Genomic DNA, 56,299 nt, shown 5'->3' with positions numbered 1-56,299 from the left:
CTCGCGTCCGGCACGGTCTCCGTCGTAACAACAGATAACGTTATTCGTTGCCCTGAACAGCAGCTGAATGTGGTCGGCAGTGGTGGACGTTCCCAACGACGCAACCGCGTAGTTGATATCGAACTGTGCCAGTGCAACCACGTCCATATAGCCTTCGACCACCAGTAAACGCCGGGGTTCAGCATTATCCTGTTGGGCTTCATAAAGGCCATAAAGCTGGCGACCTTTGTGGAAAATATCGGTTTCCGGGGAGTTGAGGTACTTCGGCAGGGCATCGCCCAGCACGCGTCCACCAAAACCAATCACCCGGCCTCGCTTATCGCGAATGGGGAACATCACCCGCTCGCGGAAGCGGTCGTAGCTTCGTCCCTGGTCATTAGTGACCAGCATGCCCGCATCGATCAACGATTTACGATCTTCGCTATTGCCGCCAAAACGCTTTAACACGTTGTCCCAGCCGGGAGGGGCGTAACCAATAGCGAAACGCGCAATAACGTCGTCGCTTAATCCGCGCTGGTTCAAATATTGACGCGCAGGCTCAGCGGCAGATTGCTTCAAAGACTGTTGGTAAAAAGAATTCAGGCCTTCCATCAACTGATACAGCGTTTGCCGTTGATGGCGCTCTATCTGTGTTGGACCGCTGCCCGCTTCATAAGGCACTTCAAGGTTATGCATCGCGGCCAGTTCTTCGACGGTTTCTACGAACTCAAGTTTGTCGTAGTTCATCAAAAAATCGACAGCGTTACCGTGTGCGCCACAGCCGAAGCAGTGGTAAAACTGTTTTTCACCGTTCACGGTGAAAGAGGGGGTTTTTTCGTTATGGAACGGACAGCACGCGTGGTAGTTCTTGCCCTGTTTTTTTAGCTTTACCCGCGCGTCGATGAGATCGACGATGTCGGTTCTGGCCAACAGGTCATTGATAAATACGCGTGGAATTCGTCCAGCCATAGGCCCCGTTAATTACACGTTTTATCAGGCGGTCTCTGCGCAAACAGCGCGCGGTGAACCAGCGTCAATAATTTCGTGTAAGTGCTGATGCATAAACGAAAATAAGCCGCGCATTCCTTTCGGAAGCACGGCCTTACGACTACAACTCGGTCTGACAATTGAGGGTGGAAGCCCCCAACAGATTAGTACAGACGAGTACGGCGTGCGTTTTCGCGAGCCAGTTTCTTCGCGTGACGTTTCACAGCAGAAGCTTTAGCGCGTTTACGTTCGGTAGTCGGTTTTTCATAGAACTCACGACGACGAACTTCCGCCAGAACACCTGCTTTCTCGCATGAACGCTTGAAGCGACGCAGTGCTACGTCGAACGGCTCGTTTTCACGTACTTTAATTACCGGCATGTAACTCTCACCTTTAATAAATTCGGTTTGCCGCTGGCATCAACGCCAGCTTATTTCAAAATGGTGCGGAATTTTACTGCAATTGCTGCTGCTTTGTAAAGCACCGGCGCGATTTTGAAAGGGACTTTTATAAGGAAAGGGAGTATACACGACCGATCTTCTTGGGGCGAACAAAGTTTTACCCCTTTTGCCTGTCAAACGACAGGCTCGATGGCTTGCCTTTCTCACCCCATTCACCTCGTTGTTCCTGCACTACCGCGGATCCGCGCTGTCGGCGCTGCAATCCTGAGGGTATACATCACCTCGCAATCGACCTAAACTGCGCGGTATTGAAAAGAGGTAAAATTAGCCATGCGTGTACTGGGTATTGAAACATCCTGCGATGAAACCGGCATCGCCATTTACGACGACGAAAAAGGTCTATTAGCCAACCAACTGTATAGTCAGGTGAAATTACACGCTGATTACGGTGGCGTGGTGCCTGAACTGGCCTCTCGTGACCATGTGCGTAAAACGGTTCCGCTGATTCAGGCGGCATTAAAAGAGTCGGGTTTAACCGCGAAAGATATCGATGCGGTTGCCTACACCGCAGGCCCTGGCCTGGTGGGCGCACTTTTAGTGGGTGCGACGATTGGACGCTCGCTGGCGTTTGCGTGGGATGTGCCTGCGATTCCCGTTCACCACATGGAAGGGCATCTTCTGGCGCCGATGCTCGAAGAGAATCCACCTGAATTCCCGTTTGTGGCGCTGCTGGTGTCTGGCGGTCATACCCAGCTTATCAGCGTGACGGGTATTGGCGAGTATGAACTGCTGGGCGAGTCCATTGATGATGCCGCCGGTGAAGCATTCGACAAAACCGCCAAACTGCTCGGCCTGGATTATCCTGGCGGCCCGATGCTCTCTAAATTGGCGGCACAGGGTGTTGAAAAACGCTTTGTCTTCCCACGGCCAATGACCGACCGTCCAGGGCTGGATTTCAGTTTCTCCGGCTTGAAAACGTTCGCCGCGAACACGATCCGTAATAACGAAAACGACGATCAGACCCGCGCTGATATCGCTCGCGCTTTTGAAGATGCTGTCGTGGATACGTTAATGATCAAGTGCAAACGCGCGCTGGATCAGACCGGCTTTAAGCGTCTGGTAATGGCGGGAGGCGTGAGCGCTAACCGCACGTTGCGGACCCGGCTGGCAGAGATGATGCAAAAACGTCGTGGAGAAGTGTTTTACGCGCGTCCGGAGTTTTGTACCGATAACGGTGCAATGATCGCCTATGCGGGCATGGTGCGCGTGAAAGGCGGGGCGACGGCTGATTTGAGCGTGTCCGTGCGTCCGCGCTGGCCGCTGGCGGAACTGCCAGCAGCGTAACGGCTTTGCCCGGCGGCACCCTGCTGACCGGGCAACTCACTACACCTTCAACATCCCTTTGTCTTCTAAAAATCCAATAATCTTACTTAGACCGTCCCCCACTTTCAGATTGGTAAACGTCCACGGGCGTTCGCCGCGCATACGGTTCGTATCGCGCTCCATTACCTCCAGCGATGCGCCGACGTAAGGGGCCAGATCGGTTTTATTGATCACCAGGAAATCGGATTTCGTGATCCCCGGCCCGCCTTTACGCGGGATCTTCTCGCCTTCCGCCACGTCGATGACGTAAATCGTCAGATCTGCCAGCTCCGGGCTGAACGTCGCGCTTAAATTATCGCCGCCGCTCTCGACAAAAATCAGATCCAGATTGCCGAATTTTTCGCTGAGCGCTTCGACGGCCGCGAGGTTCATCGACGCATCTTCGCGAATGGCCGTATGCGGGCAGCCACCCGTTTCCACGCCGACGATCCGATCCGGCTCCAGCGCGCCTGCTTCGGTCAGGATGCGCTGATCCTCTTTGGTGTAAATATCGTTGGTCACCACCGCCAACTGATATTGGTCGCGCATTGCTTTGCACAGCGCTTCCAGCAGTGCGGTTTTGCCCGAACCCACCGGGCCACCCACGCCAACGCGCAGGGGATGTTTGTAATCAGCCATTGTGAAACCTCATGATCGGAATAACCGTGAATATTGTGTTTCGTGACGCGCCGAGGCAATGGCCGAAAGCGGTGTTGCCGCGCCCAGTTCGTCATCGCCGCGTCGCCACGCGTGTTCAAGCCCTGCGGCAAAATGGTCGCTCAGTTCGATAATCAATCGCTGGGCGGCCTGTTGCCCGAAGGGCACCAGTTTGACGCCCGCCATCACTGCACTTTCGATCCAGCTATAGCCCAGGCTCAGCGCCAGCTCGTGAGCGCTTATTTCCCAGCGCACGCCCAGCCACGCCATACCGCACAGCTGACTTTGCGAAAACAGCGGCAGCCATTCTTGCGGGCAGTCTGGTTCCCAGCTTTTAATCAGTCGGGTAAACGCGGCACCGCGATTGCGTTCTTCTTCACGCAGCTCGCGCGTTTCGCGACAGGCCAGCAGATACGCGGTCCAGCGTCTGGCGCTCACCGCGTCGTTCTGCTCGCAGGCGCGATACAGGCGGATGAATAGCGGCAAATCGACGCAGAAAAAACTCTGCTCCATCTGCTGGATCTGCCAGCGCTTAAATTCGGCGTCGGTCGTTATCCAGCCCGCTTCAACCGCCCATTCCAGCCCTTGCGACCAGGTGAAAGAGCCCACCGGCAAACTGCTGCTGGAAAGTTGCATCAGGCGCAACTGCTGGCGGTTGTGTTCCATTGTGTTCCTAATGCGAATGCGCGTGAGAATGGCTGTGGGCGTCGCTGGTATACGCCCCAGCTTCCGGTTCAAACGGTAGATGCGCAAAAGTCACGTCAAGATCAAACTGACGCAGCATGTCGTCAAGGACGTGATCGTGGTGATAGCGCAGTTCGCCTGGCATGATTTGCAGCGGTACGTGACGGTTGCCGAGGTGATAACAGGCGCGGGCGAGCAGATAAGGATCGGCGCAGCGCACGACGGACACCGATTCTGGCGCAGCGATCACTTCGATAATCTCGCTGCCGTCGTCCGTGGAGAGCAAATCGCCACCGCGTAACAGTAGGCCGCGCGGCAGCATCAGCCCCGCTTCGCGGCCATCGTTCAATTCCACTTTGGCGCGGCTTTTCACCCGGATATCAATTGGCAGCGTGACGCTGGCGGTCACGGGGTGCGCATGGTCAAGGCGTTGGGTTAAGGTGATCATCGTCGCTCCTCAGAACAGAAAATAACGTTGCGCCATCGGCAATACGTCTGCCGGTTCGCTGGTAATGAGTTCGCCGTCGATTCGCACCTCGTAGGTTTGCGCGTCGACGGTAATATTCGGTTGCAGGCCGTTGTGGATCATGTCGGCTTTTTTCACCGTCCGGCAGCCTTTCACGACCGCAATCGCGCTTTGCAGATTGAGCTGTTGCGGGATGTGGTTGGCCTCCGCGGCTTGTGAGATAAACGTCAGGCGCGTGGCATGACGCGCCGCGCCCAGTGAGCCAAACATCGGGCGATAATGTACGGGCTGCGGCGTAGGAATGGACGCGTTGATATCGCCCATCGGCGCGCAGGCAATCATCCCGCCTTTCACGATCGTGGCGGGTTTCACGCCAAAGAACGCGGGGGACCAGACCACCAGATCCGCCAGTTTTCCCGCCTCAACGGAGCCGACTTCATGGGCGATGCCGTGAGTCAGCGCCGGGTTGATCGTGTATTTGGCGACGTAACGCTTCACGCGAAAGTTGTCGTTATCGCCGGATTCTTCCGCCAGCGCGCCGCGCTGCACCTTCATCCGATGCGCGACCTGCCAGGTGCGGATAATCACTTCGCCGACGCGCCCCATGGCTTGCGAATCCGACGACGTCAGCGAAAACGCGCCGATATCATGCAGGACATCTTCTGCGGCGATGGTTTCGCGACGAATGCGCGATTCAGCGAATGCCACGTCCTCGGCGATATCGGGATCGAGATGATGGCAAACCATCAGCATGTCCAAATGCTCGTCGATGGTGTTCACTGTGTACGGCAGCGTGGGGTTGGTGGACGAGGGGAGAATATTCGGGTACGCGCAGGCAGTGATAATATCAGGCGCATGGCCGCCGCCCGCGCCTTCGGTATGAAACGTGTGAATAGTGCGACCGTCAATCGCGGCCAGCGTGTCCTCGACAAAACCCGCCTCGTTCAGCGTGTCGCTGTGCAGCGCCACCTGAATATCCATCTCCTCGGCGACGCTCAAAGAGCAGTTGATCGTCGCAGGCGTAGAACCCCAGTCTTCGTGAATTTTTAGACCAATTGCCCCCGCCGCGATTTGTTCGCGCAGCGCGTCAGGATTCGAGCCGTTGCCTTTGCCGAGCAGACCAATATTCACGGGTAATGTATCCGCGGCCTGGAGCATACGCGCGATATACCACGGCCCTGGCGTGCAGGTGGTGGCATTCGTGCCCGCCGCCGGGCCGGTTCCGCCGCCAATCATGGTGGTCACGCCGGAAACCAGCGCTTCTTCCGCCTGCTGCGGGCAGATCCAGTGGATGTGTGTGTCGATCCCGCCTGCGGTGACGATCTTGCCTTCGGCGGCGATCACTTCGGTTGCAGCACCAATCGGGATCGTCACGCCGGGCTGAATATCCGGATTACCGGCTTTACCCACGGCGAAGATCCTGCCGTCTTTGACGCCAATATCCGCCTTCACGATCCCCCAGTGATCGACGATCAGCGCGTTTGTCAGTACCAGATCCACGCAGTCCTGCGCCGTCATTTGCCCCTGGCCCATGCCGTCGCGAATCACTTTTCCGCCGCCGAACTTCACCTCTTCACCATAGATTGTGAGATCGTTTTCGACCTCAATCCACAGGTCTGTATCGGCCAGTCGCACTTTGTCGCCCGTCGTTGGACCGAACATATCGGCATACGCCTGGCGTGAAATCTCAGCCATTTTTTATCTCCAGATCGCCCATCACATCGCCGCGAAAACCGAAAATGCGCTGTGCGCCAGCCACCAACACCAGCGTCACTTCGCGCTTTTGCCCTGGCTCAAAACGCACGGCGGTGCCAGCAGGAATATTAAGGCGATAGCCTTTGGTGGCTTCGCGATCAAACTTCAACGCGGAATTCACCTCGTAAAAATGGTAATGAGATCCCACCTGGATCGGCCGATCGCCATGGTTTTCGACGATCGTGCTTTTGGTTTCACGCCCCGCATTGATGGCGATCTGTCCGGATTTAATCTGATATTCGCCTGGGATCATGCTTCCCCCTATACGATCGGATTGTGAACGGTGACGAGCTTCGATCCGTCCGGAAACGTGGCTTCCACCTGAATATCCGGGATCATTTCCGGCACGCCTTCCATCACCTGCGCGCGCGTCAGCACATGACGACCGGCTTCCATGAGTTCCGCCACGGTTTGTCCGTCACGGGCACCTTCCATAATGAAGGCGCTGATCAGCGCGACAGATTCCGGGTAGTTAAGCGTGACGCCACGAGCCAGGCGACGTTCCGCGACCAGCGCGGCGGTAAACAGCAACAGCTTGTCTTTCTCTCTTGGGGTCAGTTCCATAAAGGTCTCTCAGGTCTGCCAGATTCGAGGCGGGTGGGGCGTTTTGGCGATGACGTGCGGGCGAAGACACTGCCAGATTTCGCGCATTGCCCGCTGGCAAATCAGGTTGTCGTGCGAAAGAAAGCGTATCGACAGCAGGCCATCGGTGAGCGTCGCGCCCGCAAAATTATTCAGCGTGACGAGTTTTTCCCGCACGCCTTCCAGCAGTGCGTCACTGGCCGGATAGCAGAGCAGCGTGCCGATCCACGGATGATTGGCGACGGTTGTGAGATCGCCGTCGGCAAGATGCTGGCGCTCAATTAACAGCGGTTCATCGTCCAGCCACACCTCCAGTCGGCTTTCAATGGTGCCGTGACTAAAGGTTTCGTTGATCACCGGACGGCCCAGGCAGAACAGCTCCCAGGCCAGTAGCCGGCTGGAATGATGCAGGTGAAAAACGGATTGCAGCGCGGCGTTGGCGCCGGGGAAAAAAATCGTGTCCTGCGGCAGCCATTCCAGCGTGGCGTTCTCTTCCAGAAGGAAGTGCTGATTCAGCCGCGCCAGCGGACCGCTGCTGCGGTAGAACTTGCTGGCACCGGGCATGGTGATAAGCGTATGGCAGTTTGGATCAAGCTGAACGGAAATGTTGAGTTCATCGCCACCCACAATGCCGCCCGGAGGATGCAAAAGGTAAAGGTGGCAGGTCTCTTCTTCGGGATAAAACGGGCGTTGAACGGTGAGGGGGCCGACGTGTCGCGCCGAGTGCAGAACCGTTTTTTCAGGGGTGTGACAAAACTGCAACGCGAGCGAAGCCTGCCAGCCGTGGGTGTGCTTTTTTGCTGGTGTGCCCTGCAAGATTTAGCCCCTGTGAACGCATTCCCGAATCGTTCGAGTATGGATCAGCCGTTGGCGTTTTTTGTCATAGGAAAAGATGATGATACGAGGAAGGAAACGCCCGATATCGTTATACGTACCGGGCGTAGAGAATTTTTATTTCGGCGCTTTTTTCTTTTTTAACTTAGTCCAGATTTTGGTTTCCTGGCGACGCCATAGACGCTGGATATTGTCGTGATGGCGCAGCAGGATAAGGCAGGAGAGCATCGAAACGGGGAAAGTAAACTGAGGTTTAAACCACCAGACGTAGAACGGAGCGATCAGCGCGCTGACAATCGCGCCGAGCGAGGAATAACCGCTCAGTAGGACGCTTAAAAGCCAGGTTCCCGCCATCACGCCGGTTAAATCCCAGCCAATGGGCGCGATAGCACCAAAGGCCGTTGCAACGCCTTTGCCACCTTTAAAATGGAAGAAAACAGGCCAGATATGGCCCACGCAGGCGGCAATAGCAATAAGCCCCAGCCAGAACGGCGTGACGCCCAGCATGTATGCGCCCCAGACGGGAAGCATCCCTTTCAGAACATCAAAAACCAAAACCGCTACGGCTGCTCTCTTGCCGCCAATTCGAAGTACATTGGTCGCCCCCGGATTCCCGGAACCACTGACGCGCGGGTCAGGTAATCCGGCGATGCGGCAGACCAGAATGGCGCTGGAGATGGAGCCGCAAAGGTAAGCGAGGAAGATCATTCCAGGCGCGATTGCACTCATAACGCTGTTCCGTTTTGAAAATGTATCTGTATTCTCTGCATCTGTGGATAATACGCATAATTCGCCGGGAGTGGTATCCGGTTTAGCCAAAAACCAGGCAGGTCGTGATGGATATTGTATTTATAGAGCAACTTTCGGTAATCACCACAATTGGTGTTTACGACTGGGAACAGACCATCGAACAGAAGCTGGTGTTCGATATCGAAATGGGCTGGGATAACCGCCTCTCCGCCAAAAGTGACGATGTAAAAGATTGCCTGAGCTATGCGGATATCAGCGAAACGGTCGTGAATCATGTCGAAGGGCAGCGTTTCGCGCTGGTAGAGCGCGTGGCCGAAGAGGTGGCGGATCTGCTGTTAAGCCGGTTCAATTCACCCTGGGTGCGCATCAAACTCAGCAAGCCTGGCGCAGTGGCACGCGCGACAAACGTCGGCGTGATCATCGAGCGTAGCCAAAATCTTAAAGGCAACAATTAACGTCATCATTGTTAAACCATTTTCGGTTATACCGGTCTTACAGCTGTATCTTTCGCGGCTACCCCTGTGGTGAGCCGTTTTTTACTTTTTAATAAGGGTTGATGAGATGAGCGATATGCACTCGCTGCTGGTGGCGGCAATATTGGGTGTGGTCGAAGGATTGACGGAGTTTTTGCCGGTTTCCAGTACCGGGCACATGATCATTGTCGGTCATTTGCTGGGCTTTGAGGGAGAGACAGCGAAGACATTCGAAGTGGTCATTCAGTTAGGTTCTATCCTGGCCGTGGTGGTGATGTTCTGGCGACGCCTGTTTGGCCTCATCGGCATTCATTTTGGTCGTCCGCCGCAGCATGAAGGCGAAGGGAAAGGCCGTCTGACGCTCATTCATATCCTGCTGGGTATGGTGCCAGCCGTCGTGCTGGGGCTGATTTTCCATGACGCTATCAAATCGCTGTTTAACCCTATCAACGTGATGTACGCGCTGGTGGTGGGCGGTGTACTGCTGATAGCCGCAGAACTGCTGAAACCCAAAGAGCCGAAAGCGCCAGGTCTGGATGACATGACCTATCGTCAGGCGTTTATGATTGGCTGCTTCCAGTGTCTGGCGCTGTGGCCGGGCTTTTCGCGTTCGGGCGCAACCATTTCCGGCGGGATGCTGATGGGCGTGAGCCGCTATGCGGCCTCGGAATTCTCATTCCTGCTGGCGGTGCCAATGATGATGGGTGCCACCGCACTGGATCTCTATAAGAGCTATCACTTCCTGACGGCGGCGGATTTCCCCATGTTTGCCGTGGGCTTTGTGACCGCGTTCCTCGTGGCGCTGGTGGCAATTAAAACCTTCCTGCAGCTCATCAAACGTATCTCGTTCATTCCATTCGCGATCTACCGCTTTATCGTCGCGGCAGCTGTGTACGTGGTCTTCTTCTGATCCACGGCCCTCAGTCTTTCGGCTGAGGGCAACGCTTTTCCTTCCAGTCTGCAACGGCCTGAACGCGTCTTTTCGTTAACTCTTCCCGAATCTCTGGCCCTTTAAATCCGGCTTCAACCACGTCTTTCGTCGGCACAGCTTTGGCGATTTCCCACGCTTCACGCAGTAAACGTCCTTGTGAATAATCGCAGGCTTCAAACCCGGTGCGTCCGCGCACGTCTGCTTCGCTGGTCAGCGCAATTTGCTCCACGCGCTGCGGTTTGCGCCAGGCGTCAATGTTATCGAACAACTTCACGATAGTGGCGGGTTTGAGAATCGGGAAGGTATGAATTAAATCGTGGAATTCAGCGACCAGCTTAGCCAGGTCTCGAATGTCGTTTGGCACGCGCAGGCGCTGGCAAATCCCTTCAACCAGTTTTACGCCCGCCGGGCCGTGTCCGTGGTGGCGCGGCCAAAACTCTTTGGGCGTTAAGCCTTTGCCCAAATCGTGACACAGTGTGGCAAAGCGCACGTCCACTTCCGGGCTGAGCATTGCGGCCATGCTGAGCGTCATTAGCGTGTGAATGCCGGTGTCAATTTCCGGATGCCACTTCGCGGGCGCAGGCACGCCAAACAGTGCGTCGATTTCCGGGAACAGCACTTTCAACGCGCCACAGTCGCGAAGCACCTGGAAAAACACCTGCGGATTGCGCGTCGTCAGGGCATTTTCCGTCTCTTTCCACACGCGTTCTGGCGTGAGGTGTTCCAGCTCGCCTGCCGCGGTCATTGCGGTCATCAGCGCCAGAGTTTCATCAGCAATGCGAAAACTCAGATGGGCATAACGCGCAGCAAATCGCGCGACGCGCAGAACGCGTAGCGGATCTTCAGAAAAAGCTGGGGAGACGTGACGCAGAAGGCGGTTTTGCAGATCGCGCTTACCGCCGTACGCATCGATGATATGGCCTTCATCGTCTTGCGCCAGCGCATTGATGGTGAGATCGCGGCGCAGCAAATCTTGCTCAAGCGTGACGTCCGGCGCGGCGTAGCATGTAAAACCGGTATAACCCAAACCGGCTTTACGTTCCGTTCGCGCCAGGGCGTACTCTTCGCGGGTTTTTGGGTGAAGAAACACGGGGAAATCGCGGCCTACCTGCTGATAGCCCGCGTTAAGCATCTCTTCTGGTGTGGCACCAACCACAACCCAGTCTTTATCTTTGACCGGCAGACCCAACAACGCATCACGTACCGCACCACCGACCAGATAAATCTTCACGCCTCAAACTCCCGTATTCATTTTTCGCAAGATGATACGTAAGTCTGGCAGAGAAGACGAATTAGTTCATCCAGCGGTCTTTGCGTTTACGGCTTGGGATCAGATGTGGCAGAACCAGACCCAGCACCAGACCTACGCCCAGCACGCCGCCGCCATACATAAACCACTGCATAATGATGGTGCGCTGTTTGTCGTCGAGCTGCAGATTGGCGGCGCTGACTTTTTTCTGCGCCACAATCAGCTCATTTTTGAGCTTCTGGTTCTCTTCTTTCAGGCCGTTGATCACCCCGTCGCTCTGCGCCACTTTCTGCTGCATTTCAGCGGTGCGCTGGTTCCAGGTGGTGTCAATATTGTTCAGCTTATCGGTCAGGGTTTTCACCTGATTTTCCAGGTCCGGCACGCGGGTGCGCAGGCTTGGCACGTTGCTGAGTTCTTTCAATGGGATCCAGGAGGTGCGGCCGGTGCTGTCGCGGACCTGACCATAGCTGGTGTCCTGATTCGTCTGTAACAAAACCACTTCCTCGCCGGCATTTACCGTACCCACGAGGCGATAATTGTCTCCTGGACCGCTACGGACCCAGGTATTCAGTTCGTCAGAAACGTAACGTTTCTCTTCAGCGTGGACCGCAGTCGCGGTGCTCAATGTCAGTAAAGCGAGTCCAATCAGGCGAAATTTAAGCATCATCAGTCGTTATTTTCGTAAAAAGTGGAACGATAGTAGAGGCAACAGTGTCTCCACGCAAAGCATTCATCAGCAATCGGAATCATCTGTGTCGCCCCTGCAAACTTTTACGCCCGTCAAATTGTTCATTGCGTGGCAATTTGGCGCAAAATACTATGTACTGACACATATATGGCGAGGAAGTTCGCCCTCATTGATGCGGCTGTGACGCAACCCAAAGTAGAAATCTATGGCTCAAGAAATAGAATTAAAATTTATCGTCGAAAATGACAGCGTTGATGCGCTGCGAACCCACCTTCATCAGCTCTCCGGTGAACACCACGATCCGGTACAGCTGCTCAACATCTATTACGAAACGCCGGACAACTGGCTGCGCAGCCATGATATGGGGTTACGTATTCGCGGTGCGAACGGCCAATACGAGATGACGATGAAAATCGCCGGACGCGTGGTCGGCGGCCTGCATCAGCGTCCTGAATACAATATCGACATTGCAAAGCCAGAGCTTGAACTGGATCGCTTCCCGGTAGAAGTCTGGCCGAACGGCGAGCTACCGGAAAACCTGGCTGCGCAGGCAGCACCGCTGTTTAGCACCGATTTCGTACGCGAAAAGTGGCTGGTAAATGAAGGCAAAAGCCGTATCGAAATCGCCCTTGATTTAGGTGAAGTGAAAGCCGGTGAGTTCCAGGAACCGATTTGCGAACTGGAACTTGAGCTGCTCGAAGGCGATGCGGATGACGTCCTGAAGCTGGCGCGTAAGCTGGTGGGCCTGTCTGGTTTGCGTCAGGGCAGCCTGAGCAAAGCCGCGCGCGGCTACCATCTGGCGGCCGGAAATGCACCGCGGGTGCTCAAACCGACCACTATTCTGCGCGTTCCTGCGAAAGTCAGCGTCGAGCAAGGCCTTGAAGCTGCGCTGGAGCTGGCGCTGAGCCAGTGGCAATACCATGAAGAGCTGTGGATTCGTGGCGTCAAAGAGGCGAAAGCCAACGTATTGTCCGCTATGGGTCTGGTGCGCAGCACGCTGACGCTTTTCGGCGGCGTGGTACCGCGTAAAGCGAGCGCTCACTTACGTGATTTTCTGACGCAGACGGAAGCGCTCATGGCGACCGATGTTTCTGCGCAAACGGCGGTCTACAGCCCGCAAACCGCTGCGGCAAAACTGGCGTTGACCGAATTTCTGGTTACGCGCGGCTGGCAGCCATTCCTCGATGATAAAGCGCAGAAAAAAATCGCGGATTCGTTCAAACGCTTTGCGGATACGCATATGTCCCGCAGCGCCGCTGAGCTGAAAACGATTTTTGACCGTCCGCTTGGCGATCAATACAGCGATCAGCTGATTCGTCTGACGCGCGATATCGACAGCATCCTACTGCTGGCAGGCTCCTACGAGGGCGTGAAAGCGCAGGCGTGGCTGGAGAACTGGCAGGGGCTGCGTCACGCCATCGAAACGCGCCAACGTATTGAAATTGAACATTTCCGTAATGAGGCTATTTCGCAAGAGCCGTTCTGGCTGCACAGCGGAAAACGTTAACTCAGGCAAGGAACCCCAGAATGCCGCTTTCTTCACTTTTACAGCAGCACTGGCAGACGGTTTGTGAACGTCTGCCAGAATCGTTACCTGCTTCATCTCTAAGCGAGCAGGCGCAGCAAGTGCTTACTTTTAGCGATTTTGTTCAGGAGAGCATTACCGCCAATCCTGAATGGCTGGCTGAACTTGAAACGGTGCCGCCGCAGGCGGATGAGTGGCGGCATTATGCGCAGTGGTTGAGCGAGGCGTTAGCCGATGTGGCCGATGAGCCGACGCTGATGCGCGTGCTGCGCCAGTTCCGTCGTCGTGTGATGGTCCGCATCGCCTGGGCGCAATCGCTGGAGCTGATAAGTGAAGAAAGCACATTACAGCAGCTGAGCTGTCTGGCGGAGACGCTGATCGTAGCAGCGCGCGACTGGCTGTACGACGCGTGCTGTAAAGAGTGGGGCACGCCGTGCAGTGAAGAGGGCACGCCGCAGCCGCTGATGATTTTGGGCATGGGCAAGCTGGGCGGCGGCGAGCTGAATTTCTCGTCGGATATCGACTTGATTTTTGCCTGGCCGGAAAAGGGGGCAACGCGCGGCGGCCGCCGCGAGCTGGATAACGCCCAGTTCTTTACCCGTCTGGGGCAGCGACTCATTAAAGCTTTGGATCAGCCCACTCAGGACGGCTTTGTCTATCGCGTGGATATGCGTTTGCGTCCGTTTGGTGACAGCGGCCCGCTGGTGTTGAGCTTTGCGGCGCTGGAAGATTATTACCAGGAGCAGGGCCGCGACTGGGAACGCTATGCGATGGTTAAAGCGCGCATCATGGGGGATAACGGCGATGTGTACGCCAGCGAGCTGCGCGCCATGCTGCGCCCGTTCGTGTTCCGCCGTTATATCGACTTCAGCGTGATTCAGTCGCTGCGCAATATGAAAGGGATGATCGCCCGTGAAGTGCGTCGTCGCGGTTTGAAGGACAACATCAAACTCGGTGCGGGCGGCATTCGCGAAATCGAATTTATCGTTCAGGTATTCCAGCTGATTCGCGGCGGACGCGAGCCGTCGCTGCAATCCCGTTCCCTGTTGCCGACGCTTGAGGCGATTGATCAACTGCATCTGCTGGCGGAAGGCAACGCGCAAACCCTGCGCGACGCATATCTTTATCTACGCCGTCTGGAAAACCTGCTGCAAAGCATTAACGATGAGCAAACCCAAACGCTGCCGGGCGACGACCTGAATCGCGCGCGTCTGGCCTGGGGGATGCGCGTCGATGACTGGCAGGCGCTGACCGAAAAACTGGATGCGCACATGTCCGGTGTGCGGCGCATTTTTAACGATCTCATTGGCGATGACGAGAGCGACACGCAGGACGATACGCTGTCTGAGCACTGGCGCGAGCTGTGGCAGGATGCGTTGCAGGAAGACGACACCACGCCGGTGCTGGCGCACTTAAGCGACGACGATCGCCATCGTGTAGTCGCGCTGATCGCCGATTTCCGTATGGAGATGAACAAGCGTGCCATTGGGCCGCGCGGACGCCAGGTGCTGGATCATCTGATGCCGCATTTGTTGAGCGACGTCTGTTCGCGTGCCGATGCGCCTGTTCCGCTTTCTCGCGTGACCCCGCTCCTGACGGGGATTATTACGCGCACGACCTATCTTGAACTGCTCAGTGAATTCCCCGGGGCGCTCAAACATCTGATTTCTCTCTGCGCGGCATCGCCGATGGTCGCCAGCAAGCTGGCGCGTTATCCGCTGCTGCTTGATGAACTACTCGATCCCAATACGCTGTACCAGCCGACCGCGATGGATGCTTATCGCGATGAGCTACGCCAGTATCTGCTGCGCGTTCCGGAAGACGATGAAGAGCAGCAGCTCGAGGCGTTGCGTCAGTTCAAGCAGGCACAAATGCTGCGCGTGGCGGCCGCGGATATCGCCGGTACGCTGCCGGTGATGAAAGTCAGCGATCATTTAACCTGGCTTGCCGAAGCGATGATCGACGCGGTGGTGCAGCAGGCATGGGGGCAAATGGTGGCGCGCTACGGCCAGCCAAAGCATCTGACCGAGCGCGAGGGACGCGGTTTTGCGGTGGTGGGTTATGGCAAATTGGGCGGCTGGGAGCTGGGCTACAGCTCCGATCTGGATTTGATCTTCCTTCACGATTGCCCGGTTGACGTCATGACCGATGGCGAGCGCGAAATCGACGGACGCCAGTTCTATTTGCGTCTTGCTCAGCGCGTGATGCATCTGTTCAGCACTCGCACGTCCTCCGGGATTCTGTACGAAGTTGATGCGCGTTTGCGCCCGTCCGGTGCGGCGGGCATGCTGGTCACCTCCACCGAATCCTTTGCGGAATATCAGCAACATGAAGCGTGGACCTGGGAGCATCAGGCGCTGGTGCGCGCGCGCGTGGTGTATGGCGATCCGCAGCTTAAAACGCAGTTTGACGCCATTCGCCGCGATGTGCTGATCGCCACGCGTGAAGGTGAAACGCTGCAAACCGAAGTGCGCGAAATGCGCGAGAAAATGCGCGCGCATTTAGGCAATAAACATCGCGATCGCTTTGATATCAAAGCCGATGAAGGGGGAATTACCGATATCGAGTTTATTACGCAATATCTGGTGCTCCGCCACGCGCACGCCAAACCGAAGCTGACGCGCTGGTCTGATAACGTGCGCATTCTGGAACTGCTGGCGCAAAACGACATTATGGATGAGCAAGAAGCGCAAGCGCTCACCCATGCGTACACCACGCTTCGCGATGAGTTGCATCATCTGGCGTTACAGGAACAGCCGGGCCACGTGGCGTTGGACTGTTTTACCGCTGAGCGTGCTCAGGTGTCTGCAAGCTGGCAGAAGTGGCTGGTGGACCGTGCTTAACCATTCCCCGTCATCCTTCGGTCTGCAGATGCGTTGGCTTTCCTCGCTCATCCCAGTCATTTACTGGAGTAAGCTCCTGGGATTCGCGGCGTTGCCGACCTCCTGCAGCTCGAATGATTTAGGGGACAAGTGTGATATTATCGCGCGCAAATTGTGAATCTTTCTGGAGTCAGGAATGAAAGTAACACTGCCAGAGTTCGAACGTGCTGGGGTTATGGTTGTCGGTGATGTGATGCTGGACCGCTACTGGTACGGGCCGACCAGCCGTATTTCCCCTGAAGCGCCGGTCCCGGTCGTCAAAGTGGACACCATCGAGGAGCGTCCTGGCGGCGCGGCAAACGTGGCGATGAATATTGCCTCCCTGGGCGCGCATTCGCGTCTGGTGGGCTTGACGGGCATTGACGACGCGGCGCGCGCGCTCAGCAAAACGCTGGCCGACGTTAACGTGAAGTGTGATTTCGTTTCTGTGCCAACGCATCCGACGATCACTAAACTGCGCGTGCTTTCTCGTAACCAGCAGCTGATTCGTCTCGACTTTGAAGAAGGTTTTGAAGGCGTCGATCCCGAGCCGATGCACGAGCGTATCGCGCAGGCATTGGGCAGCATTGGTGCGTTGGTCCTCTCTGATTACGCCAAGGGCGCACTGGCCAGCGTGCAGCAGATGATCCAGCTGGCGCGAAAAGCGGGCGTTCCGGTTTTAATCGACCCGAAAGGCACTGAGTTTGAGCGCTATCGCGGTGCGACGCTCCTGACGCCAAACCTATCCGAGTTTGAAGCGGTTGCCGGTAAATGCAAAAACGAAGAAGAGATCGTTGAACGCGGGATGAAAATCATCGCTGATTTCGACTTCTCCGCGCTGTTAGTCACCCGCTCTGAGCAAGGTATGACGCTGTTACAGCCGGGTAAACCGCCGCTGCATATGCCAACGCAGGCACAGGAAGTTTATGATGTGACCGGCGCAGGCGATACGGTGATTGGCGTGCTGGCGGCGACGCTGGCGGCCGGGAATTCGCTGGAAGAGGCGTGCTATTTCGCTAACGCTGCCGCCGGTGTGGTCGTGGGTAAACTGGGGACATCAACCGTTTCTCCGATTGAGCTGGAAAACGCGGTGCGCGGTCGGGCTGATACCGGCTTTGGCGTGATGAGCGAAGACGAGCTGAAAGTAGCGGTCGCGGCGGCGCGTAAGCGCGGCGAGAAAGTCGTTATGACCAACGGCGTATTCGACATTCTGCACGCGGGTCACGTTTCGTACCTGGCGAACGCGCGCAAGCTTGGCGATCGTCTGATTGTCGCGGTCAACAGCGATGCATCCACCAAACGTCTCAAAGGCGAAACGCGTCCGGTGAATCCCCTGGAGCAGCGCATGATCGTGCTCGGTGCGCTGGAAGCCGTTGACTGGGTGGTCTCATTTGAAGAAGACACACCGCAGCGCCTGATTGCCGGCATTCTGCCCGATCTTCTGGTAAAAGGCGGGGATTATAAGCCGGAGCAAATCGCGGGTAGCGAAGAGGTCTGGGCGAACGGCGGCGACGTGATGGTGCTGAATTTTGAAGATGGGTGTTCAACCACCAACATCATTAAGAAGATCCAGAAAGACAGTCAGTAAGTCGGGCACACATTCTGGATAATAAAAACGGGCCGAGCGGCCCGTTATTTTTTCGCCCTTTCCCTTTGGGTGAGGGCATCAGGCGGCACTTAATCCTGCTCGTCTAGCGGTGGGATCGCCGGAGCCGGTTTGATTTCGGAATTCACACTGCGATTTTCCAGCTCGGTCAGACGCTGTTCCAGCAGCGCGATTTTTTCGCGGGTGCGGAGTAAAACTTGAGTCTGCACATCAAACTCTTCGCGGCTCACCAGATCAAGACGCGTCAGCTGTGACTGCAACACCTGGCGGATTTTCTTTTCGACGTCATCACCAAACTCACGAATGCCTTTTGGCATGGACTCATGAACCTGACGGGCAATTTGTTCAATTTTTTTCGGGTCAATCATTGTCGTTTCCCTTGATCAGAAGGTGTTAGCGACCATTGTAGCGTGTAATTTCTTATCAGATACACAAAATCATTCAGGTCGTAGATAACTCAGCGCAGGCTGCTGAACCAATTATATAAACCAGAATTGTTTGAAGCTTATGCATTGCCCGGGTTAATCAATAGCGTTATAGTTATCTCGCTTATTCTCAGGGCGGGGCGAAATTCCCCACCGGCGGTAAATCAGCCTTGCGCTGAAAGCCCGCGAGCGCTTTAGGTGAAAACCTAAAGGTCAGCAGATCCGGTGTAATTCCGGAGCCGACGGTTAGAGTCCGGATGGGAGAGAGTAACGATCAAGTCGGGCACGGCCCGCTCACGTTATCTTTTTGCCGCTTATACGGCGCTCCTAAGACTGCCCTGATTCTGGTAACCATAATGTTAATGAGGTTTTTTTACCATGAATCAGACGCTACTTTCCTCTTTTGGCACTTCTATTGAACGTGTTGAACACGCACTTGATGCACTGCGCGAAGGCCGCGGTGTGATGGTGCTCGACGATGAACATCGTGAAAACGAAGGTGACATGATCTTCGCCGCAGAAAACATGACCGTTGAGCAGATGGCGCTGACCATCCGTCACGGCAGCGGCATTGTGTGCCTGTGTATCAACGAAGAACGCCGCAAACAACTCGACCTGCCAATGATGGTTGAGAACAACACCAGCGCTTTCGGCACCGGTTTTACCGTGACGATTGAAGCTGCGCACGGCGTGACAACCGGTGTTTCTGCCGCTGACCGTCTGACGACCGTTCGTGCCGCTATTGCGGATGGCGCGAAACCGTCTGACCTGCATCGCCCGGGCCACGTGTTCCCGCTGCGCGCGCAGGCGGGTGGCGTGTTGACTCGCGGTGGTCACACCGAGGCGACTCTCGATCTGGTGACGCTGGCCGGCTTTAAGCCAGCAGGTGTTTTGTGCGAACTGACCAATGATGACGGTACGATGGCGCGTGCGCCGGAGTGTGTCACCTTTGCCCGTCTGCACAATATGCCGGTGGTGACGATCGAAGATCTGGTGGAGTATCGCCAGGCGCACGAGCGTAAAGCCAGCTAAAGAAAAACGCCGGGTTAGCCCGGCGTTTTTTTATCCAAATCCTGCCGTTTGCAACAGCACCAGACTTAAACCCATCACCGACATCCCGCATAACACGCCGTAGCTGGGGTTGTTGTTAGGATCGATCTCTTTTGCTAGCGGCATCAGTTCATCCACCGACAAGGCAACCATAATGCCTGCCACGGCCGCCATAATCGCTGCCATCACCACCGGGGAGATCATGCTGCCCAGAATCAGCCACGCCAGTACGCCGCCTAAAATTTCAGCCAGCCCCGAAATCCCGGCCCACAAAATTGCCGTGCGTTTTGAACCTGTCGCCGCATAAACCGGACCCGCCACTGCCAGTCCTTCAGGAATATTGTGTAAAGCGACGGCCAGTGCGATTCCAAAGCCCAGTTCAAGGTTATTACTGGCCGTCACGTAAGTCGCGACCCCTTCCGGGAAGTTATGCAGGCTGATGCCTAGCGTGAGTAAAATGGCAGTGCGTTTGATATTACCGCGAGTGGGTTTGGCGTTTTTCTGCATCAAATCTTGCGGATGCGCATGCGGGAGCAATTTGTCGAGAGCAAAATAACCCAGCAGCCCCACGACAAACATGCCGTAGCCCATGACGGGCGACATGCCGTCGGTCCGAAGTGCTGCAGGCAGCATTTCCATCAGGGAAATCAACAGCATAATCCCCGCCGCGAAACCCAGAGAAAACGCCAGCACGCGGTTAGACGGTTTCTGACCGATCACACCGAGAATCGCACCAATAAAGGTCGCGGCCCCCGCAAGTAGGGTCAGAATCAGCGGTACTGACATTCACGTCTCCTTATGAAAATGAATCTTAACCATGCTAATAATGAATCCGCTGCAAAGCGAGAGGGCATTCTCTGCTTTACAGACTCCTTACATTCAAAATTTCTGAAGATCATCATCATGCTTATCTGAGTTCATCTTCGGACGATAGCGCGTAATGTAGCGTTATTAAATCGACACCTTATGTAAGGATATCACCATGACTTCTCCTCGTATGCCAGCACTGTTTTTGGGCCACGGTAGCCCGATGAACGTCCTGGAAGATAACGTTTATACGCGTGCCTGGCGTGAACTGGGTGAGACGTTGCCGCGTCCAAAAGCGATCGTGGTGGTATCTGCACACTGGTTTACACGCGGTACTGGCGTGACGGCAATGGAAGCGCCCAAAACCATTCATGATTTTGGCGGTTTCCCTCAGGCGCTGTACGACACGCATTATCCCGCGCCAGGATCGCCTGAGCTTGCGCAGCAGTTGGTGGATCTTCTGGCTCCCGTTCCAGTAACGCTGGATAAAGAAGCCTGGGGCTTTGACCACGGTTCGTGGGGCGTGCTGATCAAAATGTATCCGGATGCCGATATCCCCATGGTGCAGTTGAGTATCGATAGCACCAAACCGGCAGCGTGGCATCTGGAGATGGGACGCAAACTGGCGACGTTGCGCGATGAAGGCATCATGCTGGTCGCCAGTGGTAACGTGGTTCATAACCTGCGCACGGCGCGTTGGCACGGTGAAAACACCCCGTATCCGTGGGCCACATCGTTCAATGATTTTGTCAAAGCGAATTTGACCTGGCAGGGCCCGGTGGAAGAGCATCCACTGGTGAATTACCTGGATCATGAAGGCGGTTCACTGTCTAACCCGACGGCGGACCACTTTTTACCGCTGCTGTATGTTTTGGGCGCGTGGGATGGTCAGGAACCCGTGAGCATTCCGGTGGACGGCATTGAGATGGGTAGTCTAAGTATGTTGTCAGTGCAGGTGGGGTAATGATTCTCTCTCCCGTGGGGAGAGAGAATCGGTTTTACTCGACGAAAATGTGCGGATAGAAGCGCGACAGATCCTGTGTGATCAGCGCGCGATCTTCACGAATGCCAATCCCGGCTGGCTGATCGTTGATGAGCCAGCTTCCAATCAGGACGTAGCTGTCACCAAATTTCGGCAGCGGGTAAAACTCCTGAACGATCATGCCTTCTTCGCCATACGGCCCTTCGGCAGCTTCCAGGGTTTTGCCGTTTTCGATAATCGAAACGTTGGCCCCTTCGCGTGAGAAGATCGGCTTGATGACGTATTTTTCCATCGGCGGATGATCGTCTTCAGCGAAGTACGCTTGCAGCAGATTGGGGTGATTAGGGAACATCTCCCACAGCATGGGCAGCAGCGCTTTGTTGGAGATAATGCTTTTCCATGCTGGCTCCAGCCAGCGTACGCCAGCATCTTCGAGTTTGGTCGAAAACACTTCGCGCAGCATGAATTCCCACGGATAGAGTTTGAACAGGTTGCTAATGACCTGATCTTGCGTATCCGTAAACTGTCCGCGCTCGCCTAAGCCGATATCTTCGATGTATAAGAATTCAGTGGCGACTTCCGCTTCGGCCGCGCAATCCTGCAAATACTGCACTGTTCCACGATCTTCAACCGTGTCACGACAGCAGGCAAGATGCAGCAGATTGAACCCGTGCTGCTCGCGCAGTTCGGCGAAACGTTCGATCAGCTTTTCCTGCAGACTGTTGAATTGATCGCTGCCTTCCGGCAGGTTGCCCGCTGCGACCTGATCTTCGAGCCAGATGTACTGAAAGAACGCCGCTTCATACAGTGAAGTCGGGGTATCAGCGTTATTTTCCAGCATTTTAGGATCGCCCACACCATCCCACGCCAGATCGAGGCGGGAGTAGAGAGAAGGCTGATTGGTCTGCCAGGCGTGACGCACAAAGCCCCAGGTATGTTTAGGGATGCGGAATTTGGTCATCAGCTCATCGCTGGCGATCACTTTTTCCACGACTTTGAGGCACATCTGATGCAATTCGGCGGTGACGTCCTCGAGTTTCTCAACCTGAGCGAGCGTCAATTTGTAGAAAGCATCCTCACACCAGTACGGTTCGCCGTACATGGTGTGAAAATTAAAGCCGTATTCGGTCGCTTTTTCGCGCCAGTCCGGGCGCTCAATAATACTGACTCGTTCCATTATCAGCCGCCCATTGAGCGAGTAGAAGAACCCGTCGCGCTACGCTGCATGGTGGACTGTTTTGCCACCGAGTCGCCAAAGCCGCCGCGCGTCACGGTGCTGGTGGTTGCAGGTTTTGGTGCCATTGCGGTTTTTGGAACGGTCGCCGTACGGCCTGGCTGTGCTGCGCCGTAGCCTTTGCCGCTGGCGTCGGTGTATTTACCGTATGCCGGGCTATTTGGATTTTTGGAGCTAAAAAGAGGCTGCTGCTGGAAGCCCGCGCCGCCGCTCATCATCCGGCCCATCATGTAGCCCGCCATCAACGGCATCCAGAAGCTGCCGCTGGATTGTGCTTGCGCCTGGTTTTCTGGTGCCATGCCTGCCTGTGCAGGCGCTTGCTGACACTGACCTTCACCGAACTCGGCGATACAGTCTTCACGCGTTGCATATTTCGGCGCGGTGCGTTCGGCTTCTTTCAACGCATTGTTGTACGCAGTGGTACATTCTGCGCTTTTGCCGGTGGCGCTTGAGCAGTCATCGGCATTCTGATACATCGATACCGTTTCGTCGGATTGCTCACATCCTGCCAGCAAAAATACGGCGGTGATCGCCAGAGCGACAGGAGTGAGATGGCGTGCGTTCCAGTTTTTGCGGAACGAGGCGTGATTGATCGTTTTTGTCCGTTTCATTTTTGTCTTCCAGGACCCAGTGGTATTACAAAGGAAATAAGGCTTAGGATAGAGGATGAGTGGTTGAAAATGAAGCGCAGAGGGAGCGTCAGGGGGATCTTTACGTTGGCTTACGTTTATATGTCGACTGGAGCAAAGCTAACCCGGCCTATGGAGTCATAGACCGGGTTTTAACATCAGTTACGGAATGGGTTACCGGCTGCGTTATTGGTTGTCGTGCGAGCCGCTGCGGGCTGCGCAACAGGGGCTGAACCGTTGGCGTTATAGCCATCAGCGCTGGCGTCCTGCTGTGGGTTTTCCGGCGCCACGTTTTCAGGCGTTGTTGAAACCGGTTTACCCAGCGTGCTGTTCAGCATCTGCAGATCCTGCTCGTTCAGCGTACCCAGAGCTGATTTAATATTCAGTTGGTTAATCAGGTAGTTGTAGCGTGCGCTGGAGAGCTGTTGTTTTGCATTGAACAGCGTGGTCGTCGCATCCAGCACGTCAACGATGGTACGCGTACCGACCGAATAACCGGCTTCCATCGCGTCCAATGAACTCTGTGCCGACACAACGGCCTGTTTGTAGGCGTTGATGCTGCTGATAGAGGCATTCACGTTGTTGAATGACGAACGCACGGTCTGCACTACGTTGCGGTGCGCGCTTTCAAGCTGTTCGCTTGCGCCAACAAAGTTGTACTGAGCTTGTTTAACCTGAGAGTTAACCATGCCGCCCTGATACAGCGGCATGGAGAAGCTCAGGCCGACTTTGTTCTGGCCCACATTGCTGTCGTCAAACTGCGAAGCATTCGCGCCGCCGGTTTTAGAACCGCTATAAGAGGTGTCCGTTACGGCACTGGATGCAGTGAGGCTCAGGGTTGGCAGATGCCCATCCTGTGCCTGACGGATTTGCTCGCGTGCCAGATCCTGGCTCAGACGTGCCTGTAACAGCGCCAGGTTGCGGTTTTCTGCTTCTTTCAGCAGCGCATTCACGGCCTGCGGTTTATCCGTTTTGAAGTTGTCGACGTTCAACGAAGCCAGTTCAGGATAGTAATTACCAGTGACCTGACGCAGAGATTCCAGCGCGTTATCAAGGTTGTTACGCGCGGTCACTTCGTTCGCCAGCACGGTATCGTATTGGGAACGGGCGTTCTGCACGTCGGTGATCGCCACCAGGCCTACGTTAAAACGTTGCGTGGTTTGATCCAACTGACGATAAATCGCTTGTTTCTGCGCTTCGGTGTAGGAGAGCGAATCGATCGCGCTCAACACGTTGAAGTAGGCCGTCGCGGTATTCAGGATCAGCGTTTGCTGATCGGTCTGATAGGTGACGTCCTGAATGCCTGCGCTTTTCTCTTGAAGACTCAGCGAACGCCACTTGGACATGTCAAACAAGGTTTGCGTTAATTGCAGAGATGCGCCGGTGGTATTGGAGTTAACACCGTTGCTATCACGGAAGCCATTGCCGTAGGTATAATCTGCACCTAAGCCCAACTGCGGCAGCAACGGACTGCGTGCTTCGTTAATTTTTTCGAACGCAGCGTCACGATCGGCAGCCGACTTACGCAGCTCAGGGTTGCCCAGACGTGCTTGCTGATAAACCTGTAACAGGTTTTCTGCCTGGCTCATCGCGCTGAAGCCCGTCAGGCTCAGGCCGATAAGGATGGGGAGCAATTTCTTCATTTGCATTCCTTGTTGTGAAGCAGTATTAGCGCTGATCTTGTTAAATATATTTGCCGATTCTAACAGAATCATCCACACCAAAAGGTTGGCGTTACGTGCCATCCGGCTGTAATTTGCATCAATCTATCATATAGCCTTTGAAACGGCAGCCAAACAGCCTTGAAATTCATAATTTCATCATGATTGTGACCAGGAAACCGCCATGCAAAAACCAGATGAATTGCCAGTAACTTTCACCAAAAACGATGTAGAAATTATTGCACGGGAAACGTTATATAGCGGATTTTTTTCACTGGAACTTTACCGTTTTAGGCATCGCCTGTTTAACGGGGAAATGAGCGGGGAAGTAAGACGTGAAATTTTTGAGCGCGGGCATGCCGCAGTCTTGCTACCCTTTGACCCAGTGCGCGATGAAGTGGTATTGATTGAACAGGTACGGATTGCGGCGCTGGATACCAGCGAAACCCCGTGGCTGCTGGAAATGGTCGCAGGCATGATCGAAGAAGGCGAAACGCCGGAAGATGTCGCCCGCCGTGAGGCTGAGGAAGAAGCCGGGCTGAAAGTGGGCCGGACAAAACCCGTGCTGAGCTATCTGGCAAGCCCTGGCGGGACCAGCGAGCGCTCTTCTATTCTGGTGGGGGAAGTGGACGCCACGATCGCGGAAGGTATTCACGGTCTGGCAGATGAAAACGAAGATATTCGTGTTCATGTGGTGAGTCGGGAACAGGCTTACCAGTGGGTAAAAGAGGGGAAAATCGACAACGCAGCGTCTGTCATCGCTTTGCAATGGCTGCAACTGCATTATCAAGACTTACGAAACGAGTGGAAAAAATGAAGCGTTATACACCTGACTTCCCAGAAATGATGCGTTTGTGCGAAACCAATTTCGCGCAATTACGCCGCCTGTTGCCGCGTGATGACGCGCCCGGCGAAATGGTAAGCTATCAGGTGAGCAACGCGCAGTATCGATTAACGATTGTTGAATCGACTCGTTACACGACCCTGGTAGAAATCAAACAAACGGCGCCGACGATCAGCTACTGGAGCCTGCCGTCGATGACGGTCCGGCTTTATCATGATGCGATGGTGGCCGAAGTGTGTTCAAGTCAGCAGATCTTCCGCTTTAAAGCGCGGTATGATTATCCTAATAAAAAGTTGCATCAACGCGACGAAAAGCATCAAATTAACCAGTTTTTAGCCGACTGGCTAAGATATTGTTTAGCACATGGAGCAATGGCGATTCCGGTTTGTTAGCGTCATAAACCTACCTAAGGACACCATTTGGAAAGCCTGTTAAACCTGACTGTTGCTGGTGGGGCGCCAGTCAGGATATTACAAATCACTGATACCCACCTGTTTGCCGAAAAGCATGAAACGCTGTTAGGTGTAAACACCTGGGAGAGTTATCAGGCAGTACTGGATGCCATTCACGCTGAGAATCGCCACTGCGATTTGATAGCGGCTACGGGCGATTTGGCACAAGATCAAAGCGCTGCGGCCTATCAGCATTTTGCGACAGGGATCGCGAGCTTTAGCGTGCCCTGCGTCTGGTTACCCGGCAATCATGATTTTCAGCCAGCGATGTACAGCACGCTGCACGATGCGGGCATTTCTCCCGCCAAGCGCGTGTTTGTCGGTGAGCACTGGCAAATTTTGCTGTTGGATACGCAGGTGTTCGGTGTACCGCATGGTGAGTTGAGTGATTTTCAGCTGGAGTGGCTGGAGAAAAAACTGGCTGCCGATCCTGAGCGTCATACCCTGCTGTTATTGCATCATCATCCTTTGCCTGCGGGATGCAGCTGGCTCGATCAACATAGCCTGCGCAATTCAGCGGCGCTGGATCGCGTGTTGTCCAAATATCCCCATGTCAACAATCTGTTGTGTGGTCATATTCATCAGGAACAGGATCTCGACTGGAATGGCCGCCGTTTACTGGCGACGCCGTCGACGTGCGTCCAGTTCAAACCGCACTGCGCCAACTTTACGTTAGACACGATTGCGCCAGGCTGGCGCTGGCTGGAACTGCATGCCGATGGCTCGCTGACGACAGAAGTTTGCCGTCTGCAAAGTGCGACGTTCCGCCCAGATACCGCGTCAGAAGGATACTGATGTCTACGCTCCTTTATTTACACGGGTTCAACAGCTCCCCGCGTTCCGCGAAGGCGACGCAATTTCGTCAGTGGCTCGGCGCGCATCATCCGCACATTGAGATCATCGTTCCGCAACTCCCGCCGTATCCCGCTGATGCCGCAGAGATGCTGGAGTCCATCGTGATGGAACATGGCGGTGAATCGTTCGGCGTCGTGGGCTCTTCGCTGGGCGGTTATTACGCCACCTGGCTCTCGCAATGCTTTATGCTCCCTGCGGTAGTTGTTAACCCGGCAGTACGGCCCTTTGAGCTGCTGAGGGACTTTCTCGGGCAAAACGAGAACCCCTACACCGGACAACAATATGTGCTAGAGTCACGCCATATTTACGACCTCAAAGTTATGCAGATAGACCCGCTGGACGCGCCCGATCTTATCTGGCTGCTGCAACAGACGGGCGATGAAGTGCTGGATTACCGCCAGGCAGTGGCGTATTACGCCTCTTGCCGCCAGACTGTAGAAGAGGGCGGAAACCATGCTTTCACGGGCTTTGAGAATCATTTCACCCAGATTGTCGATTTTCTTGGACTGCACAGCCACTGACAATCACTGCGAATTGCTAGTTAAATCATGACGCAAACCTATAACGCTGATGCCATTGAGGTCCTCACCGGGCTTGAGCCGGTTCGCCGCCGCCCGGGGATGTATACCGATACGACGCGCCCAAACCACCTGGGCCAGGAAGTGATTGATAACAGTGTGGACGAAGCGCTGGCGGGTCATGCCAAACGCATCGACGTCATTCTGCACGCCGATCAGTCGCTCGAAGTGATTGACGACGGACGCGGCATGCCGGTCGACATCCACCCGGAGGAAGGGGTTCCAGCCGTTGAGCTGATCCTTTGCCGTCTGCATGCGGGCGGTAAATTCTCCAATAAAAACTACCAGTTCTCCGGCGGCCTTCACGGCGTGGGGATCTCCGTGGTTAACGCCTTGTCTAAGCGCGTGGAAGTCACCGTCCGCCGTGACGGCCAGGTGCATAACATTGCGTTCGAAAACGGCGATAAAGTTCAGGAATTACAGGTCATCGGGACGTGCGGTAAACGCAACACCGGTACCAGCGTGCATTTCTGGCCGGACGAAAGCTTCTTCGACAGCCCGCGTTTTTCTGTCACACGCATGACGCACATCCTGAAAGCGAAAGCGGTACTGTGCCCCGGCGTTGAAATCACCTTTAAAGATGAAGTCAACAACAGCGAGCAGCGCTGGTGCTATCAGGACGGTCTGAATGACTATCTGGGCGAGGCGGTCAATGGGTTGCCAACGCTGCCGGAAAAACCGTTCCTCGGTAATTTCTCGGGTGACACCGAAGCGGTCGACTGGGCGCTGCTATGGCTGCCAGAAGGCGGCGAACTGCTGACCGAAAGCTACGTTAACCTCATCCCCACGATGCAGGGCGGGACGCACGTCAACGGCCTGCGTCAGGGCCTGCTGGATGCGATGCGCGAATTCTGCGAATACCGCAATATTCTGCCGCGCGGCGTGAAGCTGTCAGCGGAAGATATCTGGGATCGCTGCGCGTACGTATTGTCTGTGAAAATGCAGGATCCGCAGTTTGCCGGGCAGACCAAAGAACGTCTGTCCTCACGTCAGTGCGCCGCGTTTGTCTCCGGTGTGGTGAAAGACGCATTCAGCCTGTGGCTGAATCAGAACATAAAGACAGCCGAAATGCTGGCTGAAATGGCAATCTCGAGCGCGCAACGCCGTATGCGCGCTGCGAAAAAAGTGGTGCGTAAAAAGCTCACCAGTGGGCCGGCGCTGCCGGGTAAACTGGCGGATTGCACCGCGCAGGATCTGAATCGCACCGAGCTTTTCCTCGTCGAAGGGGACTCGGCAGGCGGTTCCGCCAAGCAGGCGCGCGATCGTGAATTCCAGGCGATCATGCCCCTGAAAGGTAAGATCCTGAACACCTGGGAAGTTTCTTCCGATGAGGTGCTCGCCTCTCAGGAAGTACACGATATTTCGGTGGCGATCGGTATCGATCCAGACAGTGACGATCTGAGCCAACTGCGGTATGGCAAGATCTGTATTCTCGCGGATGCGGACTCCGACGGTCTGCACATCGCCACGCTGCTGTGCGCGCTGTTCGTGAAACACTTCCGCACGCTGGTAAAAAACGGCCACGTTTACGTTGCGCTGCCGCCGCTCTACCGTATCGATCTCGGCAAAGAGGTTTATTACGCGCTGACGGAAGAAGAAAAAGCGGGCGTGCTGGAGCAGCTTAAGCGCAAAAAGGGCAAACCGAACGTCCAGCGCTTTAAAGGGCTGGGTGAGATGAACCCCTTGCAGCTGCGCGAAACCACGCTCGATCCCAATACCCGTCGTCTGGTTCAGCTGATTATCAGCGATGAGGACGAGCAGCAAACCAATGCCATGATGGATATGCTGTTGGCCAAGAAGCGTTCGGAAGACCGACGCAACTGGCTACAGGAAAAAGGCGATATGGCCGACATCGAAGCCTGATGTCAAAAAGCCCTGCGATGCAGGGCTTTTTTTATCCTTAGAAATCCATCTTCAGAAGTCCATCTTCACCGTAAACCGCACTTCGCGCGGATCGCCAATCTGGTTCCCCAGATTATTGGTGCCAATCGACGATGTGTAGTAGGTCTTATCAAACAGATTCTTTACGTTCACCTGCAGCGTCACCGGATACTGCAACTTCATTTTATACGCGGCGAACGCATCTGCGACAACGTAACCCGGCAGGTAATAATCCGCGCCATTGGTGGCTGAGCGACGGCTCACGCCATGCCCGCCGCCGCCCAACGTCAGCGTATTTCCGCCGATCACATTCTGAATGTCGTACGTCAGGAACAGGGAGCCCGTATGTCGCGGCACGTTTGGCAGCGGTTTGCCTGCATAATCAGGGTCTTCCAGCACTTTCGCATCCGTATAACCGTAGCTGGCGATAAGATTGGTGTTCTCGGTCAGCGACCCCGCCACGTCCACTTCTACGCCCTGCGAGCGCACGCGGCCTGCGGTTTTGGCGACCGTTTCATCTCCCACGCTTTCGGTATACAGCACGTTGCGTTTATGGATATCAAACAGCGCAATATTGGCAGTAATGCCATCGAAAAGGTCAAACTTGGCACCCACTTCGTAGGCATTAGACGTTTCAGGCGGCAGGTTACCAATATAGCTGGCGATGGATGACTGCGGCATAAACGTCTGGGAATAGTTTGCGAACAACGACACCGATGGCGTCAGCTTGTAAACCAGGCCTGCTTTCGGCGTCCATTGGTCGTCGCGGCTCTCGGTATTGACGTTAAACGGACGGCCTTTACCGGCATATTGCGTATAGGACTGATAGCGCAGCCCGGTCACCGCGATCCATTTATCCGTCAGATAAAGCGCATCCTGCACATAAGCCGAATAGCTCTCCTGCTTAATGGTCTGGTCGCTGTCGGACGCGGAAACGGACGTGCATTTGCTGAGATCGCCATACGTTGGGTTGTAGATATTAAAGCCCTTAACGTTCTTACAGCGGATCATGTCCGTGCGCAGCAGATCGTAATTTTCATACGATACGCCGGTCAGGATCTCGTTATAAAACCCTGCAATGTCGACGTTGCCCTGCAGATCCGCACGAGTACTATGCATGCGCTGGGTCGATCCTTGTGTCGCATCGACGCGTCGAGTCAGATTTCCGGTGGATGCATCATAGGCCATCACGCGAGCCTGGTTATCCGTGTATTTATCCTGGCTAAAGCTGTAATCGAATTTCGCCGTCCACTTGCTGTTAAGGCGATATTCGGCGTTCAACTGCGCCAGATCGGACTCACCATCGGTAATGTTAAACGGTTCGTCGAAACGTGTTTTGCGATCGACATTAACGGGCTGCTTGGTATTGAGATCGAAAATAGTCCCGCGATCGAATGGCGTTTTATAGTCGCGATGGGAGTAAAGCACCGAGACCGTCGCGTCATCACCAAACCAGGTCAGCGACGGAGCAATATAGGTACTGCGCTCTTTGCCAAAATTACGCCAGTAATCTTCATTCTGGTATTCACCCGTCAGGCGATACGCCAGACGGGTTCCGTCAATCGGGCCCGTCACATCAAACTGCCCGGTGCCACCACCAAAGCTGGTGGACGTCGCGGAGATCGATCCGCCAAACATTTTTTCCGGGCGTTTGGTGACGACATTGATCAACCCGCCGGGATCCAGAATGCCGTACAGCGTCGATGCCGGGCCTTTCAGCACTTCGACTCGCTCGGTCGAGGCGTTAAAACTGCGGGGAAGCACGGTGCGCAAACCGTTGGTCATCACCGAACCGTCACGGTTAGCGCCAAAGCCGCGACGAACAAACGCATCCTGCGTGCCGCCAAGCGTGTTGGTTTGCACCACGTTGCTAACGTTGTACAGCGCTTCGTCGAGGGTAGTGGCGTGCTGATCTTGCAGCACCTTATCGCTCACGGTATTCACCACCTGCGGGATATCCAGCATCGGCATGTTGGTGAGCGTGGCGGTGGAGGTGTTCAGCGGTTGATAACCGTTGGTCGCTTCCGTTTTAGCATTGGGATCGGCAATGACGGTTAACGTCTCGCCGTCTTTCGTTGTTTTATTTTCTGCCGCCTGCGCGAGAGGCACAATAAACAGCAGTGAAAAGAGCGCGCGCCCTTTTACTCCAGAGAAGGAAGGTGTGAACTTAACCATTTAATTTTTATCCCGAAATACCCTGCGAATGCTCGCGGGTGAAGCTGTGTTTCATTGCCCGTAAAGCGCTACCCGTTTGCCTGAGTGGTATCGGGTATGTAATTGAGAATCATTCAATCATGGTGAGATGTAGTAGTAAATGGAAAAATGAGAAAAACGGCTACAGGAAAGTTATACCGGATATTTATCGCAATGATTGAGGTTAAGTTAATGTAAATTAATAGGTTAATTCATATTGTATTGAGCGGTTATTCGCATATTACCCCTGGTTTTTTTATGGTGTTTATCCTCTTGACTACTACATGGCGCAACGGCAAACTCACAAAAGAGAATGAGTTTTATTTTTATTTGTCTGTTATTTTATTAAGTTGGCACACGTGGCTCAAAACGCGACAGAGCAGGGGTTGGTTGTCGATAATCTCTCTGCTGGTTATCAGAAGAAAATCATCGTTGATGACATTTCCCTCACCATTCCACCTGAAAAAATGACCGTTCTGGTTGGGGCGAACGGATGCGGTAAATCGACCCTGCTCAGCACCATTGCGCGTTTGCTGCAACCCATGGGCGGCACGGTATTGCTCGAGGGAAAGCGCATCCATGAACAACCCACTAAAAGCGTCTCGCGCAGGCTGGGCATTTTGCCGCAGTCACCGCTCTTGCCCGAAGGGTTAACGGTATTTGAGCTGGTATCGCGCGGACGTTTTCCATGGCAAAACTTTATGCGCCAGTGGACCGACGCCGACGAGCAGGCGGTCGAAGGGGCGCTGCGTTTAACCGGCACTCAGGAATATGCGCATTTGCCTGTTGAAAGCCTCTCTGGCGGCCAGCGGCAGCGCTGCTGGATTGCCATGGCGCTGGCGCAACAAACGCCGTACATCCTTCTCGATGAGCCAACCACGTATCTCGATTTGCGCTATCAGGTCGAGATTCTGGAACTGCTTCACGATTTAACTCGCCATCACGGGCGCACCGTCATTGTGGTATTGCACGACCTCAACTTTGCGGTGAACTACGGCGATACGCTGGTCTTTTTACGCGAAGGGAAAGTGCAAAGCGTGCTGAATGAAGACGATGTGTGTACGCCGGAGCTGATCAAAGCGGTATTCGATGTCGACGTGCAAATGTCGATCAATCCCGTGACGGGCAAACCGTTCTTTATGCCGTTTCGCCGCGCAGGAAAAGCCTGATGCGCACTAGCCTGGCATCTGTTGTTTTCATCGCGTTGCTGCTGGCGGGGGCCATTTTGCATCTTGGGATTGGCGCGCGGTTTATCCCTGCGCAGATCGTTACGCAGGCGTTTCTCGCGTTCGATCCGCGCAACTTCGATCACAACGTGATAATCAATCTGCGCCTGTTGCGCCTGCTCGCGGCTCTGATGACCGGTGCAGCGCTGGGCGTGGCGGGCGTACTGCTGCAAGCGGTGATCCGCAATCCTCTTGGCGAGCCGCATATTTTGGGGCTGAACGCGGGAGCGGCGCTGGCGGTGGTGCTGACCAGCGCGCTTGGGCTGACGTTCCCCGTTGGACGTCCGCTGATTGCGGCGGCGGGGGCGGGGGCATTATTTCTGCTGGTCTTGACCCTTTCTTCTGCCGGGCGAAGCGGGCTAACGCCCATGAAAGTGACGCTATGCGGCGTCGCGATTTCGGCGTTTGCATCATCCATTACCGCGGCGGTCTTAATTTTGGATGAGCAAACGTTGCTTTCGATGCGCACCTGGCTTGCGGGTGATGTGGCGGGCGTGAACTGGGCGACATTCCAGACTGCCGCCTGGGTTGCAGCGGCTGGATTGACGCTGGCGATTGCGCTTGCACCTTCTGTGAACATGCTCGCGCTCGGCGATCGCATGGCGCAGGGCCTGGGCGTCTCGCTGCTGCGCACGCGTCTCCTCTGCCTGTTGGCGATTGCGTTGCTCTGCGGTGCGGCGGTGTCGATTGCCGGGCCGATAGGGTTCATTGGCCTGGTCGTCCCTCAAATTATCCGCCGTCTGGTGTCGACTGATTTGCGCGTCATGGTGCCGCTGTCAGCGTGCTGCGGTGCGCTGGTGGTATTGCTGGCGGATATCGCCGCCCGTGCGCTGTTTGCGCCCCACGAACTGGCGACCGGCGTAGTCACTGCCCTGGTCGGCGCGCCGGTGTTTATCCTCATGGCGACGAGAATGTTCAAATGAAGCCAGCGGTTCTTCGCGCAGGCCTCAGGCCTCTACGTCTGGGCAGATTTTCGACTGTCGTTCGTCCTAAAGCGCTCCTTTTGCTGGGGGCGCTAGTCCTGCTTTGTCTGGGGATGATGCTGTTTGGGCTTACTCACGGCTCGCTGCCTATTCCCGCGTCGGCGATGGGACGTGGGCTTTTTTACCCCGATGCGCTCAGTGCTGATGCGCGTTATATCGTCCAGGATATTCGTCTGCCGCGCTTGCTGATGGCGCTGCTGTGCGGAGCTATGCTGGGTGTTGCGGGGGCGGCGATGCAGTCGGTAACCCGTAACGGCCTCGCCGATCCCGGGCTGATTGGCGTGAAAGAGGGTTGTAGCGTCGCGGTTTTACTGCTGATTTTCCAGTTCCCGGCGCTGGGCGTTATCTGGCGTCCAGCGATAGGCATGGCAGGTGGGCTGCTGACAGCGCTTTTGGTCGTGCTGCTCGCCCGCGATATCTCTCGCCCGCGCTTTATTTTGATCGGCATTGGCGTGTCGTGGGCATTTGCCGCCGGAATGGGTGTTTTCATGACCACCGCCGACGTACGCGACGTGCAGATCGCGCTGCTGTGGCTGGCCGGAAGCCTGCATGCGGCCAACTGGACGCTGGTCAGCGTTGCCGCAGGCTGGGCACTTCCGGCGTTTGCGCTCCTGCTGTTCACCGCGCGCGCGACCGACGTTTCGCTTCTGGGTCATCAGGCCGCCACCGGGCTTGGTGTGCGCCCCGCCAGACTGGCGTTACTGCAGGTGATTGCACCGGTGTTATTGACGGCCGCCTGCGTCTCTTGCGTGGGAAGTATTGGCTTTGTGGGGTTAATCGCCCCGCACATGACACGATTTTTACTACGCGGCGGCCAGACGTCACTGCTTGCGGGCAGTGCGGTATCAGGCGCGCTGCTGGTTTTGCTGGCGGATAACCTTGGGCGGCTGGCTTTTCTGCCGCTGCAATTGCCCGCCGGTATCATTGTCTCGCTGATTGGCGGGCCGTTTTTCCTGGTGCTGCTCTGGCAGCGTCGGGACAGGTTTTAACCGGGGGCGTTATGCGTTTATTCTTTTCCCTGCTGCTACTGGCGGGGTTTTCCGTCAGCGCAGCTGAAAATGTGCAGACATTTACGGATGATTTAGGTCGTGCGGTGCAGGTCCCCGTCCACCCGAAACGGATCGTGTCGTTACACGATCTCGACATCACGATCCCGCTGATCGAACTCGGTGTTCCGCCCATCGCCAGCCACGGACGCACGCGTCCTGACGGCAGCCATTTTCTTCGCTCCAGCGGCATGTTAACGGGCGTCGATTTTGATAATTCCGACATCAAATTTATCGGCACAGCGGATATCGACATAGAAGCCATTGCTGCCGCAAAACCGGATCTGATTATCACCGAACCCACGCGGAACACGCCGATTGAGCAACTGGCGCGGATCGCCCCCACGGTGAGCATCGATCATCTCGACGGCGGCGCACCGGAAATCTACCGCAAGCTGGCGCAACTGACCGGCACGCAGGCGCGACTGAGCATTCTGGAGCGTCGCTATCAGGAACAACTCAACGCGCTGAAAGCGACGATAAGCACCCAGAAGATCTCCGTTTCGGTCATTCAGGCCAACCAGGGAAAAATCACCGCCATGCACAGCTATCACTCGCTGGGCCGCGTGTTGCGTGATGCCGGATTCAGCTTCCCGCCGCTTATCGACAGCATTCCGGACGGTGGCCGTATTGACGTGAGCGCCGAGCGTTTGCCGGAGCTGGACGCCGATTTTGTCTTTGCGACGTGGCGCGGCGACACAGGTGGCAAACCGCAGGACGAACTGGCGGCCATGGAAACCGTGATGCCTGGCTGGTGCCAGTTCCTCACTGCCTGTCGTACCGGGCATTACGTCCTGATTTCCCGTGAAGAGGCGATCTCTAACTCCTTCGCTTCGCTGGGGCTGATGGCAGCGCAAGTGCAATCGCAAATCGCGGGCCGCCCGCTTCCGGAGGCGAAATGATCCGCAAAGATAAATCGCGTGTGGATCTCTATGGCGATCGCTTTCGCGCCCGCGCACACCAGCTGACGCCTCGTCTGCATCAGGTCGCCACGTACATCAATGAGAACCGTGAAGCGGTGATGGAACAAACGGCGATGGAGATTGCGGCGCTGCTGAAAACTTCCGATGCCACCGTGGTGCGAGCGATTCAGGCGCTCGGTTTTGCCGGACTGCGGGATCTGAAAAGTACGCTTGAGCACTGGTTTGGACCGGCGATCAGCGCCAGTGAAAAGATCTCGACCACGGTCAATATCCTGACCAGCGACGTCAATTCCAGCATCGATTTTGTGCTGGAAGGCCATCAACATACCTGCGAGGTGTTATCAGAGCCAAACAATCGCTTCGCCATGGCGCAAGCGGTGGCGCTGCTGAGTGAGGCGCGCCAGGTGGCCATTTTTGGCATTGGCGCATCGGGTGTTCTGGCGGAATACACCGCGCGCATGTTTAGTCGAATGGGGCTGCCGGCTACGGCGCTTAACCGCACGGGAATCGGGCTGGCTGAACAGCTTATTGAGCTGCAGCGCGGCGACGTACTGGTGATGATGGCGCAGAAATCCGCGCACCGGGAAGGGCAAACCACGCTGCGCGAGGCGAAACGGCTGGGCATTCCCGCGATCCTGCTCACGAACGCTCTGGATTCGCGCTTCAGCAAAGAGGCAAACGTCGTGATTCACGTCCCACGCGGCGGCGAGAAAGGCAAAATTCCTCTGCACGGCACGGTGCTTCTGTGTCTGGAGATGATCATCCTGTCGGTCGCCTCGACCACGCCGCAGCGCAGCATTAAATCGATAAAGCGCATCAATGAATTACACCGCGGATTGAAGCCGGGTAAAAAGAGTAACTGATCACGCGCCAGGATGGTTCTTCCGGTACTGCAAGGGCGTCTCACCAATGCCCTTTTTAAAGGCGCTAATAAAATACGTCACGTCCGAAAAACCCACCCGCGTGGCGATATCCCGCACGCTCTCATTGCTGTGAAGCAGGCATTCGCAGGCTTTTCGCAGCCGCAGTGTATTCAGGTAATCATGGATTTTCTCGCCCGTTTCAGTATGAAATTTTCGTGAGACGTAGCTGCGGGACTTTCCCAACTCGCCAGCCAGCGCATCGAGGCTGAATTTTTGCTGGTAGTGTTCATCAAGCCAGAACATGACCTGACTGGCAATGCCGTGGCTGCTGCCGGGCGCGCCGTCATTATCATCCGGCAGCATCGCAAACAGACTGATGATCAGGCTGGCGACACTTTCGCTGGTTAACGGTGGATGGTAGCCGCTAAACAGATGATGAATATGGGAATGACAATCTGCCATATCCGCCACCCACGCTTCACCGCCGCGTCGGGACAGTTTTTGCAGCCGCTGCTGCGTCTGCGGAAAATCGCGCAGCACTTTCAGAACCGCATGGTGATCGAGATGAATAATCGTGCGGCGATAAATCGCTTCGGCCTGCTCATCGACCATGACTTTGTGCAGGGTAAAAGGCGGGAAGAAAAACAGCCGTCCAGGGCGCATAGTGTAATGACGATTATCGACAATCGCCACGCCAAACCCTTCTTCCACATAGAGAATTTCCAGGCATTGGTGCCAGTGGTGATACCGCACCGTATTGGCAAATAGCCGACTGAACGACACGATCGTGTCATTTAGGGTAATCAGCTCCAGATGGTCGGATTTTGGCATCTCACGCATAGTGCAATAAAACTCAACTTTTGCCCTTCTGTTCGTCTTTATAAACCACCTTTTTAAATTTTCTCAACTGTGGGTTTATTGATCTCTCGCCGCTGTGACGTGGCTAACATTTCTACGGTGTATGGATTCACTATTCTTTGCCGCAGATGATGACGAGGGAAAGCGTATGTGGGCGGCAAACAAAGAAACATCAAATCCGTTGTCTTCCCGTCAGGACGTGGTGGCGGAATTCAATACGATGCTGGGTGCAGTGGATAAGCAATTTCCGGCGGGGAGTTCGCGCTTTTCGCTGGGCGATACCTGCGCGCACTACACCACCGACGTGGCGCAGATGGAGGGGCTGTCGCGCGTGCTGTGGGGGCTGTTTCCGCTGATGGCAGCGGGCGACATCACGCCGTTTAGCGACAAATACATCGCGGCCATCAAGCAGGGGACCGATCCGCAAAGCGCAGGCTATTGGGGCGAAACAGAACCTTACGATCAGCGCCTGGTCGAGATGGCATCGTACGGCCTTGGGTTGTCGCTGTTGCAGGAAAAACTCACCGCCCTGTTCACCGAGCGCGAGGTGATGAACCTGCACGCGTGGCTCAATCAGATAACCGACGCGCAAATGCCGGACAGTAACTGGAACTATTTTGCCATTATGGTTCAGCTGGGGTTTAAACGCGCCGGGTTGCCGTTTGATCAGGTGGCGATCGATCGCCGCTTCGCCATGATGGACGCTTATTACCTCGGCGATGGTTGGTATTCCGATGGCCCGGGGCGGCCAAAAGATTACTACATCTCAATGGCGTTTCACTTTTATGGACTGATTTACGCCACGCTCAGCGGCGACGAGGAGAGGGCAACGGTGCTGCGTGAGCGTTCGCGTCAGTTCGCCGAAGATTTCATTTATATGTCTAGCGCCGACGGCGCATCGGTGCCGTTTGGCCGCAGCCTGACCTATCGTTTTGCGATGGTGGCGTTCTGGAGCGCCGTCGCTTTTTCCGGCCTAAATGTGTTCACGCCGGGCATCGTAAAAGGCATTATCCTGCGCCATCTTCGCTGGTGGCAGCAGCAGCCGATCCTCGATCGCGACGGCGTTTTGACGCTCGGCTTTGCCTATCCCAATTTGGCGATGTGCGAAGATTACAACTCGCCAGGCTCTCCGTATTGGGCGCTGAAAACGTATCTGATTCTGGCGCTGCCGGAGGAACATCCGTTCTGGCAAGCGCAAGAACAACCGCTGCCAGCGCTGGCCGAGAAACGCGTTATTTCACACGCGCAGCAAATCCTGATGCACGCCGATGATTCGCAGCACGTCACGATGCTCACCGCCGGGCAGCTTGAGCTGAACAACTATGTGAATACCGACGCGAAATACACCAAATTCGCCTACTCCAGCCGCTTCGGCTTCACGATTGAGCGCGGGCGTTACGGCCTTAAACACGCGGCCTGCGACTCTATGCTGCTGTTATCCGATGGCGACAATTACTACCGCGGACGTCGGGAATGCGCGGAAGTACGCGTCGACGAAAATGGGATTTTTTCGCGCTGGTCGCCATGGCAAGACGTTCATATCGACACCTGGCTGGTGCCATTTGGCGCGTGGCATATCCGTCTGCATCGGGTGAATAGCGCCAGGACTTTACAGGCAGTGGAAGGGGGCTTTGCAGTGATGAAGACGCAGCCGCAGCTGACCGCGCGCGGATGTTTTCTCTCGGCAGTTAACGGCAGCAGCGTGATTGCCGATCTGTCGCCTGCCGTCACACGTCAACCTGACACCGTCGTCACGCCGCCAAACAGCAGCATTATGTTTGCTGAATGCGCCGCAATTCCGGTACTCAGCACTACCCTCCCGCAAGGGGAAAGCTGGCTGTGCTGCGCGGTTATGGCGTGCGGCGATTCGCACAAAATAGCGGAGATCCCGCAGCTTCAAATCAATACCGATCAGGTCGTTATTCGTGACCCTGATAATAAACGTCAGCTCTCATTCTTTTTATAACACTCTGGCACCCTATATTTCGGCGAGGATAGTATGGAAAATACATCAACGAATAACAGAACCGAATATTACAAAATCAGTACCTTTATCTTTCTCTATTTCTTTACGTGGTCGGCAAGTATTGGTTTGCTGGCGATCTGGCTCGGACAAAAGGCCAATCTCAGCGGATCGGTTATCGGGACGGTATTTGCAGTTAACGGTATTTTCTCCGTTATTTTAAAACCGATCTACGGCTACATTCTCGATAAGATCGGGATGAGTAAATACCTGCTATATTTTGTAGTGGCGATGTCGGCCCTGATGGCACCGTTCTTTATTTATGTCTATCAGCCGCTGTTAATGTCCAACACGATGCTGGGCATTATTATCGGCGCGCTCTATTTAAGCTTTGCCTGGTACGCGGGCGTGGCGGCGTGCGAATCCTATTCCGATCGTTTCAGTCGTCTAAATGGCATGGAGTTTGGTCAGATTCGCATGTGGGGTTCACTTGGCTGGGCGGTGGCGTCGTCGTTCTCTGGCCTGCTGTTTAACCTCTCGCCTGCGTATAATTTTATTCTGGGCAGCGTGGCGTCAGTGATCATGCTCATTGTCCTGCTGAACCTGAAAGTGAACACTAACTCCGCACATGCCGGTGACGTGCTGACCAAAGAGAAAATTGCCCCTGCGGATGTTTTCGCGCTGCTGCGTAGCGGTAAGTTTTGGGCCTTCTGCCTGTATGTTGCCGGCGTGGCGTGGATGATGTTTATCGCCGAGCAGCAGTTCTCGCGCTACTTCGTCACTTTCTTTGACGATGTGCATCAGGGCAACGCGGTATTCGGCTACCTCGGCACGGTTCAGTCGGGTATGGAATTTGTCATGTATATGGTGATTCCGCTGTTCGTGAACTTTATCGGTGCCAAGCGCGGCTTATTGATTGTCGGATTAATCGTTGGTGCACGTCTGATTATTTCCGGCCTGTGCGATTCCCACTTATTAATTTCCATTCTCAAGCCTTTATACGGTCTGGAAATCTGTTTGCTGCTGGTGTCGGTATTTAAATATATCGCCGAGCATTTCGATAAACGTGTAAACGCCACCATGTATTTATTGGGCTATCAGGCGATGCTGTATGTCGGAAATGTGGTGATCTCTTCACCGGCGGGATATATGTATGACCGCATCGGATTTGAACAGACCTATATTATTATGGGCGCAACGGCGCTGACCTTTACGCTGATCTCTGCCTTTACGTTATCCGCCTGCCAAAGCAAATGGCGCGGCACATCTGCAATCTCTGTAGCAGAACAGAATCCATCTCGATAATTTTGCCGTCAAAGAAGGAACCGAAATATGTTAAGTCATATCACAGAGGAACGTCTGGCCGATATTCCCGCCCCCGTTAATGCACATGCATTTAGGGATGAATTAAGCACGGCACGCCAGCATGTCCTCGAACTGATTAGCCGTCATTTAACGGAGTTCGGTGAACAATTCCCGGCGGAGACCTGCAAAGACGGATTTTATCCGCTGACTGAAAACGTCGAATGGACAACCAGCTTCTGGACCGGGCAACTGTGGCTAGCGTGGGAGATGAGCGGTGACGAAAAATTCCGTGCGATGGCTGAGAAGCACACCCGCTCTTTTGGTCTGCGCATCGCCGGTCGTCACGATACGAATACCCACGATCTGGGCTTCCTCTATACGCTCTCGTGCGTGGCGGACTGGCGTCTGACCGGCAACCGTGAGGCGCGCGGCTTTTCGCTTCTGGCGGCAGAAGCGCTGCTTGAGCGTTTCCATGATAAAGCCAGGATCATCCAGGCGTGGGGCGATCTGTCCGATCCCGAGCAGGCCGGGCGGATGATCATCGACTGCAATATGAATTTGCCCCTGCTGTACTGGGCGACCGAGCAGACGGGCGATCCGCGCTTTGCCGATGCCGCCAAAGCTCACGTTATGCAGGCAGCGACATATCTGATCCGCGAAGATGCTTCAACGTTCCATACCTATTATATGGATGTCAAAACTGGAGCGCCGCGTTATGGCAATACGCAGCAGGGCTACGCCGACGACTCCTGCTGGTCGCGCGGCCAGGCGTGGGGGATTTACGGTTTTCTGCTGAGCTACATTTATACCGGCGACGACACGATGATTGCCCTGTCGAAACGACTGGCGAACTATTTCCTCAATCGACTTCCGCAAGACGGCGTTTGTCATTGGGATTTGGCGCTGGTCGGCACCGATGCGCTGCGTGATTCGTCTTCGGCGGCGATTGCGGTGTGCGGCCTGCTGGAACTGGTCAAACACCTGCCTGCGACCGATCCGGATCGTGAACGGTATCTGGAATGGGCGAAGGGCATTATGTCCTCGCTGACAAAGCACTATCTGATGGGGAAAGACGAGAAGGGCAATGGTCTGCTTAAGCACTCGGTTTACCATCTGGCGAGCGATAAAGGCGTGGATGAGTGCGCAAGCTGGGGGGATTATTTCTACGTCGAGGCGCTGGTGCGGTTTACACAAAGCTGGAAATTGTACTGGTAATTTCCTTCACCCCGGCCATCTCGCCAAAGGGGCGAGAGAGATAAGAAGGCTCCGGGCAGTTCCCTCTCTCCTTAGGAGAGAGGGATAGGGGAACTTAAACCCCTTGCTCCAGAATACGGATATGCGTTTCCAGAACGTTACCTTTCACCGCGTCGCCCCACGCTTTCATGTGTGGCGTTTGCAGATGTGCTTCCAGATGGGCCACGGTTTCCCACTGCTCAACCATTATGATGGAGTCAGGTGCGGTGGTCTGGAAGCTCACGCCCGCGGCGGTATCCACCATCGGCGCATAGCCGTGGCAGCCTTCTTCTTTCAATACAGCCGGGATAATCTTCACAAACTCATCCAGTACGGCCTGGCGGTGATGTTGGCCTGGACGCGTACGGATTTCAGCAATAACAGTTAACATGATCATTTCTCCTGATGACAGGCTACCAGTTAAGCAAAAATCTCGGCGAGATGCTTGCGATATTCGGCGATATAGCGCGGCACGTCGGGCATTTTAATCACGTCATTCACGATAAACGTCGGCAGCGGCTCCAGCGCCAGGAACTGATTGGCCTTATGGAATGGCAAATAAGCGCCATCAACGCCCACGCCATGGAAGAACTGATCTTCGTCGGTAAAGGCATCCAGCGGGGCATTCCAGGTCAGAGACAGCATGTATTTTTTGCCGTGCAGCAGACCGCCGGAACCGTATTTTTTAGCGCCATCGGAACGGGAGCGCCCGTCGCTGGCGTACAGCGATCCGTGGCCTTCGGTAAACACATCATCCATGTACTTTTTCACGGTCCACGGCGCGCCCATCCACCAGCCCGGCATCTGCCAGACGATGACGTCGGCCCACAGGAAATTCTGCACTTCGGCTTGAATGTCGTAATCGCCGTCGGTACGCACGACTTTAACATCGTGTCCGGCGTCGCGCAGGAAACCATCCGCGACCTCGGTCAGGGTGTCGTTCAGTTGGCCGTTAGAGTGGGCGAATTTTTTCGCGCCATTGATAATCAGGATATTGCTCATTCGTTTTCCTCAGTCTTGTGAGATTGGTCACGATTTTACCCGTAACAACGATGCGGTGAAATGAGCAAAATGTGTAAAGTCTTTTGCTTCTGACGCAATAATGAGTCACCAACTCACCGTCACCTCAAAGCCGCCTTCCCGAGCATTGGCAAGCACAACGCGCATACCGTGTAGCGTGGCGATACGTTTGACAATTGACAGCCCCAGGCCGCTACCGGTTTCATCCTGGCCTGGCGGACGGTAAAAACGCTCGCCAATTCGCGCCAGCGCATCGGGGGAAATGCCCGGGCCGTTGTCGCGCACGGTAAAACTCTGGACGTTAAGCGTGACGTCCACCGCGCTGCCGCGCGGGCTATAGCGTACGGCATTATCCAGCAGATTGCGGACCAGCAGGCTCAGCAGCAATGGCTGACCGGAACGGGTCACCTGAGTGTGAATATTCAGGCGGACCTCAATCCCCGCGCGCTGGGCGTGATGGTAAATATCCATCACCGCGGATTGCAGCAGATCGGCCAGCGGAATCGCTTCGATGTCATCGAGATTGTCCAGCGAATCCAGGCGTGACAGCGTGAGCAGTTGATCCACCAGACGCGAAGCGCGATCGATGCCGGTGTGCAGTTGCGCGAGCGCTTTTTGCTGCGCAGCGGGATCGTCGAGCGAAAGCTGCGCCACTTCGGTTTGCACCTTCAGCGCCGTCAGTGGACTACGAAGTTCATGCGCGGCATCGGATGTAAAACGCCGCTCGCGCGTCATCATCTCCTGCGTGCGGTCAAACAGGTGATTTAGCGCGTCGAGCAAAGGGCGCACTTCCGTTGGTACGCCGTCGGTGGCGAGTTTTTCCGTGGCATCCGGCGCGCGCTGGCGTAACGACTGCGCCAGGCGCTTCAGGGGACGTAGCTCGCGGCTTAATAAGACGATAAGCAGTAACAGCATCAGCGGCAGCGCGACCAGCCAGGGCGTGAGCTGTGAAGTGACGATATCCAGCGCCATCTCCTGGCGATATTCCCACTCCTGGCCAACCACGATGCGGTAATTGCCGTTGGGCGCCGTCAGCCACAGAAACCGCCACGCGTCGTTGTCACCGTTGAGCTGGCCGTTTTCAAAGCCATCACGGCGATAGTCATACGGAATATCCTGACCATTTTCGCCATCGTGCAGCAGCATTTTGCCGTCGGTGGAATAAATGGCGAAGGCCAGCGCGTCGTCGTCAAGATGCCCGTGTTTGGCCTTTTTGGGCGCTTCGCGCATGCGGGCAGGGGCGTTGAGTTCGTCGATGTCCATCGTCAGCAGACGTTTTGCGAACAGCATCTGCTGGGTATCGAACAGCTTATCGAGCTTGTGCGTGGTCTGCTGCCACGCCACCACGCTGGCGGCGAGCCAGGCGGCCAAAGACAGCACTAAAAAAAGCAGCGTCAGGCGTAATTTCAAACTTAAACGTTGCGTCAGTTTCATACGTCACCCAAGGTGTAACCGATCCCGTGGACGGTGCGGATAAAATGGCTGCCAAGTTTGCGACGCAGGTGATGTACGTGAACTTCGACGGCGTTGCTGGAGACGTCATCATCCCAGGTGTACAGCTTCTCTTCGATGTTTTTACGCGGCAACACGCGGCCCGCGTTGCGCATCAGCAGTTCCAGCAGGGCAAACTCTTTCGGCTTGAGGGGGAGCGTTTCGCCGTCCAGTTTGGCGACCAGACTCACCGGGTCCAGCGTCACGTTGCCGTGGCGCAATTCACTTCGGGTCTGACCGTGGCTGCGTCGCACCAGCGCCTCAAGTCGTGCGGCGACTTCCACCAAGGCAAAGGGTTTGCACAGATAGTCATCGGCCCCCAGGCGTAACCCCTCGACGCGCTGATAGAGCGCGTCGCGCGCGGTGAGAATCAATACCGGCTCGCTGCGCCCTTTTTCGCGCCATTCGCGCAGAATATCGAGGCCATCCATGCCCGGCAACGTGAGATCCAGCACGACCGCATCATAGGGGGCGGAATAGAGCGCGGTTTTACCGGTGCCGCCGTCAGTGAACCAGTCAACGCTAAAGCCCATTTTTGTCAGCCCGGCCTTGAGGCCGTCACCAATAAGCTTGTCATCTTCTACCAGTAAAATGCGCATTATTTCCTCCATGAGGTTGCCGTTAAAGAGCAGTTAACCCCCAGTAAGCCTCTGCTGTACAGTAAAAAAATTTAAATTTCCCCCTTAAGAAGTTGTTAAGGTTTACGCTGTTTAATGGAGTTCTAAACAACGTAAAGGGAGAGATAACGATGAAAAAATTAGCAGCGATGACCGCTATCATGATGATGACCACCGCCCCTGTGTTTGCCGCGCAAGGTGGATTCAACGGCCCGTCGGCAACGCCGGCCCAGACCCAGACGCAAACTCAGCAGGGTGGGTTCGTGGATAACGACGCCAATCTCACCACGGCGGCGAAGGTGAAAGATCAGAAGGACGACAGCTGGGTCAAACTGCGCGGGAACATCACCGAGCGCTTGTCTGACGACCGCTACCTGTTCCGCGATACCACCGGCACGGTGAATGTCGAAATTGACCATAAACGCTGGAACGGTCAGACCATCAGCCCGCAGGATAAAGTCGAAATTCAGGGTAAAGTCGATAAAGAGTGGAACGAGTTTGAAATCGACGTCAAACAGGTCATCAAGCTGAACAAATAATGTCAAAAAGGGTCGTTTCTGCGGCCCTTTTTCTTTGTGACTCAACTCGCCAGATAGGGTAGTATCTGCGGCAATATTGCCTGAAACCCACAGGTTTCTGAGTTGAGGAATGACATTTAATGAGCGATATGGCAGAGCGCCTCGCGCTACATGAATTCACTGAAAACGCCTATCTGAACTATTCCATGTACGTCATCATGGACAGGGCACTGCCGTTTATCGGCGATGGTCTGAAGCCGGTTCAACGTCGCATCGTTTTCGCGATGTCAGAGCTGGGCCTGAGCGCCAGCGCGAAATTCAAAAAATCCGCCCGTACCGTGGGTGACGTTCTCGGTAAATACCATCCGCACGGCGACAGCGCCTGTTATGAAGCGATGGTGTTGATGGCGCAGCCATTCTCTTACCGTTATCCGCTGGTCGATGGCCAGGGAAACTGGGGGGCACCGGACGATCCGAAATCCTTCGCCGCGATGCGTTATACCGAATCGCGCTTATCCAAATACGCAGAAGTGCTGCTCGGTGAACTGGGCCAGGGCACGGTCGACTGGGTGCCAAACTTTGACGGCACGATGCAGGAGCCGAAAATGCTGCCTGCGCGTCTGCCGAACATTTTGCTGAACGGCACCACCGGTATTGCCGTGGGGATGGCGACGGATATTCCGCCACACAACCTGCGCGAAGTGGCGAAAGCGGCGATTACGCTTATCGAAAAACCGAACACCACTCTCGACGACGTGCTGGATATCGTGCAAGGCCCGGATTATCCGACCGAAGCCGAAATCATCACCTCGCGGGCTGAAATCCGCAAAATCTACCAGAACGGGCGTGGCTCCGTGCGCATGCGTGCGGTGTGGACCAAAGAAGACGGTGCCGTGGTGATCACCGCGCTGCCGCATCAGGTGTCGGGCGCCAAAGTGCTGGAGCAAATTGCTGCGCAGATGCGCAACAAAAAGCTGCCGATGGTGGACGATCTGCGTGATGAATCCGACCACGAAAACCCAACGCGTCTGGTGATTGTCCCGCGTTCTAACCGCGTGGACATGGAGCAGGTGATGAACCACCTGTTCGTCACCACCGATCTGGAAAAAAGCTACCGCATCAACCTGAACATGATTGGTCTGGATGGTCGTCCGTCGGTGAAAAACCTGCTGGAGATCCTGACCGAATGGCTAGCGTTCCGCCGCGATACCGTGCGCCGCCGCCTGAACTATCGTCTGGAAAAAGTCCTTAAGCGCCTGCATATTCTTGAAGGTTTGCTGGTGGCGTTCCTGAATATTGACGAAGTGATCGAAATTATTCGTTCTGAGGATGAGCCGAAGCCCGCGCTGATGTCGCGTTTTGGCATCAGCGAAACCCAGGCCGAAGCGATCCTTGAGCTGAAACTGCGCCATCTCGCCAAGCTGGAAGAGATGAAAATCCGCGGTGAGCAGAACGAACTGGAAAAAGAACGCGATCAGTTGCAGGCGATTCTGGCGTCCGAGCGCAAGATGAGCAATCTGCTGAAGAAAGAGCTGCAGGCCGATTCCGATGCGTTTGGCGATGACCGTCGTTCTCCGCTGCACGAGCGCGAAGAAGCGAAGGCGATGAACGAGCACGATATGCTGCCGTCAGAGCCGGTGACCATTGTTCTCTCGCAAAGCGGTTGGGTACGTAGCGCCAAAGGCCACGATATCGACGCGCCAGGCCTGAGCTACAAAGCGGGCGACAGCTTTAAATCTGCCGTGAAAGGCAAGAGCAATCAGCCGGTGGTGTTTATCGATTCCACCGGGCGCAGCTATGCTATCGATCCGATTACGCTGCCTTCTGCGCGTGGGCAGGGCGAGCCGATTACCGGCAAGCTGACGCTGCCGCCGGGCGCAACGGTTGACCATATGCTAATGGAAGGCGAAGAGCAGAAACTGCTGATGGCGTCTGATGCAGGCTACGGATTTATCTGTACCTTTAACGATCTCGTGGCGCGTAACCGTGCCGGTAAAGCGCTGATCAGCCTGCCGGATCACGCCCATGTGATGCCACCGCTGGTGATTGAGAACGACAGCGATATGCTGCTGGCGATCACCGCCGCAGGCCGTATGCTGATGTTCCCGGTCAGCGATCTGCCGCAGTTGTCGAAAGGTAAGGGCAACAAGATCATCAGCATCCCGTCAGCAGAAGCGGCAAAAGGCGAAGATGGCCTGGCGCATCTCTTCATTCTGCCGCCGCAGAGCACGCTGACGGTGCATGTTGGCAAGCGCAAAATCAAACTGCGTCCGGAAGAGCTGCAAAAAGTGGTCGGCGAACGTGGACGTCGTGGTTCGCTGATGCGTGGTTTGCAACGGATTGACCGCGTGGAAATTGACTCCCCGAACCGTGAAAAATCGGGCGACAGCGAAGAGTAAACGAGCTTCTCCCCCTTCTGCTCAGAAGGGGGTTCTCGCTAAAATTTCCGATATAAAAAACAAAATCCTTACCCGGCGACAGTTGAAGTATAATTGTCAGCCGTTAGGGCTTCTGAGGTCGCTATGCTATTAATTGTTCGCTTAATTCTTGCTGTTATCTACTGCATTCTGGTCTGCGTGTTCGGGTGCATTTACTGCCTCTTCAGTCCACGTAATCCAAAGCACGTTTCGACGTTTGGCCGCCTGTTCAGTCATCTTGCGCCGCTGTTTGGCCTGAAGGTCGAAAATCGCCTGCCAGAGGGCGCAGAACACTTCGGTAACGCCATCTATATCGGAAATCATCAAAATAACTACGATATGGTGACTGCTGCCGGCATCGTGCTGCCACCGACGGTGACTGTCGGTAAGAAAAGCCTGCTATGGGTCCCGTTTTTCGGCCTGCTGTATTGGCTCACCGGTAACTTGCTGATTGACCGTAACAACCGTGCTAAAGCGCACAGCACCATCGCAGAAGTGGTGAGTCATTTTAAGAAACGCAAAATCTCTATCTGGATGTTCCCTGAAGGGACGCGCAGCCGTGGTCGCGGACTGTTGCCATTCAAAACCGGTGCGTTTCATGCTGCCATTGCGGCCGGTGTCCCGATTATTCCTGTGTGCGTTTCTAATACCTCTAATAAAATTAATCTTAACCGTTGGAATAACGGACTCGTGATTGTCGAAATGCTGCCGCCGGTTGATACCAGCAAATATGGCAAAGATCAGGTTCGCGAACTGGCCGCTCATTGCCGTGAGCTGATGGCGCAAAAAATCGCCGAGCTTGACAAAGAAGTCGCTGAGAGAGAAGCCGCCGGTAAGGTTTAAGCCGGATTAAAGGGAAAACGAATTCCCGTGCAGTTAGCCGTTTTACATGGAGCAAATATGTCATTCAGTCGGCGTCAGTTTATTCAGGCTTCCGGAATCGCCCTTTGTGCCGGCGCGGTTCCGCTGACAGCCAACGCCGCCGGGCAGCAACAGCCGCTGCCCATTCCGCCGTTGCTCGAATCCCGTCGCGGTCAGCCCCTTTTTCTGACAATGCAGCGTTCGCACTGGTCTTTCACCCAGGGGACGCGCGCGGCGGTATGGGGCGTGAATGGCCGTTATCTTGGCCCGACCATTCGCGTCTGGAACGGCGACGACGTGAAGCTGATTTACAGCAACCGTCTGACCGAAAATGTCGCCATGACAATCAGCGGATTGCAGGTACCAGGCCCATTGATTGGCGGCGCAGCACGCATGATGACGCCGAGCGCCGACTGGGCACCGGTTCTGCCAATTCGTCAGAGCGCTTCCACGCTGTGGTACCACGCAAATACCCCTAACCGCACCGCGCAACATGTGTATAACGGCCTGGCCGGGATGTGGTTAGTAGAAGATGACGTGAGCAAGTCTCTGCCGATTCCAAACCATTACGGTGTGGACGATTTCCCGATCATTATTCAGGACAAGCGCCTGGATAACTTTGGTACGCCGGAGTACAGCGAGCCCGGTAGCGGTGGGTTTGTCGGTGACATCCTGATGGTCAACGGCGCGCAAAGCCCGTACGTCGAGGTGTCCCGCGGCTGGGTTCGTCTGCGCTTGCTCAATGCGTCCAATTCACGTCGTTATTTACTGCAAATGAGCGATGGCCGCGCGCTGCATGTGATTTCTGGCGATCAGGGCTTTTTACCTGCGCCGGTGTCCGTCAAGCAACTGGCGCTGGCACCGGGTGAACGTCGCGAAATTCTCGTCGACATGACTAACGGTGATGAAGTGTCCATTACCTGCGGCGAGGCGGCGAGCATTGTCGATCGCATCCGTGGCTTCTTCGAGCCGTCGAGCATTCTGGTCTCAACGCTGGTGCTGACGCTGCGTCCAACGGGTCTGTTGCCGCTGGTGACGGACAGTTTGCCGATGCGTTTACTGCCGCAAGAGATTATGAGCGGTACGCCGGTTCGCAGTCGTGACATCAGCCTGGGCGACGATCCGGGTATTAACGGTGCGCTGTGGGACATCAATCGCATTGATATCACGGCTCAGCAGGGGACGTGGGAGCGCTGGACGGTGCGGGCGGAAATGCCCCAGGCATTCCATATTGAAGGCGTAAGTTTCCTGATCCGCAACGTCAACGGGGCGATGCCGTTCCCGGAAGACCGGGGCTGGAAAGATACCGTCTGGGTCGACGGGCAGGTCGAACTGCTGGTCTATTACGGACAGCCTTCCTGGTCTCACTTCCCGTTCCTGTTCCACAGCCAGACGCTGGAAATGGCGGATCGCGGCTCCGTGGGGCAGCTGCTGGTAAATCCTGCGCCATAAGTCAAATTCAAAACCCTCGCCCCCTTTTGGGTGAGGGTTAAAACCGATAACAATACCCCTTCAATTTGCGTCACAAACCAGCGTATAATCCCCGCCCTTTGTTTATTTTTTCTTCGGAAGCATTATGAGCGCAATATCCTTGATCCAGCCGGATCGAGACCTCTTCTCCTGGCCCCAATACTGGGCGGCCTGTTTTGGACCGGCGCCATTCCTGCCGATGTCCCGCGAAGAGATGGACCAACTGGGCTGGGACAGCTGCGATATTATTCTGGTGACTGGCGACGCGTATGTCGATCACCCGAGCTTTGGCATGGCCATTTGTGGACGCATGCTGGAAGCGCAGGGCTTCCGTGTAGGAATCATCGCCCAGCCGGACTGGAACAGCAAAGAGGCTTTCATGAGCCTCGGCAAACCGAACCTGTTCTTCGGCGTCACCGCCGGCAACATGGATTCGATGATCAACCGTTATACCGCCGATCGTAAGTTGCGCCACGACGATGCGTACACCGCCGATAACGTCGCGGGCAAACGCCCGGATCGCGCCACTTTGGTTTACACCCAGCGTTGTAAAGAAGCATGGAAAGACGTGCCGGTCATCCTGGGCGGAATCGAAGCAAGCTTGCGCCGTACCGCGCATTACGATTACTGGTCTGATACCGTGCGCCGTTCGGTGCTGGTGGATTCAAAAGCTGACATGCTGATCTTCGGCAACGGTGAACGCCCGCTGGTAGAAGTGGCGCATCGTCTGTCGCAGGGTGAGCCGGTTGGCAATATCCGCGACGTGCGCAACACCGCGATTATGGTGAAAGAAGCCTTGCCGGGCTGGAGTGGCGTGGATTCCCGCATCATCGATATGCCGGGCAAAATCGACCCGATCCCACATCCGTACGGTGAGGATCTGCCATGCGCGGATAACAAACCGCTTGAGCCGAAAAAGACCGAGGCCAAAGCCGTTGTCGTTCAGCCTCCGCGCCCTAAGCCATGGGAAAAAACCTATGTGTTGCTGCCGTCTTTCGAAAAAGTGAAAGGCGACAAAGTACTGTACGCTCACGCGTCGCGTATTTTGCACCACGAAACGAACCCTGGTTGCGCGCGCGCCTTGATGCAAAAGCACGGCGAGCGTTATATCTGGGTCAACCCGCCAGCGATTCCGCTCTCCACCGAAGAGATGGACAGCGTATTTGCTCTGCCGTACAAACGCGTACCGCATCCCGCGTATGGCGATAGCCGCATTCCGGCGTATGAGATGATCCGTTTCTCAATCAACATCATGCGTGGCTGCTTTGGTGGCTGTTCTTTCTGTTCGATCACCGAGCACGAAGGGCGCATTATTCAGAGCCGCTCTGAAGAGTCGATTGTTAACGAGATCGAAGCCATTCGCGACACGGTTCCGGGTTTTACCGGCGTGATTTCCGATTTAGGCGGCCCAACGGCGAACATGTATATGCTGCGCTGCAAGTCCCCGCGTGCAGAACAGACCTGCCGTCGTCTGTCATGTGTTTATCCGAGCATTTGCGAGCATATGGACACCAACCACGAGCCGACGATCAATCTGTATCGCCGCGCCCGTGATCTGAAGGGCATCAAGAAGATCCTGATCGCCTCCGGTGTGCGTTATGACATCGCGGTAGAAGATCCTCGTTATATCAAGGAGCTGGCGACGCATCACGTCGGCGGATATCTGAAGATTGCGCCGGAGCACACCGAAGAAGGCCCATTATCGAAGATGATGAAGCCGGGCATGGGCAGTTATGACCGCTTTAAAGAGCTGTTCGACACCTATTCCAGACAGGCGGGCAAAGAGCAATATCTGATCCCTTACTTTATCTCTGCGCACCCCGGTACGCGTGACGAAGATATGGTCAATCTGGCGCTGTGGCTGAAACAGCGCCGCTTCCGTCTGGATCAGGTGCAGAACTTCTACCCGTCGCCGCTCGCGAACTCCACGACCATGTATTACACCGGCAAGAACCCGCTGAGTAAGATTGGTTATAAGAGTGAAGATGTGGTGGTGCCTAAAGGTGATAAACAGCGCCGTCTGCATAAAGCGCTGCTGCGTTATCACGATCCGGCAAACTGGCCGTTAATCCGTCAGGCGCTGGAAGATATGGGTAAAAAGCATTTGATTGGTTCACGCCGCGATTGTCTGGTGCCTGCGCCAACGGTGGATGAAATGCGCGAAGCGCGTCGTCAGAATCGTCATACGCGCCCGGCACTCACTAAGCATACGCCAATTGTGCATCAGCGTTCGAATGGTGCGGCGGGTGCGAAGAAAAGCGTGAAGCGTAAGATCGGCTAACGCTGATACCCTCACCCCAGCCCTCTCCCACGGGGAGAGGGAGAAGGACGCACTTGCTCGCAGGGATAAGGTGAAAAACGCTGATGTCACCCAGGTGAGAACGTGTTTATGCTGGCAGGGAAAGGCCAGAAAAGAGTTCCCTCTCCCGGTGGGAGAGGGGTAGGGTGAGGGGACATTACCCGCCGAACTGGTCCGGATCGGGCCCTAACCGTTTACCCTGATCCAGTTTTGCGATCTCGCCCAGCTCATCTTTATCCAGACGGAAATCCCATACGTCGAAGTTCTCGGCAATGCGCGACGGTGTGACCGATTTCGGAATCACAATCAGGCCGCTATCCAGATGCCAGCGAATGACAATCTGCGCCACGGTTTTGCCGTACTTCTCGGCCAGTTCACGAATGATTTTTTGATCGAAAACGCCTTCGCCACCCTGTGCCAGCGGGCTCCAGGATTCGGTTTGAATCTTGTGGGTGGCGTTCCAGGCATGCAGCTGGCGCTGCTGCATCAGCGGATGAAGCTCGATCTGGTTGATCACCGGAGCGACGCCAGTTTCATCGATCAGCCGTTGCAGATGATGCACCTGGAAATTACACACCCCAATACTCTTCACCAGGCCTGCCTGCTGCAGCTCGATCATGCCTTTCCAGGCGTCAACGTAATGATCGATCGCGGGAACCGGCCAGTGCATCAGATACAGATCGACGAAATCCAACTGGAGCTTATCCAGACTTTCCTGCAGAGCGTCATGCGGGCGTTTTTGATCGTCATTCCACAGTTTGGTGGTGATGAATAACTCATCGCGTGGGATGCCTGCGCTGGCAAGCGCAGTTCCTACGCCGTCTTCATTTTTGTATGCGGCGGCGGTATCGATGGACCGATAGCCGACTTCCAGTGCTTTGTGAATGGCGGACACGACCTCGTCGTTACCGGCTTTCCATACGCCTAGCCCTAACTGGGGCATTACGTTGCCGTCCTGAAGCTTGATTACGGTTTGGTTTGCCATTTTTCCTCCTCCATTTGCTCATTACCGGGGGAGCCCCCGGTAATGTGGTGTGCATTAAGTCTGGACGAAAAGTCAAAAAACGAAAGGCAAGATGCGAAAACGCTTAGCGTGCCGCTTCGTAGATGCGACGGCTCACGTCCAGGGTAATGTCTTGATGTTCACCCAGTTGGGTCATGCCGTGCTCGGAGAGTTTAGCCAGCAGAGCCGGGATAGAGCTGCCGTCCAGGCCGTAACCAGAGAGGCGAGTCGGCACGCCCATCTGCTCGAAGAAGTTGCGCGTCGCTTCGATTGCGGCATCGATGCGCTCGTCTTCTGAACCGGAAGTGATGTTCCACACACGCTCGGCGTATTGCAGCAGTTTGGCGCGTTTGGTGTCACGTTTTTCATTCCACAGCGCAGGCAGAACGACCGCCAACGTCTGGGCGTGATCCAGGCCGTGCATCGCGGTCAGCTCGTGGCCAAGCATATGCGTTGCCCAGTCCTGCGGGACGCCTGCGCCAATCAAACCGTTCAAGGCCTGCGTTGCTGCCCACATCACGTTGGCACGCACATCGTAGTTTTCTGGCTCTTGCAGCGCTTTTGGACCGTCTTCAATCAGCGTCAGAAGAATACCTTCGGCGAAACGATCCTGAATTTTGCCGTTCACCGGATAAGTGACGTACTGCTCAACCGTGTGGACGAAAGCGTCTACTACGCCGTTAGCAACCTGACGCGGCGGCAACGTGTAAGTATAAACCGGGTCCAGAATAGCGAAGACAGGCTGAACGTGGTCGTTCATAAAGGCTTGTTTATCACCCGTGGTTTTACGAGAGATCACCGCACCTTTGTTGGATTCAGAACCGGTTGCTGGCAGTGTCAGCACAGAACCCATCGGAATTGCGCTTTTCACGTCGCGACCGCCGGTTTGCAGGATATGCCATGGATCGACTCCGTCGGCATAATGAGCCGCTGCGGCGATAAATTTGGTGCCGTCGAGAACTGATCCGCCGCCCACCGCCAGCAGGAAGGTGATGTTCTCTTCACGGGCGATCTTGACTGCGTTCATCAGCGTTTCGTACGACGGGTTTGGCTCGATGCCGCCGAACTCACGCACATCCACGCCTTCCAGGGCGCTGTAAACCTGATCCAGCACGCCGGTCTTTTTGACGCTACCGCCACCGTACGTGATCAGCACGCGAGCGCCTGCCGGAATTTGATCGCGCAGATCGGCTATAGCATTTTTGCCAAAGAGAATGCGGGTTGGGGTATGCAGATTAAAGTTGTTCATTGCTCGTTCCCTTGTGTGGGTGAAAAATCGTGGCGGCGCATAGGGCTACCTGATGGTGATCATTGTGGCTATCGTACGCTATCCTCTCAATGCACATTTCTGCCGTTGTCTTGCCCATTTCTACAGATGGCTGGAGAAAATGCGAAAAAGTACGCACACTGTCATCATTGGAAACGGTAGGGGGAGTGCGCACAGATGAACCGCGAAGAGATTTGCCAGCAACTGACTAAAAAAATTAACAATCTGAAAGATAAAGAAAATAATCTCAACGATGTGCTGCCAGATATTCGTCTGTTATACGGTACGCAGCCTGGAACGCGTACGCCGGTGATGTATCAGCCCGGCATCGTTTTTCTCTTTTCGGGCCATAAAATTGGTTATATCAATGAACGTGTGTTCCGCTACGACACCAACGAATATTTGCTCCTGACAGTACCTTTACCCTTCGAATGTGAAACCTTCGCGACAGAAGCGGTTCCGCTGGCGGGTATTCGGGTTAATGTCGATATTCTCCAGCTCCAGGAGTTGCTGATGGACATTGGTGAAGACGAGCTTTTCCAGCCTGCCATGGCCGCGAGCGGCATCAACTCGGCTACGCTCTCCGATGAGATTTTGTGCGCCATTGAACGCTTGCTGGATGTGATGGAAAGGCCGCTGGATGCGCGGATTCTCGGCAAGCAAATTGTGCGCGAGATTCTCTTTCATGTGCTGATGGGGCCGGGTGGCGGGGCGCTGCTGGCGCTGGTGAGCCGCCAGACGCATTTCAGCCTGATTAGCCGCGTACTGAAACGTATCGAAAGCCAGTACACCGAAAACCTGAGCGTGGATGAGCTGGCTTCAGAAGCGAACATGAGTATTTCGGCGTTCCACCATAATTTTAAATCGGTCACCAGCACCTCGCCACTGCAGTATCTGAAAAGCTATCGCCTGCACAAAGCCCGCATGCTGATGATTCATGACGGTATGAAAGCCAGCGCCGCAGCAATGCGCGTGGGCTATGAGAGTGCGTCGCAGTTTAGTCGTGAGTTCAAACGTTATTTCGGCGTGACGCCAGGGGAAGATGCGGCGCGTATCAGGATGATGCAGGGGATCTAAAACTCGCCCTCTCGCTGGAGAGGGCTGATTATCAGGCGTTGCAGCATTTCTTTTTAATGACCACCGCGATGGTGCCTACCAGCCCTGCCACTAACAGGAACATTGGCAGAATCATCAGGAACGTCATCACCTGATCTTCGTGTCGTTTCACAAACGGGATCATGCTAATGGCGTAACCCAATGACGTCACCACGCCGACCCACAACAGTGCGCTCAGCCAGTTAAAGAACTGGAAACGACGGTTCGACAGACCGGAGATGCCCGCCATGGTCGGTAGCAATGTGCGAATAAAGGCCAGAAAACGCCCCGCCAAGAGTGCCAGTAAACCATGACGATCGAACATACAGGTCGCCCGCTCATGGTATTTAACAGGCAGTTGCGACAGCCAGCTTTTTACCACGCGGGTGTTACCGAGCCACCGTCCCTGTAAATAGCTTAACCAGCAACCCAGGCTCGCAGCAGAAGTCAGAATGACAAC

The 56,299-nt window shown here is 55.2% G+C and carries 53 protein-coding genes and 1 riboswitch (2 of these 54 cut by a window edge); of the genes, 27 read left to right on the top strand and 26 right to left on the bottom strand.

Going from position 1 to position 56,299, the window contains the following annotated elements:
* Both dnaG and rpsU read right to left on the bottom strand, forming a co-directional pair.
* Positions 1-948, bottom strand: partial view of a DNA primase gene (gene dnaG, locus ACKI5T_RS19665; RefSeq protein ID WP_235134092.1) — the 5' portion only. The gene continues 798 nt to the left of window position 1, outside the view; the window shows 948 of its 1,746 coding nt (coding positions 1-948); the start codon lies at positions 946-948; its stop codon lies off the left edge, out of view.
* 182 nt (positions 949-1,130) lie between these two features.
* Positions 1,131-1,346 (bottom strand): 30S ribosomal protein S21, encoded by a 216-nt coding sequence (gene rpsU, locus ACKI5T_RS19660; protein WP_001144069.1) that lies wholly within the window; start codon positions 1,344-1,346, stop codon positions 1,131-1,133.
* A 351-nt stretch (positions 1,347-1,697) separates the two neighbouring features.
* Between rpsU and tsaD the strand changes: the two genes are divergently transcribed.
* Positions 1,698-2,711, top strand: a complete 1,014-nt coding sequence (tsaD, locus tag ACKI5T_RS19655) for a tRNA (adenosine(37)-N6)-threonylcarbamoyltransferase complex transferase subunit TsaD (RefSeq protein ID WP_407439603.1) — start codon at positions 1,698-1,700, stop codon at positions 2,709-2,711.
* A 39-nt stretch (positions 2,712-2,750) separates the two neighbouring features.
* Here tsaD and ureG read toward each other — a convergent pair whose 3' ends face one another.
* The 8 genes from ureG to plsY form a co-directional block, all read right to left on the bottom strand.
* Positions 2,751-3,368: an urease accessory protein UreG gene (gene ureG / locus ACKI5T_RS19650; RefSeq protein ID WP_204771740.1), complete on the bottom strand. Its 618-nt coding sequence runs from the start codon at positions 3,366-3,368 to the stop codon at positions 2,751-2,753.
* 9 nt (positions 3,369-3,377) lie between these two features.
* The gene (locus tag ACKI5T_RS19645; RefSeq protein ID WP_015960455.1) at positions 3,378-4,052 is read right to left on the bottom strand and encodes an urease accessory protein UreF; all 675 of its coding nucleotides are present in this window, start codon (positions 4,050-4,052) and stop codon (positions 3,378-3,380) included.
* A 7-nt stretch (positions 4,053-4,059) separates the two neighbouring features.
* Complete coding sequence (gene ureE / locus ACKI5T_RS19640; RefSeq protein WP_133631453.1) at positions 4,060-4,518, bottom strand: urease accessory protein UreE; 459 nt, start codon at positions 4,516-4,518, stop codon at positions 4,060-4,062.
* 9 nt (positions 4,519-4,527) lie between these two features.
* Positions 4,528-6,231, bottom strand: a complete 1,704-nt coding sequence (ureC, locus tag ACKI5T_RS19635; RefSeq protein ID WP_407439600.1) for an urease subunit alpha — start codon at positions 6,229-6,231, stop codon at positions 4,528-4,530.
* A complete protein-coding gene (locus ACKI5T_RS19630; protein WP_407439599.1) occupies positions 6,224-6,544 on the bottom strand; it encodes an urease subunit beta in 321 nt (106 codons plus the stop codon). The genes ureC and ACKI5T_RS19630 overlap by 8 nt, the downstream gene beginning before the upstream one ends.
* An 8-nt stretch (positions 6,545-6,552) precedes the next feature.
* Entirely contained in the window at positions 6,553-6,855 is a 303-nt protein-coding gene (locus tag ACKI5T_RS19625; RefSeq protein ID WP_015960451.1) for an urease subunit gamma, read from the bottom strand.
* A 9-nt stretch (positions 6,856-6,864) separates the two neighbouring features.
* Positions 6,865-7,689: an urease accessory protein UreD gene (locus ACKI5T_RS19620; protein WP_407439597.1), complete on the bottom strand. Its 825-nt coding sequence runs from the start codon at positions 7,687-7,689 to the stop codon at positions 6,865-6,867.
* A gap of 135 nt (positions 7,690-7,824) precedes the next feature.
* A complete protein-coding gene (gene plsY / locus ACKI5T_RS19615; protein WP_015960449.1) occupies positions 7,825-8,436 on the bottom strand; it encodes a glycerol-3-phosphate 1-O-acyltransferase PlsY in 612 nt (203 codons plus the stop codon).
* A gap of 107 nt (positions 8,437-8,543) precedes the next feature.
* Here plsY and folB point away from each other — a divergent pair, with 107 nt between their 5' ends.
* Positions 8,544-8,912 carry a bifunctional dihydroneopterin aldolase/7,8-dihydroneopterin epimerase gene (gene folB / locus ACKI5T_RS19610; RefSeq protein ID WP_407439595.1) on the top strand — a complete coding sequence of 123 codons (369 nt, stop codon included), beginning with the start codon at positions 8,544-8,546 and terminating at the stop codon, positions 8,910-8,912.
* A 106-nt stretch (positions 8,913-9,018) separates the two neighbouring features.
* The gene (gene bacA, locus ACKI5T_RS19605) at positions 9,019-9,840 is read left to right on the top strand and encodes an undecaprenyl-diphosphate phosphatase (protein WP_015960447.1); all 822 of its coding nucleotides are present in this window, start codon (positions 9,019-9,021) and stop codon (positions 9,838-9,840) included.
* 10 nt (positions 9,841-9,850) lie between these two features.
* On the opposite strand, the gene ACKI5T_RS19600 is transcribed toward bacA, so the two are convergent.
* Positions 9,851-11,092, bottom strand: a complete 1,242-nt coding sequence (locus ACKI5T_RS19600) for a multifunctional CCA addition/repair protein (protein ID WP_015960446.1) — start codon at positions 11,090-11,092, stop codon at positions 9,851-9,853.
* Between the two features lie 61 nt (positions 11,093-11,153).
* Positions 11,154-11,774 (bottom strand): TIGR04211 family SH3 domain-containing protein, encoded by a 621-nt coding sequence (locus tag ACKI5T_RS19595; protein WP_235135780.1) that lies wholly within the window; start codon positions 11,772-11,774, stop codon positions 11,154-11,156.
* A 229-nt stretch (positions 11,775-12,003) separates the two neighbouring features.
* Here ACKI5T_RS19595 and ACKI5T_RS19590 point away from each other — a divergent pair, with 229 nt between their 5' ends.
* The 3 genes from ACKI5T_RS19590 to hldE all read left to right on the top strand — a co-directional run bounded on the left by ACKI5T_RS19590 (position 12,004) and on the right by hldE (position 17,772).
* Positions 12,004-13,305 carry an inorganic triphosphatase gene (locus ACKI5T_RS19590; protein ID WP_407439592.1) on the top strand — a complete coding sequence of 434 codons (1,302 nt, stop codon included), beginning with the start codon at positions 12,004-12,006 and terminating at the stop codon, positions 13,303-13,305.
* Positions 13,306-13,325: 20 nt separating this feature from the next.
* Entirely contained in the window at positions 13,326-16,166 is a 2,841-nt protein-coding gene (gene glnE, locus ACKI5T_RS19585) for a bifunctional [glutamate--ammonia ligase]-adenylyl-L-tyrosine phosphorylase/[glutamate--ammonia-ligase] adenylyltransferase (RefSeq protein ID WP_407439590.1), read from the top strand.
* A 175-nt stretch (positions 16,167-16,341) separates the two neighbouring features.
* A complete protein-coding gene (gene hldE / locus ACKI5T_RS19580) occupies positions 16,342-17,772 on the top strand; it encodes a bifunctional D-glycero-beta-D-manno-heptose-7-phosphate kinase/D-glycero-beta-D-manno-heptose 1-phosphate adenylyltransferase HldE (protein ID WP_133631443.1) in 1,431 nt (476 codons plus the stop codon).
* A gap of 89 nt (positions 17,773-17,861) precedes the next feature.
* On the opposite strand, the gene ubiK is transcribed toward hldE, so the two are convergent.
* Positions 17,862-18,158 carry a ubiquinone biosynthesis accessory factor UbiK gene (gene ubiK, locus ACKI5T_RS19575; RefSeq protein WP_407439588.1) on the bottom strand — a complete coding sequence of 99 codons (297 nt, stop codon included), beginning with the start codon at positions 18,156-18,158 and terminating at the stop codon, positions 17,862-17,864.
* 179 nt (positions 18,159-18,337) lie between these two features.
* Positions 18,338-18,488: riboswitch (FMN riboswitch) on the top strand.
* 105 nt (positions 18,489-18,593) lie between these two features.
* Between ubiK and ribB the strand changes: the two genes are divergently transcribed.
* Positions 18,594-19,247, top strand: a complete 654-nt coding sequence (gene ribB, locus ACKI5T_RS19570) for a 3,4-dihydroxy-2-butanone-4-phosphate synthase (protein WP_015960440.1) — start codon at positions 18,594-18,596, stop codon at positions 19,245-19,247.
* Between the two features lie 30 nt (positions 19,248-19,277).
* Here ribB and zupT read toward each other — a convergent pair whose 3' ends face one another.
* Complete coding sequence (zupT, locus tag ACKI5T_RS19565) at positions 19,278-20,051, bottom strand: zinc transporter ZupT (RefSeq protein WP_407439585.1); 774 nt, start codon at positions 20,049-20,051, stop codon at positions 19,278-19,280.
* Between the two features lie 196 nt (positions 20,052-20,247).
* Between zupT and ygiD the strand changes: the two genes are divergently transcribed.
* Positions 20,248-21,036: a 4,5-DOPA dioxygenase extradiol gene (gene ygiD, locus ACKI5T_RS19560; RefSeq protein ID WP_407439583.1), complete on the top strand. Its 789-nt coding sequence runs from the start codon at positions 20,248-20,250 to the stop codon at positions 21,034-21,036.
* Between the two features lie 34 nt (positions 21,037-21,070).
* Here the strand turns inward: ygiD and ACKI5T_RS19555 are convergent, their stop codons facing one another.
* The 3 genes from ACKI5T_RS19555 to tolC all read right to left on the bottom strand — a co-directional run bounded on the left by ACKI5T_RS19555 (position 21,071) and on the right by tolC (position 24,560).
* Positions 21,071-22,231 (bottom strand): glutathionylspermidine synthase family protein, encoded by a 1,161-nt coding sequence (locus ACKI5T_RS19555; protein WP_407439581.1) that lies wholly within the window; start codon positions 22,229-22,231, stop codon positions 21,071-21,073.
* 2 nt (positions 22,232-22,233) lie between these two features.
* Complete coding sequence (locus ACKI5T_RS19550) at positions 22,234-22,899, bottom strand: DUF1190 family protein (protein WP_235134078.1); 666 nt, start codon at positions 22,897-22,899, stop codon at positions 22,234-22,236.
* Positions 22,900-23,075: 176 nt separating this feature from the next.
* Entirely contained in the window at positions 23,076-24,560 is a 1,485-nt protein-coding gene (gene tolC / locus ACKI5T_RS19545; protein WP_133631438.1) for an outer membrane channel protein TolC, read from the bottom strand.
* 202 nt (positions 24,561-24,762) lie between these two features.
* Here tolC and nudF point away from each other — a divergent pair, with 202 nt between their 5' ends.
* The 5 genes from nudF to parE are packed head-to-tail and all read left to right on the top strand — an operon-like array spanning position 24,763 to position 29,170.
* On the top strand, positions 24,763-25,395 hold the full coding sequence (gene nudF / locus ACKI5T_RS19540) for an ADP-ribose diphosphatase (protein ID WP_407439578.1): 633 nt from the start codon (positions 24,763-24,765) through the stop codon (positions 25,393-25,395).
* Complete coding sequence (locus ACKI5T_RS19535) at positions 25,392-25,814, top strand: DUF1249 family protein (protein WP_015960433.1); 423 nt, start codon at positions 25,392-25,394, stop codon at positions 25,812-25,814. The genes nudF and ACKI5T_RS19535 overlap by 4 nt, the downstream gene beginning before the upstream one ends.
* 27 nt (positions 25,815-25,841) lie before the next feature.
* A complete protein-coding gene (gene cpdA / locus ACKI5T_RS19530; protein ID WP_015960432.1) occupies positions 25,842-26,669 on the top strand; it encodes a 3',5'-cyclic-AMP phosphodiesterase in 828 nt (275 codons plus the stop codon).
* Positions 26,669-27,250: an esterase YqiA gene (gene yqiA / locus ACKI5T_RS19525; protein ID WP_174342886.1), complete on the top strand. Its 582-nt coding sequence runs from the start codon at positions 26,669-26,671 to the stop codon at positions 27,248-27,250. Before cpdA ends, yqiA begins: the two co-directional genes overlap by 1 nt.
* Before the next feature lie 27 nt (positions 27,251-27,277).
* Positions 27,278-29,170 carry a DNA topoisomerase IV subunit B gene (gene parE / locus ACKI5T_RS19520; protein ID WP_407439574.1) on the top strand — a complete coding sequence of 631 codons (1,893 nt, stop codon included), beginning with the start codon at positions 27,278-27,280 and terminating at the stop codon, positions 29,168-29,170.
* Positions 29,171-29,221: 51 nt separating this feature from the next.
* On the opposite strand, the gene ACKI5T_RS19515 is transcribed toward parE, so the two are convergent.
* Positions 29,222-31,363 (bottom strand): TonB-dependent siderophore receptor, encoded by a 2,142-nt coding sequence (locus tag ACKI5T_RS19515; RefSeq protein WP_407439572.1) that lies wholly within the window; start codon positions 31,361-31,363, stop codon positions 29,222-29,224.
* Positions 31,364-31,740: 377 nt separating this feature from the next.
* On the opposite strand from ACKI5T_RS19515, the gene ACKI5T_RS19510 reads away from it, so the two are divergent.
* The 5 genes from ACKI5T_RS19510 to ACKI5T_RS19490 are packed head-to-tail and all read left to right on the top strand — an operon-like array spanning position 31,741 to position 36,422.
* The gene (locus ACKI5T_RS19510; RefSeq protein ID WP_407439570.1) at positions 31,741-32,550 is read left to right on the top strand and encodes an ABC transporter ATP-binding protein; all 810 of its coding nucleotides are present in this window, start codon (positions 31,741-31,743) and stop codon (positions 32,548-32,550) included.
* Entirely contained in the window at positions 32,547-33,530 is a 984-nt protein-coding gene (locus ACKI5T_RS19505) for a FecCD family ABC transporter permease (RefSeq protein WP_407439615.1), read from the top strand. The genes ACKI5T_RS19510 and ACKI5T_RS19505 overlap by 4 nt, the downstream gene beginning before the upstream one ends.
* Positions 33,527-34,579 (top strand): FecCD family ABC transporter permease, encoded by a 1,053-nt coding sequence (locus tag ACKI5T_RS19500; protein WP_407439568.1) that lies wholly within the window; start codon positions 33,527-33,529, stop codon positions 34,577-34,579. The genes ACKI5T_RS19505 and ACKI5T_RS19500 overlap by 4 nt, the downstream gene beginning before the upstream one ends.
* Positions 34,580-34,590: 11 nt before the next feature.
* On the top strand, positions 34,591-35,538 hold the full coding sequence (locus tag ACKI5T_RS19495) for an iron-siderophore ABC transporter substrate-binding protein (protein ID WP_407439566.1): 948 nt from the start codon (positions 34,591-34,593) through the stop codon (positions 35,536-35,538).
* A complete protein-coding gene (locus ACKI5T_RS19490; protein WP_407439564.1) occupies positions 35,535-36,422 on the top strand; it encodes a MurR/RpiR family transcriptional regulator in 888 nt (295 codons plus the stop codon). Before ACKI5T_RS19495 ends, ACKI5T_RS19490 begins: the two co-directional genes overlap by 4 nt.
* On the opposite strand, the gene ACKI5T_RS19485 is transcribed toward ACKI5T_RS19490, so the two are convergent.
* The gene (locus ACKI5T_RS19485) at positions 36,423-37,262 is read right to left on the bottom strand and encodes a helix-turn-helix domain-containing protein (protein WP_407439562.1); all 840 of its coding nucleotides are present in this window, start codon (positions 37,260-37,262) and stop codon (positions 36,423-36,425) included.
* A 166-nt stretch (positions 37,263-37,428) separates the two neighbouring features.
* On the opposite strand from ACKI5T_RS19485, the gene ACKI5T_RS19480 reads away from it, so the two are divergent.
* The 3 genes from ACKI5T_RS19480 to ACKI5T_RS19470 are packed head-to-tail and all read left to right on the top strand — an operon-like array spanning position 37,429 to position 41,763.
* The gene (locus tag ACKI5T_RS19480) at positions 37,429-39,246 is read left to right on the top strand and encodes a DUF2264 domain-containing protein (protein WP_407439560.1); all 1,818 of its coding nucleotides are present in this window, start codon (positions 37,429-37,431) and stop codon (positions 39,244-39,246) included.
* 33 nt (positions 39,247-39,279) lie between these two features.
* Positions 39,280-40,548, top strand: a complete 1,269-nt coding sequence (locus tag ACKI5T_RS19475; RefSeq protein WP_407439558.1) for an oligosaccharide MFS transporter — start codon at positions 39,280-39,282, stop codon at positions 40,546-40,548.
* A 27-nt stretch (positions 40,549-40,575) separates the two neighbouring features.
* Positions 40,576-41,763, top strand: a complete 1,188-nt coding sequence (locus tag ACKI5T_RS19470; protein ID WP_407439556.1) for a glycoside hydrolase family 88 protein — start codon at positions 40,576-40,578, stop codon at positions 41,761-41,763.
* 94 nt (positions 41,764-41,857) lie between these two features.
* Here the strand turns inward: ACKI5T_RS19470 and ACKI5T_RS19465 are convergent, their stop codons facing one another.
* From ACKI5T_RS19465 to qseB, 4 genes are all read right to left on the bottom strand, one after another.
* Entirely contained in the window at positions 41,858-42,172 is a 315-nt protein-coding gene (locus tag ACKI5T_RS19465; protein WP_015960419.1) for a putative quinol monooxygenase, read from the bottom strand.
* A gap of 29 nt (positions 42,173-42,201) precedes the next feature.
* Positions 42,202-42,783, bottom strand: a complete 582-nt coding sequence (locus ACKI5T_RS19460) for an NAD(P)H-dependent oxidoreductase (protein ID WP_059177500.1) — start codon at positions 42,781-42,783, stop codon at positions 42,202-42,204.
* Positions 42,784-42,888: 105 nt separating this feature from the next.
* Positions 42,889-44,235, bottom strand: a complete 1,347-nt coding sequence (gene qseC / locus ACKI5T_RS19455; protein ID WP_407439553.1) for a quorum sensing histidine kinase QseC — start codon at positions 44,233-44,235, stop codon at positions 42,889-42,891.
* On the bottom strand, positions 44,232-44,891 hold the full coding sequence (qseB, locus tag ACKI5T_RS19450) for a quorum sensing response regulator transcription factor QseB (protein WP_015960416.1): 660 nt from the start codon (positions 44,889-44,891) through the stop codon (positions 44,232-44,234). Before qseB ends, qseC begins: the two co-directional genes overlap by 4 nt.
* Before the next feature lie 149 nt (positions 44,892-45,040).
* On the opposite strand from qseB, the gene ACKI5T_RS19445 reads away from it, so the two are divergent.
* From ACKI5T_RS19445 to ACKI5T_RS19425, 5 genes are all read left to right on the top strand, one after another.
* Positions 45,041-45,448 carry a YgiW/YdeI family stress tolerance OB fold protein gene (locus ACKI5T_RS19445; protein WP_059177503.1) on the top strand — a complete coding sequence of 136 codons (408 nt, stop codon included), beginning with the start codon at positions 45,041-45,043 and terminating at the stop codon, positions 45,446-45,448.
* Positions 45,449-45,567: 119 nt separating this feature from the next.
* On the top strand, positions 45,568-47,826 hold the full coding sequence (gene parC / locus ACKI5T_RS19440; RefSeq protein ID WP_407439550.1) for a DNA topoisomerase IV subunit A: 2,259 nt from the start codon (positions 45,568-45,570) through the stop codon (positions 47,824-47,826).
* A gap of 123 nt (positions 47,827-47,949) precedes the next feature.
* Entirely contained in the window at positions 47,950-48,687 is a 738-nt protein-coding gene (gene plsC, locus ACKI5T_RS19435) for a 1-acylglycerol-3-phosphate O-acyltransferase (RefSeq protein WP_407439548.1), read from the top strand.
* Between the two features lie 57 nt (positions 48,688-48,744).
* Positions 48,745-50,157, top strand: a complete 1,413-nt coding sequence (ftsP, locus tag ACKI5T_RS19430) for a cell division protein FtsP (protein WP_015960412.1) — start codon at positions 48,745-48,747, stop codon at positions 50,155-50,157.
* Between the two features lie 124 nt (positions 50,158-50,281).
* Positions 50,282-52,456, top strand: coding sequence for a YgiQ family radical SAM protein (locus ACKI5T_RS19425; protein WP_407439546.1), 2,175 nt, complete (start codon positions 50,282-50,284; stop codon positions 52,454-52,456).
* Between the two features lie 175 nt (positions 52,457-52,631).
* Here the strand turns inward: ACKI5T_RS19425 and dkgA are convergent, their stop codons facing one another.
* Both dkgA and yqhD read right to left on the bottom strand, forming a co-directional pair.
* Positions 52,632-53,459 carry a 2,5-didehydrogluconate reductase DkgA gene (gene dkgA, locus ACKI5T_RS19420; RefSeq protein WP_407439544.1) on the bottom strand — a complete coding sequence of 276 codons (828 nt, stop codon included), beginning with the start codon at positions 53,457-53,459 and terminating at the stop codon, positions 52,632-52,634.
* 103 nt (positions 53,460-53,562) lie between these two features.
* Positions 53,563-54,726, bottom strand: a complete 1,164-nt coding sequence (gene yqhD, locus ACKI5T_RS19415; protein WP_407439542.1) for an alcohol dehydrogenase — start codon at positions 54,724-54,726, stop codon at positions 53,563-53,565.
* Positions 54,727-54,921: 195 nt separating this feature from the next.
* Between yqhD and ACKI5T_RS19410 the strand changes: the two genes are divergently transcribed.
* A complete protein-coding gene (locus ACKI5T_RS19410; RefSeq protein WP_407439540.1) occupies positions 54,922-55,821 on the top strand; it encodes an AraC family transcriptional regulator N-terminal domain-containing protein in 900 nt (299 codons plus the stop codon).
* A 31-nt stretch (positions 55,822-55,852) separates the two neighbouring features.
* Here ACKI5T_RS19410 and yghB read toward each other — a convergent pair whose 3' ends face one another.
* Positions 55,853-56,299 carry the 3' portion of a DedA family general envelope maintenance protein YghB gene (yghB, locus tag ACKI5T_RS19405; RefSeq protein WP_407439538.1) on the bottom strand. The gene runs 213 nt beyond the window's last position, so 447 of the gene's 660 nt are visible here — the last part of the coding sequence; its start codon lies off the right edge, out of view; its stop codon occupies positions 55,853-55,855.

It is taken from the genome of Lelliottia sp. (assembly GCF_045627565.1).
GTDB lineage: Bacteria > Pseudomonadota > Gammaproteobacteria > Enterobacterales > Enterobacteriaceae > Enterobacter.
This window is presented reverse-complemented; position numbering and strand designations above follow the sequence as displayed.

What these genes read in the sequence shown, in the direction of transcription:
- rpsU (WP_001144069.1), bottom strand. Translation starts at nt 1,346, where the DNA reads ATGCCGGTAATTAAAGTACGTGAAAACGAGCCGTTCGACGTAGCACTG.
- tsaD (WP_407439603.1), top strand. Translation starts at nt 1,698, where the DNA reads ATGCGTGTACTGGGTATTGAAACATCCTGCGATGAAACCGGCATCGCC.
- ureG (WP_204771740.1), bottom strand. Translation starts at nt 3,368, where the DNA reads ATGGCTGATTACAAACATCCCCTGCGCGTTGGCGTGGGTGGCCCGGTG.
- ACKI5T_RS19645 (WP_015960455.1), bottom strand. Translation starts at nt 4,052, where the DNA reads ATGGAACACAACCGCCAGCAGTTGCGCCTGATGCAACTTTCCAGCAGC.
- ureE (WP_133631453.1), bottom strand. Translation starts at nt 4,518, where the DNA reads ATGATCACCTTAACCCAACGCCTTGACCATGCGCACCCCGTGACCGCC.
- ureC (WP_407439600.1), bottom strand. Translation starts at nt 6,231, where the DNA reads ATGGCTGAGATTTCACGCCAGGCGTATGCCGATATGTTCGGTCCAACG.
- ACKI5T_RS19630 (WP_407439599.1), bottom strand. Translation starts at nt 6,544, where the DNA reads ATGATCCCAGGCGAATATCAGATTAAATCCGGACAGATCGCCATCAAT.
- ACKI5T_RS19625 (WP_015960451.1), bottom strand. Translation starts at nt 6,855, where the DNA reads ATGGAACTGACCCCAAGAGAGAAAGACAAGCTGTTGCTGTTTACCGCC.
- plsY (WP_015960449.1), bottom strand. Translation starts at nt 8,436, where the DNA reads ATGAGTGCAATCGCGCCTGGAATGATCTTCCTCGCTTACCTTTGCGGC.
- folB (WP_407439595.1), top strand. Translation starts at nt 8,544, where the DNA reads ATGGATATTGTATTTATAGAGCAACTTTCGGTAATCACCACAATTGGT.
- bacA (WP_015960447.1), top strand. Translation starts at nt 9,019, where the DNA reads ATGAGCGATATGCACTCGCTGCTGGTGGCGGCAATATTGGGTGTGGTC.
- ACKI5T_RS19595 (WP_235135780.1), bottom strand. Translation starts at nt 11,774, where the DNA reads ATGCTTAAATTTCGCCTGATTGGACTCGCTTTACTGACATTGAGCACC.
- ACKI5T_RS19590 (WP_407439592.1), top strand. Translation starts at nt 12,004, where the DNA reads ATGGCTCAAGAAATAGAATTAAAATTTATCGTCGAAAATGACAGCGTT.
- glnE (WP_407439590.1), top strand. Translation starts at nt 13,326, where the DNA reads ATGCCGCTTTCTTCACTTTTACAGCAGCACTGGCAGACGGTTTGTGAA.
- hldE (WP_133631443.1), top strand. Translation starts at nt 16,342, where the DNA reads ATGAAAGTAACACTGCCAGAGTTCGAACGTGCTGGGGTTATGGTTGTC.
- ubiK (WP_407439588.1), bottom strand. Translation starts at nt 18,158, where the DNA reads ATGATTGACCCGAAAAAAATTGAACAAATTGCCCGTCAGGTTCATGAG.
- ribB (WP_015960440.1), top strand. Translation starts at nt 18,594, where the DNA reads ATGAATCAGACGCTACTTTCCTCTTTTGGCACTTCTATTGAACGTGTT.
- zupT (WP_407439585.1), bottom strand. Translation starts at nt 20,051, where the DNA reads ATGTCAGTACCGCTGATTCTGACCCTACTTGCGGGGGCCGCGACCTTT.
- ygiD (WP_407439583.1), top strand. Translation starts at nt 20,248, where the DNA reads ATGACTTCTCCTCGTATGCCAGCACTGTTTTTGGGCCACGGTAGCCCG.
- ACKI5T_RS19555 (WP_407439581.1), bottom strand. Translation starts at nt 22,231, where the DNA reads ATGGAACGAGTCAGTATTATTGAGCGCCCGGACTGGCGCGAAAAAGCG.
- ACKI5T_RS19550 (WP_235134078.1), bottom strand. Translation starts at nt 22,899, where the DNA reads ATGAAACGGACAAAAACGATCAATCACGCCTCGTTCCGCAAAAACTGG.
- tolC (WP_133631438.1), bottom strand. Translation starts at nt 24,560, where the DNA reads ATGAAGAAATTGCTCCCCATCCTTATCGGCCTGAGCCTGACGGGCTTC.
- nudF (WP_407439578.1), top strand. Translation starts at nt 24,763, where the DNA reads ATGCAAAAACCAGATGAATTGCCAGTAACTTTCACCAAAAACGATGTA.
- ACKI5T_RS19535 (WP_015960433.1), top strand. Translation starts at nt 25,392, where the DNA reads ATGAAGCGTTATACACCTGACTTCCCAGAAATGATGCGTTTGTGCGAA.
- yqiA (WP_174342886.1), top strand. Translation starts at nt 26,669, where the DNA reads ATGTCTACGCTCCTTTATTTACACGGGTTCAACAGCTCCCCGCGTTCC.
- parE (WP_407439574.1), top strand. Translation starts at nt 27,278, where the DNA reads ATGACGCAAACCTATAACGCTGATGCCATTGAGGTCCTCACCGGGCTT.
- ACKI5T_RS19515 (WP_407439572.1), bottom strand. Translation starts at nt 31,363, where the DNA reads ATGGTTAAGTTCACACCTTCCTTCTCTGGAGTAAAAGGGCGCGCGCTC.
- ACKI5T_RS19500 (WP_407439568.1), top strand. Translation starts at nt 33,527, where the DNA reads ATGAAGCCAGCGGTTCTTCGCGCAGGCCTCAGGCCTCTACGTCTGGGC.
- ACKI5T_RS19495 (WP_407439566.1), top strand. Translation starts at nt 34,591, where the DNA reads ATGCGTTTATTCTTTTCCCTGCTGCTACTGGCGGGGTTTTCCGTCAGC.
- ACKI5T_RS19490 (WP_407439564.1), top strand. Translation starts at nt 35,535, where the DNA reads ATGATCCGCAAAGATAAATCGCGTGTGGATCTCTATGGCGATCGCTTT.
- ACKI5T_RS19485 (WP_407439562.1), bottom strand. Translation starts at nt 37,262, where the DNA reads ATGCGTGAGATGCCAAAATCCGACCATCTGGAGCTGATTACCCTAAAT.
- ACKI5T_RS19480 (WP_407439560.1), top strand. Translation starts at nt 37,429, where the DNA reads ATGTGGGCGGCAAACAAAGAAACATCAAATCCGTTGTCTTCCCGTCAG.
- ACKI5T_RS19475 (WP_407439558.1), top strand. Translation starts at nt 39,280, where the DNA reads ATGGAAAATACATCAACGAATAACAGAACCGAATATTACAAAATCAGT.
- ACKI5T_RS19470 (WP_407439556.1), top strand. Translation starts at nt 40,576, where the DNA reads ATGTTAAGTCATATCACAGAGGAACGTCTGGCCGATATTCCCGCCCCC.
- ACKI5T_RS19465 (WP_015960419.1), bottom strand. Translation starts at nt 42,172, where the DNA reads ATGTTAACTGTTATTGCTGAAATCCGTACGCGTCCAGGCCAACATCAC.
- ACKI5T_RS19460 (WP_059177500.1), bottom strand. Translation starts at nt 42,783, where the DNA reads ATGAGCAATATCCTGATTATCAATGGCGCGAAAAAATTCGCCCACTCT.
- qseC (WP_407439553.1), bottom strand. Translation starts at nt 44,235, where the DNA reads ATGAAACTGACGCAACGTTTAAGTTTGAAATTACGCCTGACGCTGCTT.
- qseB (WP_015960416.1), bottom strand. Translation starts at nt 44,891, where the DNA reads ATGCGCATTTTACTGGTAGAAGATGACAAGCTTATTGGTGACGGCCTC.
- ACKI5T_RS19445 (WP_059177503.1), top strand. Translation starts at nt 45,041, where the DNA reads ATGAAAAAATTAGCAGCGATGACCGCTATCATGATGATGACCACCGCC.
- parC (WP_407439550.1), top strand. Translation starts at nt 45,568, where the DNA reads ATGAGCGATATGGCAGAGCGCCTCGCGCTACATGAATTCACTGAAAAC.
- plsC (WP_407439548.1), top strand. Translation starts at nt 47,950, where the DNA reads ATGCTATTAATTGTTCGCTTAATTCTTGCTGTTATCTACTGCATTCTG.
- ftsP (WP_015960412.1), top strand. Translation starts at nt 48,745, where the DNA reads ATGTCATTCAGTCGGCGTCAGTTTATTCAGGCTTCCGGAATCGCCCTT.
- ACKI5T_RS19425 (WP_407439546.1), top strand. Translation starts at nt 50,282, where the DNA reads ATGAGCGCAATATCCTTGATCCAGCCGGATCGAGACCTCTTCTCCTGG.
- dkgA (WP_407439544.1), bottom strand. Translation starts at nt 53,459, where the DNA reads ATGGCAAACCAAACCGTAATCAAGCTTCAGGACGGCAACGTAATGCCC.
- yqhD (WP_407439542.1), bottom strand. Translation starts at nt 54,726, where the DNA reads ATGAACAACTTTAATCTGCATACCCCAACCCGCATTCTCTTTGGCAAA.
- ACKI5T_RS19410 (WP_407439540.1), top strand. Translation starts at nt 54,922, where the DNA reads ATGAACCGCGAAGAGATTTGCCAGCAACTGACTAAAAAAATTAACAAT.